33 protein-coding genes and 1 other RNA gene are annotated in these 44839 nt (G+C 66.3%); 21 read left to right on the forward strand and 13 right to left on the reverse strand.

Annotated features, from left to right (window positions below; genetic code table 11):
• Positions 1-176 precede the first annotated feature (176 nt).
• A non-coding RNA gene (gene ssrS, locus AAFN46_RS19680) (6S RNA) lies at positions 177-355 on the forward strand.
• Positions 356-363: 8 nt separating this feature from the next.
• Positions 364-972, forward strand: a complete 609-nt coding sequence (locus AAFN46_RS19685; RefSeq protein WP_347810393.1) for a 5-formyltetrahydrofolate cyclo-ligase — start codon at positions 364-366, stop codon at positions 970-972.
• A gap of 39 nt (positions 973-1011) precedes the next feature.
• Here the strand turns inward: AAFN46_RS19685 and AAFN46_RS19690 are convergent, their stop codons facing one another.
• Complete coding sequence (locus AAFN46_RS19690; RefSeq protein WP_347810394.1) at positions 1012-1140, reverse strand: hypothetical protein; 129 nt, start codon at positions 1138-1140, stop codon at positions 1012-1014.
• A 201-nt stretch (positions 1141-1341) separates the two neighbouring features.
• On the opposite strand from AAFN46_RS19690, the gene AAFN46_RS19695 reads away from it, so the two are divergent.
• Positions 1342-1791 carry an EVE domain-containing protein gene (locus AAFN46_RS19695; RefSeq protein ID WP_347810395.1) on the forward strand — a complete coding sequence of 150 codons (450 nt, stop codon included), beginning with the start codon at positions 1342-1344 and terminating at the stop codon, positions 1789-1791.
• A 40-nt stretch (positions 1792-1831) separates the two neighbouring features.
• Positions 1832-3691 (forward strand): diguanylate cyclase, encoded by a 1860-nt coding sequence (locus AAFN46_RS19700; RefSeq protein ID WP_347810396.1) that lies wholly within the window; start codon positions 1832-1834, stop codon positions 3689-3691.
• Here the strand turns inward: AAFN46_RS19700 and AAFN46_RS19705 are convergent.
• Entirely contained in the window at positions 3681-4088 is a 408-nt protein-coding gene (locus tag AAFN46_RS19705) for a flagellar basal body-associated protein FliL (protein ID WP_347810397.1), read from the reverse strand. The genes AAFN46_RS19700 and AAFN46_RS19705 overlap by 11 nt on opposite strands.
• 157 nt (positions 4089-4245) lie before the next feature.
• On the opposite strand from AAFN46_RS19705, the gene AAFN46_RS19710 reads away from it, so the two are divergent.
• Positions 4246-5226 carry an NADPH:quinone oxidoreductase family protein gene (locus tag AAFN46_RS19710; RefSeq protein ID WP_347810398.1) on the forward strand — a complete coding sequence of 327 codons (981 nt, stop codon included), beginning with the start codon at positions 4246-4248 and terminating at the stop codon, positions 5224-5226.
• A 79-nt stretch (positions 5227-5305) separates the two neighbouring features.
• On the opposite strand, the gene AAFN46_RS19715 is transcribed toward AAFN46_RS19710, so the two are convergent.
• Positions 5306-6730: an aspartate ammonia-lyase gene (locus AAFN46_RS19715; protein WP_347810399.1), complete on the reverse strand. Its 1425-nt coding sequence runs from the start codon at positions 6728-6730 to the stop codon at positions 5306-5308.
• A gap of 239 nt (positions 6731-6969) precedes the next feature.
• On the opposite strand from AAFN46_RS19715, the gene AAFN46_RS19720 reads away from it, so the two are divergent.
• Complete coding sequence (locus AAFN46_RS19720) at positions 6970-7881, forward strand: LysR substrate-binding domain-containing protein (protein ID WP_347810400.1); 912 nt, start codon at positions 6970-6972, stop codon at positions 7879-7881.
• 157 nt (positions 7882-8038) lie between these two features.
• Here the strand turns inward: AAFN46_RS19720 and AAFN46_RS19725 are convergent, their stop codons facing one another.
• Both AAFN46_RS19725 and AAFN46_RS19730 read right to left on the reverse strand, forming a co-directional pair.
• The gene (locus AAFN46_RS19725) at positions 8039-8833 is read right to left on the reverse strand and encodes a thioesterase family protein (RefSeq protein WP_347810401.1); all 795 of its coding nucleotides are present in this window, start codon (positions 8831-8833) and stop codon (positions 8039-8041) included.
• Between the two features lie 18 nt (positions 8834-8851).
• The gene (locus tag AAFN46_RS19730) at positions 8852-9673 is read right to left on the reverse strand and encodes an alpha/beta fold hydrolase (protein ID WP_347810402.1); all 822 of its coding nucleotides are present in this window, start codon (positions 9671-9673) and stop codon (positions 8852-8854) included.
• A gap of 133 nt (positions 9674-9806) precedes the next feature.
• Here AAFN46_RS19730 and AAFN46_RS19735 point away from each other — a divergent pair, with 133 nt between their 5' ends.
• Positions 9807-10802 (forward strand): helix-turn-helix domain-containing protein, encoded by a 996-nt coding sequence (locus AAFN46_RS19735; protein ID WP_347810403.1) that lies wholly within the window; start codon positions 9807-9809, stop codon positions 10800-10802.
• A 15-nt stretch (positions 10803-10817) separates the two neighbouring features.
• On the opposite strand, the gene AAFN46_RS19740 is transcribed toward AAFN46_RS19735, so the two are convergent.
• The 8 genes from AAFN46_RS19740 to AAFN46_RS19775 all read right to left on the reverse strand — a co-directional run bounded on the left by AAFN46_RS19740 (position 10818) and on the right by AAFN46_RS19775 (position 20339).
• A complete protein-coding gene (locus AAFN46_RS19740; RefSeq protein WP_347810404.1) occupies positions 10818-12140 on the reverse strand; it encodes a sigma-54 dependent transcriptional regulator in 1323 nt (440 codons plus the stop codon).
• Positions 12133-14019 carry an ATP-binding protein gene (locus tag AAFN46_RS19745; protein WP_347810405.1) on the reverse strand — a complete coding sequence of 629 codons (1887 nt, stop codon included), beginning with the start codon at positions 14017-14019 and terminating at the stop codon, positions 12133-12135. Before AAFN46_RS19745 ends, AAFN46_RS19740 begins: the two co-directional genes overlap by 8 nt.
• 221 nt (positions 14020-14240) lie before the next feature.
• A complete protein-coding gene (locus tag AAFN46_RS19750) occupies positions 14241-14975 on the reverse strand; it encodes an amino acid ABC transporter ATP-binding protein (RefSeq protein WP_347810406.1) in 735 nt (244 codons plus the stop codon).
• Positions 14972-15640, reverse strand: coding sequence for an ABC transporter permease subunit (locus AAFN46_RS19755; RefSeq protein WP_347810407.1), 669 nt, complete (start codon positions 15638-15640; stop codon positions 14972-14974). The genes AAFN46_RS19750 and AAFN46_RS19755 overlap by 4 nt, the downstream gene beginning before the upstream one ends.
• Positions 15637-16383, reverse strand: a complete 747-nt coding sequence (locus AAFN46_RS19760; protein ID WP_347810408.1) for an amino acid ABC transporter permease — start codon at positions 16381-16383, stop codon at positions 15637-15639. The genes AAFN46_RS19755 and AAFN46_RS19760 overlap by 4 nt, the downstream gene beginning before the upstream one ends.
• Positions 16384-16644: 261 nt before the next feature.
• The gene (locus AAFN46_RS19765) at positions 16645-17559 is read right to left on the reverse strand and encodes a glutamate/aspartate ABC transporter substrate-binding protein (protein WP_347810409.1); all 915 of its coding nucleotides are present in this window, start codon (positions 17557-17559) and stop codon (positions 16645-16647) included.
• A 221-nt stretch (positions 17560-17780) separates the two neighbouring features.
• On the reverse strand, positions 17781-18839 hold the full coding sequence (locus AAFN46_RS19770) for an extracellular solute-binding protein (RefSeq protein ID WP_347810410.1): 1059 nt from the start codon (positions 18837-18839) through the stop codon (positions 17781-17783).
• Positions 18840-18959: 120 nt separating this feature from the next.
• Positions 18960-20339: a glutamine synthetase family protein gene (locus AAFN46_RS19775; protein ID WP_347810411.1), complete on the reverse strand. Its 1380-nt coding sequence runs from the start codon at positions 20337-20339 to the stop codon at positions 18960-18962.
• A 277-nt stretch (positions 20340-20616) separates the two neighbouring features.
• Between AAFN46_RS19775 and AAFN46_RS19780 the strand changes: the two genes are divergently transcribed.
• From AAFN46_RS19780 to AAFN46_RS19845, 14 genes are all read left to right on the forward strand, one after another.
• Positions 20617-21369 carry a gamma-glutamyl-gamma-aminobutyrate hydrolase family protein gene (locus AAFN46_RS19780; RefSeq protein ID WP_347810412.1) on the forward strand — a complete coding sequence of 251 codons (753 nt, stop codon included), beginning with the start codon at positions 20617-20619 and terminating at the stop codon, positions 21367-21369.
• Positions 21370-21459: 90 nt separating this feature from the next.
• Entirely contained in the window at positions 21460-22818 is a 1359-nt protein-coding gene (locus AAFN46_RS19785) for a glutamine synthetase family protein (protein ID WP_347810413.1), read from the forward strand.
• Between the two features lie 80 nt (positions 22819-22898).
• Entirely contained in the window at positions 22899-24272 is a 1374-nt protein-coding gene (locus AAFN46_RS19790; RefSeq protein ID WP_347810414.1) for an aspartate aminotransferase family protein, read from the forward strand.
• Between the two features lie 119 nt (positions 24273-24391).
• Positions 24392-25492 carry a polyamine ABC transporter substrate-binding protein gene (locus AAFN46_RS19795; protein WP_347810415.1) on the forward strand — a complete coding sequence of 367 codons (1101 nt, stop codon included), beginning with the start codon at positions 24392-24394 and terminating at the stop codon, positions 25490-25492.
• Between the two features lie 261 nt (positions 25493-25753).
• Positions 25754-26803 carry a polyamine ABC transporter substrate-binding protein gene (locus tag AAFN46_RS19800; RefSeq protein ID WP_347810424.1) on the forward strand — a complete coding sequence of 350 codons (1050 nt, stop codon included), beginning with the start codon at positions 25754-25756 and terminating at the stop codon, positions 26801-26803.
• A 113-nt stretch (positions 26804-26916) separates the two neighbouring features.
• Entirely contained in the window at positions 26917-28071 is a 1155-nt protein-coding gene (gene potA, locus AAFN46_RS19805) for a polyamine ABC transporter ATP-binding protein (protein WP_347810416.1), read from the forward strand.
• A 17-nt stretch (positions 28072-28088) separates the two neighbouring features.
• Positions 28089-28970 carry an ABC transporter permease subunit gene (locus AAFN46_RS19810; protein WP_347810425.1) on the forward strand — a complete coding sequence of 294 codons (882 nt, stop codon included), beginning with the start codon at positions 28089-28091 and terminating at the stop codon, positions 28968-28970.
• A complete protein-coding gene (locus tag AAFN46_RS19815) occupies positions 28967-29845 on the forward strand; it encodes an ABC transporter permease subunit (RefSeq protein WP_347810417.1) in 879 nt (292 codons plus the stop codon). The genes AAFN46_RS19810 and AAFN46_RS19815 overlap by 4 nt, the downstream gene beginning before the upstream one ends.
• Before the next feature lie 460 nt (positions 29846-30305).
• Entirely contained in the window at positions 30306-31997 is a 1692-nt protein-coding gene (locus AAFN46_RS19820; RefSeq protein ID WP_347810418.1) for a ShlB/FhaC/HecB family hemolysin secretion/activation protein, read from the forward strand.
• A gap of 28 nt (positions 31998-32025) precedes the next feature.
• Positions 32026-32703 (forward strand): CsgG/HfaB family protein, encoded by a 678-nt coding sequence (locus AAFN46_RS19825; RefSeq protein ID WP_347810419.1) that lies wholly within the window; start codon positions 32026-32028, stop codon positions 32701-32703.
• Positions 32704-32737: 34 nt separating this feature from the next.
• Positions 32738-33106, forward strand: a complete 369-nt coding sequence (locus tag AAFN46_RS19830) for a DUF4810 domain-containing protein (RefSeq protein WP_347810420.1) — start codon at positions 32738-32740, stop codon at positions 33104-33106.
• Complete coding sequence (locus AAFN46_RS19835; RefSeq protein ID WP_347810421.1) at positions 33103-33765, forward strand: DUF799 domain-containing protein; 663 nt, start codon at positions 33103-33105, stop codon at positions 33763-33765. The genes AAFN46_RS19830 and AAFN46_RS19835 overlap by 4 nt, the downstream gene beginning before the upstream one ends.
• 79 nt (positions 33766-33844) lie before the next feature.
• The gene (locus AAFN46_RS19840) at positions 33845-44065 is read left to right on the forward strand and encodes a filamentous hemagglutinin N-terminal domain-containing protein (RefSeq protein ID WP_347810422.1); all 10221 of its coding nucleotides are present in this window, start codon (positions 33845-33847) and stop codon (positions 44063-44065) included.
• A 1-nt stretch (position 44066) separates the two neighbouring features.
• Positions 44067-44690, forward strand: a complete 624-nt coding sequence (locus AAFN46_RS19845; protein WP_347810423.1) for a hypothetical protein — start codon at positions 44067-44069, stop codon at positions 44688-44690.
• Positions 44691-44839: the final 149 nt, after the last annotated feature.

A 44839-nucleotide genomic window follows, 5' to 3' on the forward strand; every position in this document is an offset into this window, starting at 1 on the left:
TGCGGCGGCCAGAAACACCGAAATGAGCGAGCCATCTGGTCGATTTTGACCCACTGGCCGCTTTCAAAGTTGGCGAAGGCCGAAGTCAGCCAGAAAAACCGGTCTAGTTCAGACCTTCCCTAGAACCTGCCTCGGGTTCTGATCGCAGAGCGGTTCGATGGGGTATACTGCCGGCCAGCTCCCTGGAGTGTTGGCCAGTCGGTGATGTCCCTGAGCCGATACGCACAACCACGGGGGTTGCCAGTGGGGCCGGTGTGCATGTCCGCCTGACGGAAAGCCTTAACGCCCTCTGCAACCTCCACCTTGAACTTTCGGGTTCAAGGGCTAACCCGACAGCGGCACAACCGGGGAGTCCCGAATTTCATGATCCTGGCAGGCGATCTTTCCCGCGCGGCCCTGCGCCGCCAGCTGCGCCAGGCCCGCCGCCAGCTCTCGCCCCTGCAGCAGAAGCGCGCCGCCCGAGCCCTGTACCGGCAGCTGGCACAGCACCCGCTGTTCCGCCGCGCCCGCCACATCGCCCTGTACCTGCCCAACGACGGCGAGATAGACCCGCGCCCGCTGCTGCACGAGGCCAAGCGCCGCGGCAAGGCCTGCTACCTGCCGGTACTGCACCGCTGGCCCTGCACGCGCATGGATTTCCAGCGCGTGCGTCCGCGCGAGGCGCTGGTCCGCAATCGCTTCCGCATCGAGGAGCCACAGCCGCAGGCGGCGCGCCAGCGACGGGCCTGGGCCCTGGATCTGGTGCTGCTGCCGCTGGTGGGTTTCGACGAGCATGGCGGTCGCCTGGGCATGGGCGGCGGCTTCTATGACCGCAGCCTGGCCTATCTGCGACTGCGCAAAAATTGGCACAAACCGACCCTGCTGGGTCTGGCGCACGAGTGTCAGAAGGTGGACAGGCTGGCGCTGGCCAGCTGGGATGTACGCCTGCAGGGCGTGGTGACGGAGCGCCGCTGGTACGGCCGGGTGGAGTGACGAGGCGCCGCGATCCCTGCGGCGTTCGTCGACTGCGGGTTACTGCTCGACCTGGCTGACCGGGGCAGTACCCTGGCGATCCCACAGGCTCTGAGTGTAACCCGTGGTAACCATGCCCAGGCCGAAGATAATGACCAGCACCCAGAGCATGTCGGGCTTGCGTTTCATCGAGTTGCCTCCCCCTTTTCGGCACACTGCTGCGCTTGACCGGTAGTGGTGTTGTTATAGGCCTTGAAAGGCGCCGGCCAGCTTGGAGCAATGCACACTGCCACGCAGTGAAGCTCATCTCAGTTCTGGCGCCAGGCGACCGTCACACTCTGGAACGATTTGCAGTCCCAGTGCAAAGACCGGCAAACAGGAGCAAGTTTCATGCCTTTCTGGCTGATGAAATCGGAACCCGACGAACTGTCCATCCACGACCTGCAGCGACTCGGCCGCGCGCGCTGGGACGGCGTGCGCAATTACCAGGCGCGCAACTTCCTGCGCGCCATGCAGCCCGGCGAGCTGTTCTTCTTCTATCACTCCAGCTGCCCGGAGCCGGGCATCGCCGGCATCGGCCGGATCGCCGGGCCGAGCTACCCCGACCCCACGGCCCTCGACCCGGCCAGCCACTACCACGACCCCAAGGCCAGCGCCGAGAAGAATCCCTGGAGCGCGCTGGACGTGGAGTTCGTCGAGGCCTTCGCCCGGGTGCTGCCGCTGGCCCGCCTGCGCGACGAGGCGGCGCTGGCCGAACTGGCCCTGGTGCAGCGCGGCAGCCGCCTGTCGGTGATGCCGGTCGAGACCGCGCAATGGCAGGCGATACTCGCCATGCGCTGAGCACTGTGCTATCACCGCAGTACAGCCTGCGGAGCCCGACATGCGCGCACAATCCGTCTGGCCGGCGCGCCTGGCGCTGGCCTTCCTGCTGCTGGTGCTCGGCACGGCCAGCCTGACGCTCTGGTACCAGTTGGAACGCGACCAGCAGCAGCGCATCGAGGAGCGCGTCGGTTACCAGGCGCGCAGCCTGGCGCGCCAGCTGGAAAGCACCCTGCACACCGAGGTGGAGAGCCTGGCCCGCATCGCCCGCCTGTGGAACAGCCTGGGCCGGCTGAAACGCGGCGACTGGGAGACCGAGGCCCTGCTGGCCCTGCACGACTTCCCCGCCTATCAGTCGGTGCAGTGGCTCGGCCCCGACCTGCGCATGCGCTGGCTGCTGCCGCTGGAGGGCAACGAAGCGGCCATGCAATTTCGCCTGACCGCCGGCCACCCCAACTACCTCCTGGCCATGCAGGCGCGCGACAGCGGCGAGCAGCGCTTCTCCAACAGCTTCCAATTGGCGCAGGGCGGCCGCGGCTTCATCCTCTACACCCCGCTCTACCTGCAGGACGCCAGCGGCCAGCGCGAGTTCGACGGCTTCCTGCAGGGCGTGTTCCGCGTCGAACCGCTGATGGAGCAACTGCTCTCGCAACTCAATGGCGACAGCTTCAGCGTCCGCCTGCTGGAGAATGGCCAGAGCCTGTACAGTCGCGAGCGCCCCGACAGCCTGCCGGGCATGGCGTTCGATGTGCCGCTGAGCCTGCTCAACAACGACGCCTTCAGCCTGCAGCTGAGCCCCACCGAGAGCCTGCTGCAGCAGCTGGCCACGCCACTGCCGCAAGTGGTGTTGGGCGCCGGCCTGACCATCTGCCTGCTGCTGGTGGCGGCCCTGGCCCTGGCCATGGAGAACGCCCGCCGCGCCGGCGCGCTGCAGCAGGCCAACCGCCGCCTGCAGGTGGAAGCCACCCGCCGCGAGGAGACCGAGCGCCACCTGCGCGAGAGCCGCGAGCGCCTGCAACTGGTACTCGACCTGACCGACTCCAGCCATGACAGCCTGTTCATCTTCGACACCCGCAGCCGCGAGCTGCTGCATATGAATCAGGCCACCTATGCCGCCCTGGGCTACCGCCCCGAGCAGTTCACCCAGCTGCTGCGCGAAGCGCCGGAGAAACTGCTGCCGGACTTCCACGAGTGGCTGGCGCAGGTGCACCGGGCCCAGCAGGACAACCAGTCGCGGATCTTCCAGCGCGAGCTGATCCGCCGCGACGGCAGCCGCCAGCCGGCCGAGATCAACACCCAGCTGGTGCGCCTGGGCGAGCGCGAATACCTGATCGCCGTATCGCGCGACAACAGCGAGCGCCTGGAGCTGGAGGAGCGCCTGCAGCGCCTGTCGCAGCAGGATGGCCTGACCGGCCTGTACAACCGGCGCTTCTTCGACCAGCAGCTGCACAGTGAGTGGCGCCGCCTGCGCCGTATCGGCGCGCCGCTGACCCTGCTGATGCTGGATATCGATCACTTCAAGGCGTTCAACGACACCCTCGGCCACCTGGCCGGTGACGATGCGCTGCGCCAGGTGGCCAGCGTGCTGCAGGAGAGCCTGCAGCGCGAGGGCGATGTCGCCTGTCGCTATGGTGGCGAGGAGTTCGCCATCATCCTGGCCAATACCGGCCTGGACGGCGGCGAGCATGTGGCGGCGCGGGTCCACCAACTGGTCGCCAGCCTCGCCATCGCCCACCCGGGCAGCCCCCTGGGCCGCCTGACCCTGAGCATCGGCCTGGCGGTGGCGGACCCGATCAGCGAAGAACAGTCGGGCAGCCTGGTGGCGCGCAGCGATCAGGCCCTGTACCGGGCCAAGCACCAGGGCCGCAATCGCACCTGCGTGTGGAGCCGCCCGGAAACGGAGAGCCCCGCTACTGGATGATCAGGTTGTTGAACAGCAGGTCCTCGACTATCGGCTTGCCCTCTTCCTGGGTCAGCACCTCCTGCACCTGCCTGAGCGCCTCCTGACGCAACTGCTCCTTGGCCGCCTCGTCGCCCATGTTGGCGTCGCTCTGCTGGGAGAACAGCATGACCAGCTGATTGCGGATCAGCGGCTCGTGGTGCTCGACCTTCTCCTCCGCCTCGCTGCCGGTGACGCGCAGGGCGATGTCGGCCTTGTAGAACTTCAGCTTGGGACCCGAGCCGAAGTTGCCCACCAGCGCCGGCACCAGGCTGTAGTAGGCCACCTTGGGCTCGGCGCTCTTCTCCTCTTCGCCACCGCTGGCGAGGGCGGTAAGTGGCAGGATCAGGGCCAGCAGCAGGGCGATGCGATTGTTCACGGGCAATTCCTCTGGGACGGATGCCGCCTAGCATAGCCATAGCGGCCGACACGCCCAAGCCCGGCGCTTATGGCGCGCCATCAGATGCGGGCATGCTCGTTGACCCCTCCCGCCCGCCTCCTACACTGCCGGCAATCACGAACGCGAGGAAAGCGCGATGAAAGCCCTGCTCTGCAAAGCCTTCGGCCCGGCCTCCAGCCTGGTGCTGGAAGAGCTGCCCAGCCCCGAACCGAAAAAGAACGAGGTGCTGATCGAGGTGCATGCCGCCGGGGTCAACTTCCCCGACACCCTGATCATCGAGGGCAAGTACCAGTTCAAGCCGCCCTTCCCCTTCGCCCCGGGCGGCGAGGCTGCCGGCGTGGTCAAGGCGGTTGGCGAGAAGGTCAGCCATCTGCGCGCCGGCGACCGGGTCATGGCCCTGACCGGCTGGGGCGGCTTCGCCGAGGAAGTGGCGGTGCCCGCCTACAACGTGCTGCCGGTGCCCAAGAGCATGGAGCTGAGCACCGCCGCGGCGTTCGGCATGACCTACGGCACCTCGATGCACGCGCTCAGGCAGCGCGCCAACCTGCAACCGGGCGAGACCCTGCTGGTGCTCGGCGCCTCCGGCGGCGTCGGCCTGGCGGCGGTGGAGATCGGCAAGGCCATGGGCGCCAGGGTGATCGCCGCGGCGAGCAGCCCGGAGAAACTGGAAGTGGCGCGCAACGCCGGCGCCGACCAGCTGATCAACTACAGCGAGCAGAGCCTCAAGGACGAGGTGAAGAAACTCACCGGCGGCCAGGGCGTGGACGTGATCTACGATCCGGTGGGCGGCGCGCTGTTCGAGGAAGCCTTCCGCTGCATGGCCTGGAACGGCCGCTTCCTGGTGGTCGGCTTCGCCGCCGGCGGCGGCATCCCGGCCCTGCCGGCCAACCTGCCGCTGCTCAAGGGCGCGGCCCTGGTCGGCGTGTTCTGGGGCGCCTTCGCCCAGCGCCAGCCGCAGGACAACGCCGCCAATTTCCAGCAGCTGTTCGCCTGGCACGCCGAGGGCAAGCTCAAGCCGCTGGTGTCGCAGACCTTCCCCCTGGCACGCGGCGGCGAGGCCATCGACGCCCTCGGCCAGCGCAAAGCGGTGGGCAAGCTGGTGGTGCAGGTGCGCTGAGCGCGCAAAAAAAGGGATGGCCGAGGCCATCCCTGAGTGGTGAGGCCGGTGAGAGCCTCGTCTATGAAGGTGTGAGCAATCAGCCCTGCAGCGGCACCAGGCGCGGGGCGATCATGTTTTCCGGACGCAGGATGTCGGCCAGGGTGGCCTCGTCCAGCAGCTGCTCCTCGCGCACCAGCTCCAGCACCCCGCGGCCGCTGTCCAGGGCCTGCTTGGCGATGCGGGTGGCGTTCTCGTAGCCGATATAGGGGTTGAGCGCGGTGATCAGGCCGATGGAGTTCTCCATCAGCGCGCGGCAGTGCGCCTCGTTGGCGGTGATGCCGTCGATGCACAGCTCGCGCAGCATGTCCATGGCGCGGGTCAGCAGGCGGATCGAGTCGAAGATCTTGTAGGCGATCAGCGGCTCCATCACGTTGAGCTGCAGCTGGCCGCCCTCGGCCGCCATGGTCAGCGCCAGGTCGTTGCCGATCACCTCGAAGGCCACCTGGTTGACCGCCTCGGGGATCACCGGATTGACCTTGCCCGGCATGATCGAGCTGCCCGGCTGGCGCGGCGGCAGGTTGATCTCGTTGATGCCGGTGCGCGGGCCGCTGGAGAGCAGGCGCAGGTCGTTGCAGATCTTCGACAGCTTGACCGCGGTGCGCTTGAGCATGCCGGAGAACAGCACGAAAGCGCCCATGTCGCTGGTGGCCTCGATCAGGTCGGCGGCCGGGGTCAGCGGGTGGCCACTGATGATGGCCAGGCGCTTGACCGCCAGGGCCTGGTAGGCCGGGTCGGCGTTGATGCCGGTGCCGATGGCGGTGCCGCCCAGGTTGACCTCGGTGAGCAGGGTCGGGGCGAGCAGCTTGAGGTGCTGCAGGTCCTCGCCGAGGGTGGTGGCGAAGGCGCGGAACTCCTGGCCCAGGGTCATGGGCACGGCGTCCTGCAGCTGGGTGCGGCCCATCTTCAGCACGTGGTCGAACTTCAGGCCTTTGCTGGCCAGCGACTGGATCAGCTTATCCAGGGCAGTGAGCAGGCTGTCGTGGCCGAGCAGCAGGCCCAGGCGGATGGCGGTCGGGTAGGCGTCGTTGGTCGACTGCGCCATGTTCACGTCGTTGTTCGGGTGCAGGTGCTGGTATTCGCCCTTCTCATGGCCCATGGCTTCCAGCGCAATATTCGCGATGACTTCATTGGCGTTCATATTGGTCGAGGTGCCGGCGCCGCCCTGGATCATGTCGACCACGAACTGCTCGTGGAACTCGCCCTGGATGATGCGCGCACAGGCGGTGCTGATCGCGGTGTGCTTGGCGGCGGACAGGTGGCCCAGCTCGCGGTTGGCGTCGGCGGCGGCCTGCTTGACCATGGCCAGGCCGATCACCAGTTTCGGGTAGTGCGACAGCGGAACACCCGACAGTCGAAAATTCTGCACGGCGCGCAGGGTCTGGATGCCATAGTAGGCCTCGGCGGGGACTTCCAGGGTACCGAGCAGGTCTTTTTCGATGCGGGTGGATGCAGCAGCGGACATGATGAGAGTTTTCTCTGGGGAATACGGCGAGTGCCGCGATACCCCATAAGATAGGGGCCAAGCCGGGCTGCCGGCCAATGCTGTTAAACGCTATGGTATGCACAAACGGCATAATGTCGCGGTGACTCGGGGTGAATGTCGCGCGTGCATAATTTGCAACGGCACTTGGCGAGCTCCCTCACCCCTGCCCTCTCCCAAAGGGAGAGGGAGTTTGTGCTGCGAGCAGGTACGAGGACCTAATGAACCTGGAAACCAAATGGCTGGAGGACTTCGTCGCCCTGGCCGCCACCCGCAGCTTCTCCCAGGCCGCGGAAAAGCGCTTCGTCACCCAGCCGGCCTTCAGCCGGCGCATCCGCAGCCTGGAGGCGGCGCTGGGCCTGACCCTGGTCAACCGCTCGCGCACCCCGGTGGAGCTGACCGAGTCCGGCCAGCTGTTCCTGGTCACGGCGCGCAGCATGATCGAGCAGCTCGGCGAGGTGGTACGCCACCTGCACCACCTGGAGGGCCAACAGGGCGAGGTGCTGCAGATCGCCGCCGCGCATTCGCTGACCCTCGGCTTCTTCCCCGAATGGATCGCCCGCCTGCGCCGCGACGGCCTGCCACTGTCCACCCGTCTGGTGGCGACCAACGTCGGCGAGGCGGTGCACTCGCTGCGCGAGGGCGGCTGCGACCTGATCCTCGCCTACTACGATCCGGATGCGGCCATGCAGCTGACCGCCGAGCTGTTCCCCTCGCTGCATCTGGGTGCCACGGCCATGCTGCCGGTGTGCGCGGTGGACGAGGACGGCGCGCCGCTGTTCGACCTCGACGGCGGCCAGAGCGTGCCGCTGCTGGCCTACAGCGCCGGCGCCTTCCTCGGCCGCTCGGTCAACCAGCTGCTGCGCCAGCGCGCCCTGCGCTCGACCACGGTGTACGAGACGGCCATGGCCGACAGCTTGAAGACCATGGCCCTGCAGGGCCTCGGCGTGGCCTGGGTGCCGCGCCTGTCGGTGACCGCCGAGCTGGCCCGCGGCGAGCTGGCGGTGTGCGGCGGCGAGCATTGGCAGGTGCCGCTGGAGATCCGCCTGTACCGCTGCGTGCTGTCGCGCAAGGCGGCGGTGCGCCTGCTCTGGCGCAAGCTGGAGGGCGGCGCCGGGCGCGACGCCGATTAGTGGCCTGTTTGGCTAATTCAAATATCCAATTTCGGCGCCAGACTTCGCCATACGTCGTTGCCGTTCCTCGCCGTAGCTCTGCTACGACTCGTCGCGGCGCCTAGCCTGGCAAACCCTGGCACTCGAACTTGCATGCACGAATTAACCGCACAGGCCACTAGGCGAACACGCTGACGGTCTGCCGGCTGAGCAGGACCGGGTGACCGAGGCGGTCCCACAGGGTGGCGTCGATATGGCTGTAGCCGGCCGCCGAGTGGCGAATCTCCGCCTGGTACTGCCACCAGTCGCCGGCGGTGCAGTCCGTGGGGATCTCCATGCAGCCGATGCTCCAGGTCAGGCTGCTGCCGGCCGCCGGTTTCTTCAGCAGGCAGAACACCGCCGGCGGCCAGGCATCCAGCAGGCACAGCAGCTCGGCCATCTGCACCACTCGCCGGGCCGGCTCGCGCAGGCGTATCCAGCCGCCCAGGCGCGGTTCTTCGCCGCCCATGAAGGGCATCTTGCCGACCGCATAGCGGTAGTCGAAGTGCTGGGTGAAGTCGGGCGTCAGCCCGGCGATGAAGGGGAAGCGGGTCGCGCTGTCCGGATCGGCGATGGCCGGCGCGGGCTCGGCCGCCAACGCCACGGCCGACTCGCGGTCGCCGCCGAAGCTGGCCAGCAGCACCACGCAGGCCTGGTCGCCCTGGTAGCCCGTGGCCTGCACCTGGGTCGCCGCCTTGCCTTCGCGCAGCACCTGCACCCGCACCTCCATGGCGCCCGGCGCCACCGGCGCGACGAAGGACAGCATGAGCGAGCGCACCGGCCGCTCGCCGGTCACGTGCGGCAGCAGCTTCTCGAACAGGCAGGCGGCCAGCAGGCCGCCGAAGGTCGCGCGGCCCTGGCCCCAGCCCGGGGGAATCTGCACCTGGCCGGGCGAGGTGGCGCAGGCGTCGTGCAGCAGTTCGGCGATGTTCATGGTCGATCCTCCAAAGGCTCAGGCGGACGCGCCCAGATGCTGGTCGAGAAAGGCGGTCACCCGCTGCGCGTAGGCCTGCGGCTGCGCCTCGTAGGCCAGGGTGTGGCCGGCGCCGGCGACCTGCCAGAACTCGGTGTGGGTGGCCGCAGAAAAGGCCTGCTGCAGCTGCCGGCCATCCGCCACCGGGGTGTAGATGTCGTCCTCGCCGTAGATCAGCAGCAGCGGCGGGCGGCCGACCAGGCGGGTGGCCGCATGCACCGGACGCAGGCGACGCTCGCCCGCCGGGTAGACCAGCTTGCTGAGCTGGATGCCCAGGCGCGGCAGCGGGTAACGGCGCCAGAAGTGCAGCAGGGTGGGGAAGGCCGCCTCGGCCACCGCCGCCTTGAACGGGTGGTCGGCCTGGGCCAGGGCGCACAGGCTCATGGCCGCGCCCATGGAGGCGCCGACCACCGCCACCGGCAGCTGCGGATAGCGCGCCTGCAGCGCCTGACCGGCGGCCAGCACGTCCAGCGGGTAATCCATGGTGGTCGAGCCGCTCTCGCCGAAACCGTTGAGGTCGAACAGCATCACGTGATAGCCGGCCTGGCGCAGCAGCTCGGCGTGGCCGTGCTTGAGCCAGAAACCCTTGGCCGCGGTGCCCATCGGGTGCGCCAGCAGCACCGCGCCGCGCGCCGCCGCGACGGGGCTCTCGGCCAGCAGGGCGGCGAGCTGCGCCCCCGAGCCACTGGCGATGCTCAGCTGCTGCCAGTGCTGCCGGTCGATGCCTTCCGGCCAGCGCCAGGGGCGCATGAAGCGCCCGAAAAAAGGTTTTTTGAACACCCGATAGGCTGTATGTTTCATCGCCGTTACCCCTGGTTGGCGGGGCGCCGCACGCCAGGCGCCCTCTCTCGATGGCGCATCCTAGGCAGCGGCTCGCGGGCCGACCATGGCGGAAAGTGACGAAAAGCATGCGAGATGTTCAGGGAGATTCGCGATGAAGGTGACGGTGCTGATGGCCGATCGCTGCTCCGCCACCAGCGTGTCGGCGGCCTTGGAGTTCCTCGAGTGCGCCAACGTGCTGCAGCGCTTCGCCGCCAGTCGCCAGGGCGCGCAGTCCGCAGACCCCTTCGAGGTGCGCAGCGTGTCGCCCGGCGGCGCGCCCGTCACCTGCACCGGCGGCCTGGTGCTGACGCCGCAGGGCGCCCTGGAGGAGGTCGAGCGCACCGACCTGATCATAGTCCCCGGCTTCATGTTCAACATTCTCTCGGCGCTGCCGGCGCTGGAGCCGGTGTGCGCCTGGCTGCGCCAGCATCACCGGCAGAACAGCTATATCGCCAGCATGTGCACCGGCGCCTTCGTCACCGCCCAGGCCGGCCTGCTCGACGGCAAGCGCGCCACCACCCACTGGATCTTCAGCGAGCAGTTCGCCCGCCACTTCCCGCGCGTGCGCCTGCAGCCCGAGCGCAGCGTCACCGACGACGGCCTGCTGCTGTGCTCGGCGGGCTCGACCACCGGCAGCGACCTGCTGCTGCACATCATCCGCCGCTTCGCCTCGCCGCAGCTGGCGGCCGAGTGCTCGAAGAAGCTGCTGATCGACAGCGCCGAGCGCAGCCAGACGCCCTACATGGGCATCCAGTTCGACAAGGGCCACCAGGACCACGAGGTGCTGAAGGTCCAGATCTGGCTAGAGAAGCACCTGGCCGAGCCGATCGTCATGGAGCGGGTCGCCGAGCAGTTCGCCCTGACCCCGCGCAGCCTGCTGCGCCGCTTCAAGGAGGCCACCGGGCAGACGCCGGGGCAGTACCTGCAGAACCTGCGCATCGACCGCGCCAAGCACCTGCTGGAGAGCGGCGCGGAGAACTTCGAGCGGATCACCCAGCAGGTCGGCTACGAGGACGGCAGCTCGTTCCGCCGCCTGTTCCGCGAGCGCGTCGGGGTGTCGCCGGGGGCCTATCGGCGGCGCTTCAACAGCCAGCTGCGCGGCGCCTGAAACGCCGCGACGGGCTCACTGCAGGCCGTATTTCTTGACCTTGTCGAACAGGGTGGTCTTGGCCATGCCCAGGGCCTGGGCGGCCTGGCTGAGGTTGCCGGCGTGGCGTTCCAGGGCGGCGCCGAGCAGGTTGCGCTCGAAGGCCTCGACCGCCTCGGCGAAGCTCGCCGCGCCGCCCTCCGCCGCGCCGCCCTGCTTGAACGCCGGCAGGCCGAGGGCGAAGCGCTCGGCGACGTTGCGCAGCTCGCGCACGTTGCCCGGCCAGTCGTGGGCCTGCAGCGCGGCGGCGGTGGCGCGGTCCAGCTCCGGCGCGGCGCGGTCGAAGCGCAGGGCGGCGAGCTGCAGGAAGTGCTGGAACAGCAGGGCGATGTCTTCGCGCCGCTCGCGCAGCGGCGGCAGCTCCAGGCTGACCACGTTGAGCCGGTAGTAGAGGTCGCTGCGGAACTCGCCGCGCCTGCCCAGCTCGGCCAGGTCGGCCTTGGTCGCGGCGATCACCCGGCAGTCCACGGCGATCGCCTGGTTGGAGCCGAGGCGTTCCAGGCTGTGCTCCTGCAGCACGCGCAGCAGCTTGATCTGCAGGGCCAGCGGCATGCTCTCGATCTCGTCGAGGAACAGCGAGCCGCCGTCGGCGTGCTCGATCTTGCCGATGCGGCGTTTGCCGGCGCCGGTGAAGGCGTTGGCCTCGTGGCCGAAGATCTCGCTCTCGAACAGGCTCTCCGGCAGGCCGCCGCAGTTGAGGGCGACGAACTCGCGGCCCTGGCGCCGGCTGAAGTCGTGCAGGCAGCGCGCGACCAGCTCCTTGCCGGTGCCGGTCTCACCCTCGATCAGCACGTTGGCGCCGGTGTCGGCGACCTGGGCGATCAGCTCGCGCAGGCGCTGCATGGCCGGCGAGCGGCCGATGATGCGCTGCTCCAGGGCCTGCCGTCCGGCCAGCTGGCGGCGCAGGTCGCTGACCTCGCGGGCCAGGCCGCGCTGCTCCAGGGCGCGGCGCACCACCTCGACCAGGCGCTCGGGGGAGAAGGGTTTCTCGATGAAGTCGTAGGCGCCATCGCGCATCGCACCGACCGCCATGCCGATGTCGCCGTGGCCGGTGATCAGCACCACCGGCAGGCTCGGGTCGCGGCGCTTGAGCTCGGCCAGCAGGCGCAGGCCGTCCATGCCGGGCAGGCGGATATCGCTGACCACTATGCCGGCGAAGTCGGCGCCGACCCGCGCCAGGGCCTCCTCGGCGCTGCCGACGCCATCGCTGGTTATGTCTTCAAGGGCCAGCGCCTGCTGGCAGCCGAGCAGCACATGGGGATCGTCCTCGACGATCAGGACGGTCAGCGCTTCAGTCATCGCGGGCACTCCCGGGCGGCAGTATGGGCAGTTCGAGGACGAAGGCGCTGCCGCCCTCCTCCGGATGGCGCACGGCCAGGCTGCCGCCGGCGGCGGCGGCGAGGCTGGCCGACAGGGTCAGGCCGAGGCCCAGGCCCTTCTCGCCGGGCTTGGTGGTGAAGAAGGGTTCGAACAGGTGCTCGCGCAACTCGGGCGCGATGCCCGGGCCGCTGTCGCGCAGCTCCAGGCGGTAGCCGTCGCCCTGCACCGCGCCGCTCAGCCAGATGTGCCGCCGGGGCTGCTCGCGCACGGCATCCAGGGCGTTGCTCAGCAGGTTGACCAGGATCTGCTCCAGGCGGGTCTGGTCGATCGCCAGGTGCGCCTCGGCCACGTCGCGGTGCAGGCTCGGGCGCTCCTGCTCGAAGCGGCTGTGCAGGAGGAACAGCGCCGCGTCCACCGCCTGGCCCAGGCGCGCCTGGCCATGGTCGCCGCCGCGCCGGGCGAAGGCGCGCAGGCTGGCGGTGATGCGCCCCATGCGGTCGACCAGTTCGCCGATGGCCTGCAGGTTGCCGGCGGCGATGTCCGCCGCGCCGCGTTCGAGGAAGCGCGCGGCGTTGGCCGACAGGGTGCGCAGCGCCGCCAGCGGCTGGTTCAGCTCGTGGGCGATGCTGGTCGACATCTGCCCGATCACCGCCAGCTTGCCGGCCTGCACCAGGCCGTCCTGGGCCTGGCGCAGGTTGGCCTCGGTCTGCTGGCGTTCGCGCACCTCGGCGAGCAGCCGCGCGTTGGACTCGGAGAGGTCGGCGGTGCGCTCGGCGATGCGCCGCTCCAGCTCGGCATTGGCCCGCTCCAGCGCCTCGCGCGCGGCCAGGCGGGTGGCGATCACCTTGCGCCGCTGGTTCAGCGCCAGGCCGCCGAAGATCAGCAGGGCGCAGGCCACGCCGGCCAGCAGGCCGTGGCTGGCGGCGGTGCGCCGCTGTTCGGCCAGCGGCGTGAGCAGGGTCAGGTGCCAGGGCGTGTCGGCCAGGGCGCGGCGCTGCTGCAGATAGTCCTGGGCCTTGCCGCTGGCGTCCGCCAGGCGCACCTCGGCCAGGCCGTCGCCGAGCGCGCGGCGCGCCAGCGGGCGCAACTCGTCGAGCGTCGCCCAGTGGTACTGCAGGCTGCGCGCCAGGCGTTCGCGGGTCTCGGCGTCCAGCGGGCGCACCGACTTGAGCCGGCGGCTGGGGTCGCTGGCGAGGATGACGATGCCGTTCTCGTCGCTGACATAGGCCTCGACCCGGGCGTCGGCCCAGCGCTTTTCCAGGGCGTCCAGGCGCACCTTGACCACCGCCACGCCGATCACCCGGCCGTTGCTGCGCAGGCCGTGGGCCAGGTAGTAGCCGGGCTCGCCGGTGGTGCTGCCGATGCCGTAGAAGCGCCCCGGCTCGCCGCGCACGGCGCGTCGGTAGTAGTCGCGGAACGACAGGTCCTCGCCCAGGTAGCTGTCGGCGCGGTTCCAGTTGCTGGTGGCGACCACCCGGCCATCGAGGTCGAGCACATACACGGCCAGGCTGCCGGCGCGCCGGTTGAGGCCCTCGAGGTGGTCGTTGAGGCGCTGGCGGCGGTAGCTGCCGGGGGTCAGCAGCAGGCGGCCGACGCTGCTCTCCAGCTCCAGCAGGCTGGGCAGGTAGGTGTACTTGTTGATCTCGCTCTCCACCGCGCGGGCGTTGAGCTCGAGCTGGCGCTCGCCGCTCTCGGCCAGGGCCTGGATGCCCAGGGCGTCGCTCAGGCGGTAGCCGGCGTAGCCGCAGGCCAGCACCAGGGTCAGGCCCAGCAGGCTCAGCAGCAGTTGGCGGAACAGGCGCGGTTTCACGACGAGGGCGGGCGGCAGGGCACGGATGCTGGGGGACGGGCATTGCATCACAGTAGTCCCGGGCTGGCCAGTTGGCGGGGCGCAACCCGCGTTCAGCTGAGTAGGCTGGGTAGAGCGCAGCGAAACCCAGCGCAATCTTGGGCGCCCGCGCTGGGTTTCGGCGCAAGGCGCCTCTACCCAGCCTACGTGGCTAGCAAGCCGAGCGAGGGCAGTGGCTGTCGGCTCCCTCTCCCCCGGCCCCTCTCCCAAAGGGAGAGGGGTGGGCCCCATCAGTGCTGGAGGATCTTGTTGAGGAACTGCTGGGCCCGTTCGGAGCGCGCGTTGATATCGCCGAAGAACTCGTCCTTGGCGCAGTCCTCGACGATCTGCCCGCGGTCCATGAAGATCACCCGGTCGGCGACCTTGCGCGCGAAGCCCATCTCGTGGGTCACGCACATCATGGTCATGCCCTCGTTGGCCAGCTGCACCATGACGTCGAGCACCTCGTTGACCATCTCCGGGTCGAGCGCCGAGGTCGGCTCGTCGAACAGCATCACCACCGGGTCCATGGCCAGCGCGCGGGCGATGGCCACGCGCTGCTGCTGGCCGCCGGAGAGCTGGCCGGGATGCTTGTGCGCATGATCCTTGAGGCCGACCCGTTCGAGCAGCGCCAGGCCCTTCTCGCTGGCCTCGGCCTTGCTGCGGCCGAGCACCTTGACCTGGGCGATGGTCAGGTTCTCGGTGATCGACAGGTGCGGGAACAGCTCGAAGTGCTGGAACACCATGCCGACCCGCGAGCGCAGTTTGGGCAGGTTGGTGTCCTTGGCGGCGATGGAGGTGCCGTCGACCACGATGTCGCCCTGCTGGATCGGCTCCAGGGCGTTGACGCACTTGATCAGGGTCGACTTGCCCGAGCCGGACGGGCCGCACACCACCACCACTTCGCCCTTCTTCACTTCGGTGCTGCACTGGCTCAGCACCTGGAAGTCGCCATACCACTTGTTCACGTTCTGGATGGAAATCATACGGCTAGCCTCTGTTGCAGGCGCTTGACCGCGCGCGAGGCGGCGAAGCTGAAGGTGAAGTAGACCAGGCCGGCGAAGATCAGGAACTCGTGCGGCTGGCCGAGGATGTCGCCGCGCGAGCGGGCGGAGTTGAGGAAGTCCATCAGGCCGACGGTGTACACCAGCGAGGTGTCCTGGAACAGGATGATGCTCTGCTGCAGCAGCAGCGGGGTCATCTTGCGGAACGCCTGCGGCAGGATGATCAGACGCATGCTCTGCGCATGGGTCATGCCCAGCGCGGAGGCGGCGCCCATCTGGCCCTTGGGAATGGCCTGGATGCCGGCGCGGACGATCTCGCAGAAGTAGGCCGCCTCGAACATCACGAAGGCCACCAGGCAGGAGGCGAAGGCGCCCACCGGGGTGTCCTCGCCGGTGATCCAGCGCAGGATGAAGGGCACCGCGAAGTAGAACCAGGTGATCACCAGCAGCAGCGGGATGGAGCGGAAGTAGTTGACGTAGGTGGCCGCGGCCTTGGCCAGGGCGCGCTTGTGCGACAGCCGCGCCAGGGCCAGCAGGGTGCCCAGGGCCACGCCGCCGAGCACGCCGAGGACCATCAGCTGCAGGGTCATCAGCATGCCCTGCCACAGGCCCGGCAGGGCCGGGACGATTGCAGAGAAGTCCATCATTTGCCTCCCACGGCGATCAGGCCGGGCACTGCGACCTTCTTCTCCACCAGGCGCATCAGCAGCATCAGGCTCATGTTCAGGGTGAAGTAGATCAGCGTGGCCAGGGTGAAGGCCTCGAACAGGTTGGCGCTGAACTCGGCGGTCTGCTTGGTCTGCGCCAGCAGCTCCATGAGGCCGATCAGCGAGGCCACCGAGGAGTTCTTGAAGATGTTGAGGAACTCGCTGGTCAGCGGCGGGATGATGATGCGGAAGGCCTGCGGCAGCAGGACGTCGCGGTAGATCTGCGGCAGGCGAAAGCCCAGCGCGTAGCCGGCGGCCAGCTGGCCCCTGGGCAGCGCCTGGATGCCGGTGCGCACCTGCTCGCAGACGCGCGCCGCGGTGAACAGGCCGAGGCACAGCACCACGCTGATAAAGGCCGAGGTGGCGGGGTTGAGGTCCTGCTTGAACCACAGCTCCAGCGGCTCGGGCAGCAGGTCCGGCACCAGGAAGTACCAGAGGAACAGCTGCACCAGCAGCGGCACGTTGCGGAACAGCTCGACATAGCCCGTGGCGATGCCGCTGATCCAGCGGTTCGGCACGGTGCGCATGACGCCGAGCAGCGAGCCCAGCGCCAGGGCGATCAGCCAGCCGCACAGGGCGATGGCGAGGGTCCAGCCCAGGCCGGTGACGAACCAGTCCAGGTAGATCTCGCTGCCGATGCCGGTGGACTTGAAGAACACGCCCCAGTCCCAGTTGTAATTCATCTTGGCTACTCACGATCAGGGCGGACAGGAGCTGGGGCCGACACGGTCCCCCGTCGCGGGTGGCGACGGTGCTCCTGTCCAAATTGCAGAGGTGAGGCGGCGCCGCTCTCATGAAGCAGAGCCGTGGCGACAGGCCGGTTGGCTTTTACCCCCTCTCCCGTTTACGGGAGAGGGCTGGGGAGAGGGTGTATTGCCGCCCCTCTCCCCCGGCCCCTCTCCCACAAGTGGGAGAGGGGAGCGTCCGGCCGACGCCGGGCGCGCTTAGAGCTGCTCGGCGGCCTTGTCGGTCGGATTGGCGACCAGTTGCTTAAGCTCGTCGCTCATCGGGAAGTTGAGGTTCAGGCCCTTGGGCGGGATGGGCTGGAGGAACCACTTGTCGTAGATGGCGCTGACTTCGCCGGACTTGAAGGTGGCGACCAGGGCCTCGTCGACCACTTTCTTGAACGCCGGATCACCCTTGCGCACCATGCAGCCGTAGATCTCGAAGGATTGCGGGGTGCCGACCACGGCCCAGTCGTCCGGCTTCTTGGCCTTGGCCATTTCGCCGTAGAGCAGGGCGTCGTCCATCATGAAGGCCACCGCGCGGCCGGACTCCAGCATCAGGAAGGACTCGCCGTGGTCCTTGGCCGAGATGATGTTCATGCCCATCTGCTGCTCGGCGTTCATCGCCTTGAGCAGGCGCTCGGAGGTGGTGCCGGCGGTGGTCACCACGTTCTTGCCCTTGAGATCGGCGAAGTCATTGATGCCCGAGGTCTTCTTGGTCAGCAGGCGGGTGCCCACCTCGAAGATGCCCACGGAGAAGTCGACCTGCTGCTGGCGCTCGACGTTGTTGGTGGTGGAGCCGCACTCCAGGTCCACGGTGCCGTTCTGCACCAGCGGGATGCGGGTCTGCGAGGTCACCAGGTTGTAGCGCACCTTGAGCTCGGGCATGCCCAGCTCCCGCTTGATCGCCTCGACCGCCTTCAGCTGCAGATCGTGGGAGTAGCCCTCTGGCTGCTGCGGATCGCTGCCGAAGTAGGAGAAGGGAATGGAGGCGTCGCGGTGGCCGAGGACGATGGTGCCGCTGTCCTTGATCTTCTTCAGGGTGCCGGTCAGTTCCTCGGCCAGGGCCGCAGTGCTGCACAGGCCGGCGACCAGGGCCAGGCCGATGGCGCGGGAAAGGATGCTCTTGGTCATGCTGGTTCTCGCTGTTGTTGTTGTCGGGCGACCGATGACCGCGGCGGCCATCGTAGCGAGAAGGACTAGAGCAGGGACTGTGCCAGTACCGCATCAATGACATAAGCCATTGAAATTTAAAGATTTGTTTATTCATGCCAGGCGCCAATTCGGGCGCCGCCGTTCGGCTCGGCGAACGCCCTCGCCCGCGCCGTTCGGAAAACCGAATGCGTGGCGCCGCCTCAGCCGCCGTCGCGGAAGCGGTTCCACACCTCGTCGCGGGAGCTCTTCAGCTTGTCCGGCAGCGGCATCAGGGCGAACAGCCGGCGCTTGGTGTCGCGGTCCGGATACAGGCCGGGCTGGTCGCGCAGGGCCGGGTCGAGGAACTCGCGGGCGTCGGCGTTGGCGCTGGGGTAGAGCACCTCGGCGGTGATCAGCGCCGCCACCTCGGGGCGCAGCAGGTAGTCGATGAACCGGTGCGCCAGGTCGGCGCGCCGGGCGCTGGCCGGGATCACCAGGTTGTCGATGAACAGCGAGGAGCCCTCCTCCGGCACCACGAAGCGCACCGGCTGCCCGGCATCGTTGGCCGCCAGGGCGTCGCCGACCCAGGCCAGGGCCACGCACAACTCGCCCTTGTTGAGATCCTCGATGTAGCGCTCGCTGTCCACGTAGCGCAGATGGGGGCGCAGCCCCTGCAGCGTCTCGCCGGCCTTGCGGATGCGTCCGGGCGAGCTGTTGGCCAGGCTGCGGCCCTGATAGTTGAGCAGGCCGTAGAGCATCTCGTCCGGCGCATCCAGCACGCTGATGCCGCAGGCGGCCAGCCTGGCGCTCTGCGCCGGGTCGAACAGCAGGCTCCAGCTGGCCGGCAGCGGCCCGCCGAAGGCGGCCTCGGCCTGCGGCACGTTGATCGCCAGGCCCACGGCGCCCCACAGGTAGGGCACCGCGTAGCGGTTGCGCGGGTCGACCGCGGCCAGCTTGCTGAGCAGCTGCTTGTCCAGGTGCTTGCGCCCCGGCAGCAGGGCCAGGTCCAGCGCCTGCAGCTTGCCGGCGGCGATCAGCGCCGGCAGCTCGTCGTGCGAGGGCACGGCCACGTCGATGCTCTCGCCGCTGTCCAGGGCGCGATCCAGTTCCTCGTCTGTGCTGAAGGTGCGGTACTCCACGGCGATGCCGGTGGCCTTGGTGAAGTCCTCCAGCACCTGCGGCGCGATGTAGTCGTTCCAGTTGTACACCCGGATGCTGTCGGCGGCGGCGACCAGGCCCGGAGCGAGGGCCAACAGCAGTGGAGCGAGAATACGGGACATGACGACCTCCTGGGTGAGCATGGGCAAGGCTTCGCCACCGCACGCAGGCGCGCTGGCAGCCAGGGAAGTGTTGGTGCCGGATAAAACGACGCCGGCACTGGGCCGGCGTCGGGTGTTGCGTCAAACGGTATGCAGGTACCAGTTGTATTCGAGATCGGAGATGGTGGTCTCGAATTCCTGCAGCTCGGCTTCCTTGCAGGCGACGAAGATGTCGATGTAGTCCGGGCTGATGTACTTGTTCAGCACCTCGCTGTCGTCCAGTTCGCGCAGGGCGTCGCGCAGGTTGTTCGGCAGGCTCGGTTCCAGCTGCTCGTAGGCGTTGCCCTCGATCGGCTCGCCCGGCTCGATCTGCTGGGTCAGGCCGTGGTGCACGCCGGCGAGAATGGCCGCCATCATCAGGTAGGGGTTGGCGTCGGCGCCGGCCACGCGGTGCTCGATGCGCACGGCGTCCGGGCTGCCGGTGGGGACGCGCACGGCCACGGTGCGGTTGTCCAGCGCCCAGCTCGGCGCGTTCGGCACATAGAAGTTGGCGCCGAAGCGGCGGTAGGAGTTGACGTTGGGGCAGAGGAAGGCCATCGAGGCCGGCAGGGTCTCCAGCACACCGCCGACCGCATGGCGCAGCGCGGCGTTCTGCTGGGGATCCTCACTGGCGAAGATGTTCTTGCCGGTCTTCTTGTCGAGCAGCGAGATGTGCACATGCAGACCGTTGCCGGCCTGGCCCGGATAGGGCTTGGCCATGAAGGTGCTGTCCATCTCGTGGTCGTAGGCGATGTTCTTGATCAGGCGCTTGAGCAGCAGGGCATAGTCGCAGGCCTTGATCGCGTCCTCGACGTGATGCAGGTTGACTTCGAACTGCGCCGGGGCGCTCTCCTTGACGATGGCGTCGGCCGGAATGCCCTGTTCCTTGGCGGCTTCGAGCATGTCCTGCAGGCAGTCGACATATTCGTCGAGGTCGTCGATCAGATACACCTGGGTCGACTGCGGGCGCTTGCCGGAGATCGGCGAGCGTGGCGGCTGCGGCCGGCCATTCACGTTCTCCTGGTCGATCAGGTAGAACTCCAGCTCGAAGGCGGCGCAGATCTTCAGGCCCATGTCGTCGAACTTCTGCACCACCTGGCGCAGCACTTCGCGCGGGTCGGCGAAGAACGGCTGGCCGTCCAGTTCGTGCATGGTCATCAGCAGCTGGGCGGTGGGGCGCTTCTGCCAGGGTTCGTAGCACAGGGTGTTGGGGATGGGAAAGCAGATGCGGTCGGCGTCGCCGATATCCAGGCCGAGGCCGGTGCTCTCGACGGTGGCGCCATTGATGTCGAGGGCGAACAGCGAGGCCGGCAGGTTGATGCCTTTCTCATAGACCTTGTGCAGACTGTTGCGCTCGATGCGCTTGCCGCGCACGACGCCATTCATATCTGCAATCAGAAGGTCAACGAACTGGACCTCGGGATGTTCCTTGAGGAACGCGTTCGCTTCGTTGAGCTGAACGGCACGCGGGGGTACCGACATGATGCAACACCTTTATTGTTAAAAATTTCAATCATGCAAGCGCATGGCTGTGAGTCAATCTCAAACACCCAGGGCTGTCAATAGTCCTGCATTCTGCCCTAAAACTGGGCGCGACGGCCAGTTGCAGGGCATTTCCGGGTTTCCGGACCGCCCGGTCAGCCTAGGCGTACCTGGTGTTCGCCGTACTGTGTTTGATTTTTTACAACCCTATTGTGTAAAAAATTGAACAAGGCTAATCTCGGCCTCAACCTAACAACAGCAATAAAACAGGTGTCCCATGTCGCGCCTGCCGATCATCGGCGTCACCGCCTGCACCAAGCAGGTGGGCCTGCATCCCAACCATATCGTCGGCGACAAGTATGTCCGCGCCGTCGCGGTGGGGGCCGGGGGCCTGCCCCTGGTGATTCCGGCCCTGGGCGAGCTGATCGATCAGGACACCCTGCTGGCCAGCATCGACGGCCTGCTGTTCACCGGCTCGCCGTCCAACGTCGAGCCCCATCATTATAGTGGCCCGGCCAGCGCGGCGGGCACGCTGCACGACAGTGCCCGCGACGCCACCACCCTGCCGCTGATCCGCAAGGCCATCGCCGCCGGCATTCCCGTGCTGGGCATCTGCCGCGGCTTCCAGGAAATCAACGTGGCCTTCGGCGGCAGCCTGCACCAGCGCGTGCAGGAAGTGGCCGGCATGCTGGACCACCGCGAGCCGGCCGACGAGCCGGTCGAGATTCAATATGCCACCCGCCACGCCGTGAGCGTGCAGCCGGGCGGCGTGCTCGCCGGCCTCGGCTTGCCGAGCGAGATTCCAGTCAATTCCATTCATGGCCAGGGCGTTCAGCGTCTGGCGCCGGGCCTTCGCGTAGAAGCACTGGCGCCTGACGGGTTGATCGAAGCCTTCTCCGTCGAGGGTGCGCCGAGCTTCGCGCTCGGGGTGCAGTGGCACCCGGAGTGGCAGGTACGATCCAACCCGAATTATCTCGCCATCTTCCAGGCCTTTGGTGAGGCATGCAGGAAGAAGGCGGGGCAACGCTGAGTAGGTGAGCACCCGGCGAGCGGCGAAACCCCAGAGGTTCGCTAGGCTCTAACCGGTCCGCAGTAGCCGCTCTATAACCCTGAGGTCTTTATGACTAGCAAGCTCGACCAGCTCACCGGCTGGCTGAAAGAACGCAAAATCACCGAAGTTGAATGCTTGATCAGCGATCTTACCGGCATCGCCCGCGGCAAGATCTCGCCGACCAATAAGTTCCTCGACGAGAAGGGCATGCGCCTCCCCGAGAGCGTGCTGCTGCAGACCGTGACCGGCGACTACGTCGAGGACGACATCTATTACGAGCTGCTCGACGAGGCGGACATCGACATGTTCTGCCGTCCGGACGAAAACGCCGTGTTCCTCGTGCCCTGGGCCATCGAGCCGACCGCGATGGTGATCCACGACACCTTCGACAAGCAGGGCAACCCCATCGAGCTGTCGCCGCGCAACGTCCTCAAGAAAGTGCTCAAGCTCTACGCCGACAAGGGCTGGAAGCCGATCGTCGCGCCCGAGATGGAGTTCTACCTGACCAAGCGCAACAGCGACCCGGACTTCCCGCTGGAGGCGCCGATGGGCCGCTCCGGCCGCCCGGAAGTCGGCCGCCAGAGCTTCTCCATCGACGCCGCCAACGAGTTCGACCCGCTGTTCGAGGACGTCTACGACTGGTGCGAGATGCAGGACCTGGATCTCGACACACTGATCCACGAAGACGGCCCGGCGCAGATGGAGATCAACTTCCGTCACGGCGACGCCCTGCATCTGGCCGACCAGATCACCGTGTTCAAGCGCACCATGCGCGAGGCCGCGCTCAAGCACGACGTGGCGGCGACCTTCATGGCCAAGCCGATCACCGATCAGCCGGGCAGCGCCATGCACATCCACCAGAGCGTGGTCGACATCGAGACCGGCAGGAACCTGTTCTCCAACGCCGATGGCAGCATGAGCGAGCTGTTCATGCACCACATCGGCGGCCTGCAGAAGTACATCCCCGAGGTGCTGCCGCTGTTCGCGCCGAACGTCAACTCGTTCCGCCGCTTCCTGCCGGACACCTCGGCGCCGGTCAACGTCGAGTGGGGCGAGGAGAACCGCACCGTCGGCCTGCGCGTGCCGGAAGCCGGCCCGCAGAACCGCCGGGTGGAGAACCGCCTGGCCGGCGCCGACGCCAACCCCTATCTGGTGCTGGCTGCCTCGCTGCTGTGCGGCTACATCGGCATGGTCGAGGGCCTCAACCCCAGCGCGCCGGTCAAGGGCCGCGGCTACGAGCGCCGTAACCTGCGCCTGCCGGTGACCATCGAAAGCGCGCTGGAGCGCATGGAAGCCTGCAAGGACGCCGAGAAGTACCTGGGCGAGAAGTTCGTGCGCGGCTATGTCGCGGTCAAGCGCGCCGAGCACGAGAACTTCAAGCGGGTGATCAGCTCCTGGGAGCGCGAGTTCCTCCTGCTATCGGTGTGATACGGAGCGGGCGCCCCGGCGCCCGCTGCCGAGAATTTCAGCGGGGCGCCGCCGGCGCCCCGAGCAATAAAGGTGTTGTTATGACCAGCAATGTGACCAACCCGAAAACCCGCGAATGGCAGGCCATGAGCCGTGAGCACCATCTCGCGCCGTTCAGCGACTACCAGCAGCTGCACGAGAAGGGCCCGCGCATCATCACCAAGGCGGACGGTGTGTATCTCTGGGATAGCGAAGGCCACAAGATCCTCGATGGCATGGCCGGCCTGTGGTGCGTGGCCGTCGGCTACGGCCGCGAGGAGCTGGTGCAGGCGGCGGCGACGCAGATGCGCGAGCTGCCGTTCTACAACACCTTCTTCCAGACCGCCCACCCGCCGGTGCTGGAGTTCGCCAAGGCCATCGCCGAAGTCGCGCCGGCCGGCATGAACCATGTGTTCTTCACCGGCTCCGGCTCGGAAGGCAACGACACCATGCTGCGCCTGGTGCGCCACTACTGGGCGAGCAAAGGCCAGCCGCAGAAGAAGGTGATCATCAGCCGCCACAACGGCTACCACGGCTCCACCGTGGCCGGCGCCAGCCTCGGCGGCATGAAGTACATGCACGAACAGGGCGATCTGCCGATTCCGGGCATAGTGCACATCCCGCAGCCCTACTGGTTCGCCGAGGGCGGCGACATGAGCCCGGAAGAGTTCGGCATCTGGGCCGCCGACCAGCTGGAGAAGAAGATCCTCGAAGTCGGCGAGGACAACGTCGCCGCCTTCATCGCCGAACCTATCCAGGGCGCCGGCGGCGTGATCATCCCGCCGGACAGCTACTGGCCGCGCATCCGCGAGATCCTCGCCAAGTACGACATCCTGTTCGTCGCCGACGAGGTGATCAGCGGTTTCGGCCGCACCGGCGAGTGGTTCGCCAGCGAGTACTACGGCAACAAGCCGGACCTGATCACCATCGCCAAGGGCATGACCAGCGGCTACGTGCCCATGGGCGGCCTGATCGTCAGCGACAAGGTGTACCAGGTGATCAATGCCGCCGGCGACTTCAACCACGGTTTCACCTACTCCGGCCATCCGGTGGCGGCCGCCGTGGGCCTGGAAAACCTGCGCATCCTGCGCGACGAGAGCATCATCGAGCGGGTGAAGGCGGAAACGGCACCCTATTTGCAGGAACGCCTGCGTGAGCTGGCGGATCATCCGCTGGTGGGCGAGGTACGCGGCGTGGGCATGCTCGGCGCCATCGAGCTGGCGAAGAACAAGCAGACCCGCGAGCGTTTCCCGAGCGAGATGGGTGTCGGCATGATCTGCCGCGGCCACTGCTTCGACAATGGCCTGATCATGCGCGCCGTGGGCGACACCATGATCATCGCCCCGCCCCTGGTGATCAGCAAAAACGAGATCGACGAACTGCTGGAAAAGGCGCGCAAGTGCCTCGATCTGACCGCCCGCGCGGTGCTGGTGTAAGGCTTGAGCCTCGGGCTCGACCTTGCCAGACTGCATGAGCGTTGGCCAGGCTCACCGGAGGGTGCGTCGCTCAGGCGACGCAACCTTTGGATACTACAATCGACAATGGAGCTAACCGCATGATCAAGACCTTCGGTAAGACCCTGCTCGCCATGACCCTGGCGAGCACCGTGGCCGGCGTGGCGCAGGCCGAGGAAAAGGTGCTGCACGTCTACAACTGGTCGGACTACATCGCCCCGGATACCGTCGAGAAGTTCACCAAGGAAACCGGCATCAAGGTCGTCTACGACGTCTTCGACTCCAACGAGACCCTGGAAGCCAAGCTCCTGGCCGGCAAGTCCGGTTACGATCTGGTCGTGCCCTCCAACAACTTCCTGGCCAAGCAGATCAAGGCCGGCGTCTACCAGCCGCTGGACAAGTCCAAGCTACCGAACTGGAAGAACCTCGACGGCAACCTGCTGAAGACCGTCGAAGTCTCCGATCCGGGCAACCAGTACGCCTTCCCCTACATGTGGGGCTCCATCGGCATCGGCTACAACCCGGAGAAGGTCAAGGCCGTGCTGGGCGAGAACGCCCCGGTCGACTCCTGGGATCTGCTGTTCAAGCCGGAGAACATCGAGAAGCTGAAGTCCTGTGGCGTGTCCTTCCTCGACTCGCCGACCGAGATCCTGCCGATCGCCCTGCACTACCTGGGCCACAGCCCGGTCAGCCAGGACAGCAAGGAACTCAAGGCCGCCGAGCAGCTGTTCCTCACGATCCGTCCGCACATCACCTACTTCCACAGCTCCAAGTACATCTCCGACCTGGCCAACGGCAACCTGTGCGTGGCGGTCGGCTACTCGGGCGACGTGTACCAGGCCAAGTCCCGCGCCGAAGAAGCCGGCGCCGGCGTGAGCGTGGCCTACAAGATTCCCAAGGAAGGTGCCGGTACCTTCTTCGACATGATCGCCATGCCGAAGGACGCCGCCAACCCGGAAGCGGCCTACGCCTTCATGAACTTCCTGATGAAGCCGAAGATCATGGCCGAGATCACCAACTTCGTGCAGTTCCCCAACGGCAACGCCGCCGCCACCGCACTGGTTGACGAGGCCATCCGCAACGACCCGGGTATCTACCCGAGCGAGACCACCATGGCCAAGCTGTACGCCTTCCCGGATCTGCCGGCCAAGGTGCAGCGCGCCATGACCCGTAGCTGGACCACCATCAAGTCCGGCAAGTAACAGACAACAGCGACACCCTCCGGCGGGTGCTCCCGCCGGAGCCCGCCAGGAGGCCCCATGACCTCAATCGATCACCGTCATACACGAGCCCCACACAGCTCCGTGGGCAGGCGGCTGGGCGATCGGCGTGGGCGTCAGGGATAGGCAGATAGATTCACCTCCAACTCCGGGCCGCGGTTTTTGGCCTGCCAGATCAACAAGAAAGAGGACCGACGTGTGCGAACTTCCTTCCGCAAAACCCTGATCACCGCTGCAGTCGTGATGGGCATGGCAGGGGCCGCTCAGGCCGCACCGACCGTGCATATCTACAACTGGAGTGACTACATCGGCGAAACCACCCTCGAGGACTTCGAGAAGGCCACCGGCATCAAGCCGAGCTACGACGTCTTCGACTCCAACGAAACCCTGGAAGGCAAACTGCTGGCCGGCCGTACCGGCTACGACCTGGTGGTGCCGTCCAACCATTTCCTCGGCAAGCAGATCAAGGCCGGCGCCTTCCAGAAGCTGGACCGCTCCCTGCTGCCCAACTGGAAGAACCTCGACCCGGCGCTGCTCAAGCAGCTGGAGACCAACGACCCGGGCAACCTCTATGCCGTTCCCTACCTGTGGGGCACCAACGGCATCGGCTACAACGTCGAGAAGGTCAAGGCCGCGCTGGGCATCGACGAGGTCGACTCCTGGGCGGTGATGTTCGAACCGGAGAACCTGAAGAAGCTGAGCAGCTGCGGCGTGGCCTTCATGGACTCGCCGGACGAAATGTTCCCCTCGATCCTCAACTACCTGGGCCTCGATCCGCGCAGCAAACAGCCGGACGACTACAAGAAGGCCGAAGCCAAGCTGATGGAGCTGCGTCCCTACGTGACCTACTTCCATTCCTCCAAGTACATCGCCGACCTGGCCAACGGCAACATCTGCGTCGCCTTCGGCTACTCCGGCGACGTGTTCCAGGCCGCCGCGCGCGCCGAAGAGGCAGGCAAGGGCATCGAGATCGCCTACAGCATTCCCAAGGAAGGCGCCAACCTGTGGTTCGACCTGATGGCCATCCCGGCCGACGCCCCGAACCCCAAGGAAGCCCATGCCTTCATGAACTACGTGCTGGATCCGGCGGTAATAGCGCCGATCAGCGACTATGTCGGCTACGCCAACCCCAACCCGGCCTCCGACAAGCTGATGGATCAGGAGGTGCGTAATGACCCCTCCATCTACCCAAGCGCGGAAGTCATGAGCAAACTCTACATCTCGACGGAGTTGCCGCCGAAGATCATGCGCCAGATGACTCGCAGTTGGACCAAAATCAAGTCGGGCAAGTAAGCACTCACTGAAGCACACCGTACGGCGGGCCGGGCCCGCCGTACGGACCCGCCGCGTCACATGCGGCAGATCATGTTCGGGTCCACGACCCAGTTTTCCCGGGAGTTTTGGAAATGGCTGTCGCCTCCAGCGCCTACAAGAAAGCCCTCGAGGGCAACCAGCAACCCAAGGAGGTGCTGGTCAAGATCGATCGCGTGACCAAGAAGTTCGACGAGACCGTCGCCGTCGACGACGTCTCGCTGACCATCAACAAGGGCGAGATCTTCGCCCTGCTCGGCGGCTCCGGCTCGGGCAAGTCGACCCTGCTGCGCATGCTCGCCGGCTTCGAAAGGCCGACCTCCGGGCGCATCCTGCTGGACGGCGAGGACATCACCGACATGCCGCCCTACGAGCGGCCGATCAACATGATGTTCCAGTCCTACGCCCTGTTCCCGCACATGACCGTGGCGCAGAACATCGCCTTCGGCCTCAAGCAGGACCGGCTGCCGCAGGCCGAGATCGACGAGCGCGTGGCCGAGATGCTCAAGCTGGTGCACATGACCCAGTACGCCAAGCGCAAGCCGCACCAGCTGTCCGGCGGCCAGCGCCAGCGCGTGGCCCTGGCCCGCTCGCTGGCCAAGCGGCCCAAGCTGCTGCTGCTCGACGAGCCGATGGGCGCGCTGGACAAGAAGCTGCGCTCGCAGATGCAGCTGGAACTGGTGGAGATCATCGAGCGCGTCGGCGTGACCTGCGTGATGGTGACCCACGACCAGGAAGAGGCCATGACCATGGCCCAGCGCATCTCCATCATGCATCTCGGCTGGATCGCCCAGACCGGCAGCCCGGTGGACATCTACGAGACCCCGGCCAGCCGCCTGGTCTGCGAGTTCATCGGCAGCGTCAACCTGTTCGACGGCGAGATCACCACCGACGAGACCGACCACGCCATCATCACCTGCCCGCAGCTGGACAAGCCGATCTACATCGGCCACGGCGTCACCACCCGCGCCGAGGACAAGCGGGTCAGCTACGCCCTGCGTCCGGAGAAGCTGCTGATGGCCAGCGAGCTGCCGGCCGACCACGAGCACGCCAACTACAACTGGTGCAACGGCACCGTGCACGACATCGCCTACCTCGGCGGCCACTCGGTGTACTATGTCAAGCTGACCTCCGGGCAGATCGTGCAGTGCTTCATCGCCAACGCCGAGCGCCGCGGCAAGCGCCCGACCTGGGACGACGCCGTGGTGGTGTACTGGGAAGACGACAGCGGCGTGGTACTGCAATCATGAGCAAACTGATGCGCTATCTGCCCAAGGGGCGGCATGCGGTGATCGGCGTGCCCTTCTTCTGGCTGTTCCTGTTCTTCCTGCTGCCGTTCTTCATCGTCCTGAAGATCAGCTTCGCCGAAGCCGACGTGGCCATCCCGCCCTACACCGAGATCTACAGCTGGGCCGACAACCAGCTGCAGATCATGCTGAACTTGGGCAACTACATCTTCCTCTCCGAGGACGAACTGTACCTGGCGGCCTACCTCGGCTCGCTGAAGATGGCCTTCGTCAGCACCCTGCTGTGCCTGCTGATCGGCTACCCGATGGCCTACGCCATCGCCCGCGCCAGCAAGGAAGCGCAGACCGTGTTCCTGCTGCTGATCATGATGCCGACCTGGACCGCGATCCTGATCCGCGTCTACGCCTGGATGGGTATCCTCAGCAACAACGGCCTGCTCAACGGCTTCCTGCAGAGCATCGGGGTGATCGACGCGCCGCTGCAGATCCTCAACACCAACCTGGCGGTGTACATCGGCATCGTCTATTCGTACCTGCCGTTCATGGTCCTGCCGCTCTACGCCAACCTGGTCAAGCACGACATGAGCCTGCTGGAAGCCGCCTCGGACCTGGGCTCGAGCAACTTCAACAACTTCTGGAAGATCACCGTGCCGCTGTCGAAGAACGGCATCATCGCCGGCAGCATGCTGGTGTTCATCCCGGTGGTGGGCGAGTTCGTCATCCCCGAACTGCTCGGCGGCCCGGAGACCCTGATGATCGGCAAGGTGCTGTGGCAGGAGTTCTTCAACAACCGCGACTGGCCGGTGGCCTCCGCCCTGGCGGTGATCATGCTGCTGATCCTGATGGGGCCGATCATCTGGTTCAACCGCAACCAAGCTAAGGAAATGGAGGGCCGCGCATGAAAAAGCTCAGCTTCTCCACAGTCATGCTGTGGGTCGGACTGCTGTTCATCTACCTGCCCATGGTCATCATGGTCATCTACTCCTTCAACGCCTCCAAGCTGGTCACCGTGTGGGGCGGCTGGTCGATCAAGTGGTACGTCGGCCTGCTCGACAACAGCCAGCTGATGGGCTCGGTGATGCGCTCGCTGGAGGTGGCCTGCTACACCGCCATCGCCGCCGTGGCGCTGGGCACCCTGGCCGCCTTCGTGCTGACCCGGGTCACCCGCTTCAAGGGCCGCACCCTGTTCGGCGGCCTGGTCACCGCGCCGCTGGTGATGCCGGAAGTGATCACCGGTCTGTCGCTGCTGCTGCTGTTCGTGGCCATGGCCCAGCTGATCGGCTGGCCGGCCGAGCGCGGCCTGCTGACCATCTGGATCGCCCACACCACCTTCTGCTCGGCCTACGTGGCGGTGGTGGTGTCGGCGCGCCTGCGCGAGCTGGACCTGTCCATCGAGGAAGCGGCCATGGACCTGGGCGCCAAGCCGTGGAAGGTGTTCTTCCTGATCACCATCCCGATGATCGCGCCCTCGCTGGCGGCCGGCGGCATGATGTCCTTCGCCCTGTCGCTGGACGACCTGGTACTGGCCAGCTTCGTCTCCGGCCCGGGCTCCACCACCCTGCCGATGGAAGTCTTCTCCGCCGTGCGCCTGGGCGTAAAGCCGGAGATCAACGCGGTGGCCAGCCTGATCCTGCTGACCGTGTCGATCTTCACCTTCTTCGCCTGGTACTTCGCCCGCCGCGCCGAGGAGCGCCGCAAGCGCGCCATCCAGCAGGCGATGGAGTCGATGGCCGAGGAGGTCACCGGCAACAACTGGAAACCGGCCCAGGCGGCCTGATTCCGGCGCAACAGGACAGGGGACACCTGCGGGTGTAATGCTGTTCACTTAAGAAAACGCCGCGATTTCTTTACAGAGTCGCGGCGTTTTTCTGGCTTGGCCAGCAGCGATGTCGCGGTGCCTTGAGAGCGCTCCCCTCTCCCGCCGGGAGAGGGGCTGGGGGTGAGGGACTATCGCCTACTCGTTGCCTGGCCCTCATCCGCCCGCGGCCCGCCCAGCCCCCTCCCAGAGGGAGAACAACAGCCGCGGTGCCGACTCAATCAAAGTTCGGCCGAGCGCAATGCCGCTAAGTGCACAGCATTACACCTGCGGGTGGCCTTTTTCGCTGCCCGAGAAAATGTGAAACGCATCACCTTTTGCCGGGTAAGGCAAGGAAAGCGCTTGCCCGTCGCGCGCGTTGTATAAAAAATGTGCACCCGTTTTGATGTCGGAATGCCAGTAATGGCCAAGGACTGGTCGCATGCGTTTGCAGTTGTTCGCCCCCGTTTTTGTTGGTTTCTCCCTGTTCTGCTCCTACTCGCTGGCCCAGCAGCCCCTGCCCGGTGAGCGCGACCTGATTCGCGATCGCCAGCAACGCCTGCTCGACGAACAGCACAAGCGCCTGCAGGAGCTGCAGCAACTGCCCGGCCAGCAGCAGGAACAGCCGGTGGCCCCCGGCGCAGACGAGCGCTGCTTCGAGATCGCGACCATCCGCCTGCAAGGTGCCAGCCTGCTCTCGACGGCCGAACAGCGCGAGCTGCTCGAACCCTTCGTCAATCGTTGCCTGGGCAGCGGCCAGCTCAACGAGCTGCTCAAGGCCATCACTCAGCACTACATCGAGCGCGGCTATGTCACCTCGCGGGCCTACCTGCCGCAGCAGGACCTGAGCGATGGCGAGCTGGACGTGCTGGTGGTCGAAGGGCGCCTGGAGGGTCTGGATAGCTCCGCCATCGCCAGCGAGCGCGAACTGGCCATGAGCTTTCCCGGCAGGGTCGGCGAGCGCCTCAATCTGCGCGAGTTGGAACAGCTGGTGGACCAGCTCAACCGTCTGCCCTCGCGCCCCGCGCAGCTGGAGCTGTTGCCCGGCGCGGAGGTCGGCGGCAGCCGCGTGCAGCTCAAGGGCGAGCCGAGCAAGCCCTGGCGGGTCTCGCTCAGTCGGCACAACGACGGCGACATCAGCACCGGCGAGCAGCAGTGGGGTCTGGGCCTGGACTGGGACAGCCCGCTCGGCCTGGCCGACCAGCTCAGCCTGCGCGGCGGCCTGGACGCAGTCAGCGACGAGTTCCGCCACTCCGACAGCCAGAGCCTCTCCTACAGCCTGCCTTACGGCTGGTGGACCTTCAGCTACAGCTATAGCCAGAGCTACTACCGTAACCAGACCGAGGGCGCCGGCTTCGTCTTCGAGATGGATGGCGAGAGCCGCACCCATGCGCTACGCGCCGAGCGCCTGCTGCACCGCGACGCCCTGAGCAAGACCAGCATCAACACCGGCATCAGCCACCTGCGCACGCGCAACTACCTGGACAACGCGCTGCTCGATGTCTCCAGCCAGCGCCTGTCCGAGGCCCAGCTCGGCTTCAACCACGGCCGCCGCATCGGCAGCGCCTTCGTCAACGCCGATATCGGCTGGCAGCACGGCATCGGCGCCCTGGACGCGCAGCGCGAAGGCGACCCGCGCCACGGCCAGCCGGTGGCGCGCTACAACAAGTACAGCCTGACCCTCAGCTACCTGCAGCCGTTTCAGCTGTGGGGCGAGTCCTTCAGCTTCGACAGCCTGGCCAACGGCCAATGGAGCGAGGATGTGCTGTACAGCCCGCAGCGCATCAGCATCGGCGGCCTGGCCTCGGTGCGCGGCTTCAAGGAGCAGTCGCTGGCCGGCGACAGCGGCGGCTACTGGCGCAACCAACTGCGCTGGACGCGCCCCGTCACCTGGGCCCCGCTGCAACCCTATCTGCAGCAATACGGCGTCGCCTTCGCCTACGACCTCGGCGTCATCCATGGCGAGCGCTACAACCCGGAGCTGCGCGGACGCATGTCCGGCAATGCCTTCGAGTTCAGCGCCCGCGGCCAGCACCTGGCCGCCAGCCTGACCCTGGCCCGCTCGCTGGAACGCCCGGACGTGATCGAGCGCCGCGAGCACCCGCTGTACTTCCGTATCGACCTGTTCTTCTAACGATTCCAGCTATCTCAAGGAGAGATGCATGCACGCCAAAGCAACGAGAAACCTGTTGGTCGCGGCCGCCCTGCTGGGGCTGGCGGGCTGCGCCACCGAAACCTCCACCGCCCTGCCGGTACAACAGGTGGAGAGCGTCAACCGGCCCTACAGCGGCGTGCGCGCGCCCATCGCCGTGGGCAAGTTCGACAACCGCTCCAGCTACATGCGCGGCATCTTCTCCGACGGCGTCGACCGCCTCGGCGGTCAGGCCAAGACCATCCTCATCACCCACCTGCAGCAGACCAACCGCTTCAACGTGCTGGACCGCGACAACATGAGCGAGATCCAGCAGGAGGCGGCCATCAAGGGGCAGGCCCAGCGCCTCAAGGGCGCCGATTTCGTGGTGACCGGCGATGTCACCGAGTTCGGCCGCAAGGAAGTCGGTGACCAGCAGCTGTTCGGCATCCTCGGCCGCGGCAAAACGCAGGTGGCCTACGCGAAGGTCGCGCTGAACATCGTCAACATCGCCACCTCGGAAGTCGTCTACTCCAGCCAGGGCGCCGGCGAGTATGCCCTGTCCAACCGCGAGATCATCGGCTTCGGCGGCACCGCCAGCTACGACTCGACCCTGAACGGCAAGGTTCTCGACCTGGCCATGCGCGAGGCCGTGAACAAGCTGGTGAACGCCATCGAGAGCGGCGCCTGGAAGCCGCAAGCCCAGTAAGAGCCATCGACCTAGCAAGGGAGCAGTAGTTGTGATGGAGAAGTCGTTCAAAGCGTGGCGTCTCGCCGCGAGCGGAGCTCTGGCGTGCCTGGCGCTGGCCGGCTGCACGGGGCCCAAGACCCTGTACCAGTGGGAGGGCTACCAGCCGCAGGTCTACCAGTACTTCAAGGGCGAGTCCCCGGAGGCGCAGGTGGAGGCGCTGGAGGCCGGCCTGCAGAAGATCAAGGCCAGAAACGGCAGCGTGCCGCCCGGCTACCACGCACAGCTGGGCCTGCTCTACTCCGGCCTGGGCAAGGATGACCAGATGGTGCAGCAGTTCCAGACCGAGAAGGCCCTGTTCCCCGAGTCGGCCACCTACATGGACTTCCTGCTGAACAACGCCAAGCAAGGAGACGCGCAATGACCGGCCGCATGCTCAGACTGGCGGGCGCCCTGCTCGCCCTGGCCATGGCCAGCGGCTGCGCGCCGATCAAGACCGTGGACTACTCGGCGTTCAAGCAGGCCAGCCCGCGCTCGATCCTGGTGCTGCCGCCGCTCAACGAGTCGCCGGACGTCAAGGCCACCTACAGCCTGCTGTCCCATGTGACCTACCCCCTGGCCGAGGCGGGCTACTACGTGCTGCCGGTCGCCCTGGTGGACGAGACCTTCCGCCAGAACGGCCTGACCGCGCCGGGCGATATCCACCAGCTGCCGCCGGCCAAGCTGCGCGAGATCTTCGGCGCCGATGCCGCCCTGTACGTCACCGTGAAGGAGTACGGCACCCGCTACATGCTGATCAGCAGCGCCACCATAGTCACCGCCAGCGCCACCTTGGTGGACCTCAAGACCGGCACCTCGCTGTGGACCGGCACGGCCTCGGCGTCGAGCGAGGAAGGCAACAACAACAGCGGCGGCGGCCTGGTGGGCATGCTGGTCACCGCCGCGGTGAAGCAGATCCTCAGCAGCACCATGGACGATGCCGGCTATCCCATCGCCGGCATCGCCAGCCAGCGCCTGCTCGCGCCGGGCAAGCCGGCCGGCCTGCTGCATGGTCCGCGCTCGCCCCTGTACGGGACCGACTAGGCCCCAGATCGAGGGAGCCGGCCCGGCTTCCTCGAAGTAAAAGCACCGTTCCACCGATCCGCCGCATAGAGATTTCGACATGGACGTTCGCCGCCCCCTGTACCAAGCCATCGCCAGCGCCATGGCCGGCATCCTGTTCCTCAACCCGATCGTTGCCGCGGCCGCGCAACTGACGGTGGACCAGGCCGCCGGCGGCAACACTCAATTGGGCCAGGCCGGCAACGGGGTGCCGGTGGTGAATATCGCCACGCCCAGTGGCAGCGGCCTGTCGCACAACAGGTTCACCGACTACAACGTCGGCCAGCAGGGGCTGATCCTCAACAACGCCACCGCCAAGACCCAGGCCACCCAGCTCGGCGGCATCATCCTCGGCAACGCCAACCTCAAGGGCCAGGCGGCCAACCTGATCCTCAACGAGGTCACCGGTGGCAGCCCCAGCCAATTGCGCGGCTACACCGAGGTAGCCGGCCAGCAGGCCCATGTGGTGGTAGCCAACCCGCACGGCATCACCTGCAACGGTTGCGGCTTCATCAACACGCCGCGCGCCACCCTCACCACCGGCAAGCCGATCGTCGAGGGCGGTCGCCTGGAGCGTCTGCAGGTCGAAGGAGGCGCCATCGGCATCGAAGGCCAGGGCCTCAACGCCAGCAATGTCGACCAGTTCGACCTGATCACCCGCAGCGCGCAGATCAACGCCGAGCTGCACGCCAACCAGCTCAACATCATCACCGGCGCCAACGACGTCAAGGTCGCCGACCTGGCCGTCAGCCAGCGCGCGGCAAACAAGGCGGACGAACCGCAACTGGCCATCGACAGCTCGGCGCTCGGCGGCATGTACGCCGGCGCCATCCGTCTGGTCGGCACCGAGGCCGGCGTCGGCGTGAAGCTGGCCGGTAACATGGCGGCCAGCGCCGGCGACATCCAGATCGATGCCAACGGCCAGCTGAGCCTGGCGCAGACTGCGGCCAGCCGGGATATCCGGCTCAAGGCGCAGAACATCGAGCTGGGCGGCAAGGCCTATGCCGGGCGCAATGTGGACGCCCAGGCCAGCCAGGCCCTGAGCCTGGCTCAGGGGCAGAGCCTGGCGGCGCGCGAGCGCATCGCGCTGAAGGGCGCGCAGCTGAATAACCAAGGCCTGATCGAGGCCGGGGTGAACGGCGACAACAGCCGCAATCAGCTCGGCGATGTCCAGCTGAGCGGCGACAGCCTGCGCAACGCCGGCAAGGTACTGGCCAGCCGCGACCTCGACGCGACCGTCGGCGGCGTGCTGGACAACCGTGGCGGTGCTCTCAACGGCAAGGCGAGTACCCGCATCACTGCCACGACCCTGAACAACCGCGAAGATGGCCTGGTGCTGTCCAGCGGCAACGTCGCCGTCGCGGTCGCCGAGCTGGATAACAGCGATGGCCTGATCGCCAGCGGCAAGGGTCTCAAAGTCAGCGCCGCCGCCACGCTGAACAACCAGGGCGGAGAGCTCTCCAGCCAGAACACAACCACCATCGAGGCTAAGCAGATCGATAACCGCGGCGGTCTGCTTTTCGCCGAAAACGCCCTGAGCGTCACCGCCAAGGCCCTGGACAACAGCGCCGCCGGCACCCTGAGCAGCCGTGGCAGCCTGACCGTGCGCGACGCCGCCGTGGACAACCAGGGCGGGGCCATCGTCGCCGACCAGCACCTGAAGCTCGCCGCCAAGAGCCTGGACAACCGTGGCGGGGCCGTCAGCGGCAAGGCCGATGTCATCATCGAGGTGGCGGATGTGCTGGCCAACCAAAGCCGGGGCAGCGTGCGTGCCGACGGCCGGCTCGAGGTGAGCGCCGGCGAACTGCACAACGGCGCCGGCGGCCAGCTGGCCGCCAAGGGTGACGTTGCGGTACGCGCCGGCAGCCTGAGCCAACAGGGCGGCGAACTGCTCAGCCAGGGCAAGCTGACCCTCGCGGCCGACCAGGTGGATAACCGCAACGGCGGGCTGATCGCCGCCACACAGGGCGTTGAAGTTAACGTCAGCGAGTCACTGCGCAACGGCGGCGGAGAAATATCCACCCATGGCCAGGCCAACCTGCGTCTGCATGCCGCCGCCGGGCAACCGGCCGCGCTGCTGGACAACAGCAACGGCGGCCTGATCATCGGCGACCGCGGCCTGACCCTCAGCGTGCAGCGCCTGCTCAACCACACCAAGGGCGTGCTCTCCGGCCGCGACCGCCTGGTGCTGGTTGGCGACAGCCTGGACAACTCGGCGGGCGGCACCCTGAGCAGCCAGCAGGCGCTGAGCGTCGAACTAACCGGCGCATTGCATAACCAGGCTAAGGGCGCGCTGATCAGCGGCGGCAGCCTGACTGTCGACGCGGCCAGCTTGGACAACAGCGGCGCAGGCCTGCTCTCCACTACCGGCAACTTGACTGTCGACCGCGCCGCGCTGAACAACCAGGGCGGCAAGCTGATCAGCGACGGCCAGCTGACCGTCACCAACGGCAGCCTGGACAACAGCAATGGCGGCGTCATCAGCGCCAAGCAGGCGCTGTCCATTGGCACCGGCCAGCTGGACAACCAGAATCAGGGCCTGATCACCGGCGGTGCCGGGCTGAGCGTGACAGCGGGGCAGATCAAAAACCATACGCGGGGCGCTATCCAGTCGCAGGGGCAAGCGCAGGTTACCGCCACCGGCCTCGATCAACACGCCGGCGGCACGCTGACCAGCGCAACCGCGCTGACCCTCGACCTGCAAGGCGGTGCGCTGAACAACCGCGACAAGGGCTTGCTCGCTACTCCCGGTGCATTGCTGCTTAGCAACCTCGGCGCAGTCGACAACAGTGCCGGCGGCGAGATCTCCAGCGCGCAGAGCTTCCTGCTCAAGGCCACGCGGCTGGACAACAGCGGCGGCCGCATCATCAGCGGGCAGGATCTGCAGCTGCAGATCGCCGACAGGCTGCTGAACAATCTCAAGGGGACGCTGTCCGCCGCCCGGCTCACCGTCGAGGCGAACAGCCTGGACAACTCCGGCGCCGGCGTGCTGGCCAGCCAGGGCGACCTGAAGCTCAGCCTCGGCGGCCAACTCGATAACCACGACCAGGGCCTGATCTCCGCCGGCCAGGCGCTGACCGTCGTCAGTGGCTCACTGGACAACTCCCGGCAAGGCCTGCTGGCCAGCGACGGCGCCCTGCAACTCACCACCGGTGCGGCGAACAACCAGGGCGGCACCCTCGCCAGCCAGGCCACGCTGAACGCCAGCACGGCCGCACTCGACAATCGCGGCGGGGTCATCAGCAGCCAGCAGGCGCAGACCCTGGCCGCCGCCGCCGTGAATAACCGCGATAAAGGCCTGATCACCAGCGCCGCCGGCCTGACCATCACGGCCGCCAGCCTGGACTCCAGCAACGCCGGCGAGGTCTCGGCCAAGGGTGACCTGCGCCTGACCGTGGCTCAGCTGATTCAACAACAGGGCCGTTTGATTGGCGAGGCCGGCGTGCGCCTCGATCTGCAGGGCGGCGATCTGGATAACCGTGGCGGCCTACTCAGCGCCAAGGGCCCGCTGACCCTGGAGAACCTGGCCAAGCTGGACAACCGTGGCGGCGAACTCTCCAGCAGCCAGGGCTATAACCTGCACGCCAAGGAAATCGACAACGGCGACCAGGGCAAGCTGATCAGCGCCGGCAGCCTCGGCCTTGACCTGGGCAGCGGCAAGCTGCGCAATGCGGGCGGCGGGCTGATTTCCGGCTGGCAGGGGCTGACGGTCAAGGCCGGCAGCCTGGACAACAGCAGCGAGGGCACCCTGTCCAGCCGCGACGGTAACCTCACCGTCGAGCTGAGCGGCGCGCTGAACAACAGCGGCGAAGGCGCGCTGGTCAGCCAGGGCAAGCTGACGGTCGATGCCGCCAGCCTGGACAACAGCGCCAAGGGCATTGTCTCCGGCGCGGGCGACCTCGCCCTGACCCTCACCGGCACGCTGAACAACTCGGGCGGCGGCCTGATCGATAGCCAGGGCGCGCTCACCGCCAAGGCCGGCGCGGTGGACAACCGTGCCGGGCAGATCGGCAGCGAGAAGGCCGCCGCCATCACCGCCGCCAGCCTCGACAACAGCGCCGGCCAGCTGTCCAGCAACGCCGCGCTGACCCTCACGCTCGGCGGCGACCTGCTCAATACGCAGAAGGCCAAACTGGCCAGCGCCGGCCCCCTGGTGCTCAAGGCCAAGGCCATCGACAACCAAGGCGGCAGCCTGATCAGCCAGAACCTGCTGCAACTGACCGCCACCAGCCTGAACAACGCGGGTGGCGGCACCCTCGCCGCGCGCAACGCCCTGGACATCGTCCTGGGCGGCGCGCTGAATAACGGCACCGATGGCCTGATCCACAGCCAGCAGGGCGCCATCGACCTGCGCGCGCAGAGCCTGAATAACAATGGCGGCACCCTCAGCGCCCAGCAGAGTCTGGTCGTCAACCTGGACGGCAAGCTGGCCAACCAGGGCGGCCGCATCGAGAGCCTGGCCGGCAATCTCGACCTGCAGAAGTCCACTGGCGTGGACAATGGCGGCGGCGTGCTCAGCAGCCTGCAGGGCTGGTTGAAGCTGGTCAGCAGCGGGCTGTTCGACAACGACACCGGCACCACCCAGGCGCAAGCCCTGACGGTCAACGCCAAGGGCCTGGACAACCGTGGCGGCCATCTCTCCGCCCTGGCCGGCGATACCTCTATCGACCTCGGCGGCGCCACCTTCAACAACCAGGGCGGCGGCCTCTACGCCAAGCAATTGCTGAAAGCGATCGCCGGTGACTTCAACAACCAGGGTGCCGCCCAGGGTCAGGGTGGCAAGGTCGCCGCCCAGCGCATCGACTTCGGTCTGGCCGGCGCCCTGCGCAACGGCTACGGCATTCTGGAAAGCGGCAGCGCCCTGAGCCTCGCCGCCGCCAGCATCGACAACCAGCACGGGCGCCTGCGCGCACTGGGCTCCAGCGGCATCACGCAGATCGATGGCGGCTCCCTGGACAACCGCAACGGCACCATCGAAACCGCCAACGCCGACTTGGCGCTGAACATCGCCGCCCTGCAGAGCGGTGGCGGCCGCATCCTGCACACCGGCAATGGCCGCTTCGGCCTCAGTGCCGCTCAGGTGATGGGCGCCGGCGGCGACCTCGGCACCAACGGCCTGCTCAGCCTCAGCGCCGACAACTGGACCAACAGCGGCGTGCTGCAGGCCGGCCGACTGGTGCTGAATATCGGCAACTTCACCCAGACCGCGACCGGCCAGCTGCTGGCCGGCCAGTCGCTGAGCGGCACCGGCGGCACCTGGACCAACCACGGCCTGCTGGCCAGCGACGGCACCCTCGATCTGAACCTGACCGGCGCCTACAGCGGCAACGGCCAGGTCACCAGCCTCGGCGACCTGAGCCTGAAAGCCGCCAGCCTCGAGCTCGCCAGCAGCGCGCGTATCGCCGGCGGTGGCCAGACCACCGTCACCAGCAGCGGCCTACTGACCAACCGCGGCCGGCTGACATCGGCGGGCGACCTCCGCGTCACCGCGAGCACCCTGAACAACCACGGCACCCTGGGCAGCGCGGAAAAGCTGCGCATCGCCTCGCCGAACCTGCTCAACGAGCACGGGTTGATCTTCAGCGGCGATGACATGGTGCTGCGGGTGGATAACTTCACCAACCGTTATGCGGACGTGTACAGCCTGGGGGGCATTGCTCTATCGAAGAATGATCAAGGCGCCTGGGCCAGTCGGTTCGACAACCTCTCCGGCTCCCTGGAAAGCGTGGGTGACTTCAGCCTGAAAGCCACGCTAATCAACAACGCGCGCGCGATCCTCGACATCGACAACGCCGGCAAGTACACCGCGAAGATCACCGAACTGCCTTGCAGCGGCTACTACGGAGCAGGGGACTGCAGCGGCAAGCGCAATGGCGTATGGGAAATCATCGAGCGGGACAAGCTGGAAGTGACCCAGGCCAGCGCGGCCTCCAGTATCCAGGCCGGTGGCGATCTCCAGCTGGTTGGCGGCACCCTGACCAACAGCAGCAGCCTGATCAGCGCCGGCGGCAACATCACGGCCAACTTGACGCGCCTGGAAAACACCGGGGTCGAGACTGGCGAGATCGAAACCCGCCGGATCTTCACCTCCGAGCGAACCCGCAATATCGGTTCCTGGCAGGCCGAAGCGAACCAGTTCACCGCCACCTACTGGTACCTGAGCCCCGGCTACAACCCAAATAACCTCGGCGGCCTGGAAGCTGCGCTTGCCCACTTCATCGGGCGTATGGAGCGCGAGCAGACCCGCTTCCGCACCACTACCAACATCGCCTCGGGCAACCAAACGTACGCCGCCATCATCCAGGCCGGTGGCAATGTAAGCATCACCGCCCCACAGCGCATCGACAGCGGGGTGATTCGCCCCAGCTATGCCTATGTGGCTGGCGGTACCCGCACCGGCAACACGGGGGTCGGCGGCTCACGCTTCTCCACCCCGGTAAGCCTGAGCGCTCAGCTGCCGCCCGACCTGCGCCAGCAACAGATCAACCCGCTGACCCTACCCGGCTTCAGCCTGCCGCAGGGCCAGCATGGCCTGTTCCGTCTCAATAGCCAGGCCGCCAGCGCCGGCAATGCCAGCCAGACCAAGGGCGCGAGCGGCGACAGCACGATCGTCGGCAGCGCGGTCGCCGTCGGCGGCGGGCAGCAGGCCCAAGGGCCAGCAGCGACCAATGGCAGCGCCTGGCGCGTGTCGGGCGGGCAAGCCAGCGGCGGCAACCCGAGCGATGCCGCCGCCCTGAAGCTGGGAGGCGTGCAGAACCTGCCCAGCAGCGCGCAGCCCCGCGCCAACCACAAATACCTGATCGAAACCAACCCCGAGCTGACCAACCTCAAGCAGTTCCTCGGCTCCGACTACCTGCTCGGCCACCTCGGCTACACCCCGGACAACACCCAGAAGCGCCTGGGCGACGGCCTCTACGAGCAACGCCTGATCCGCGAGGCCATAGTCGCCCGCACCGGCCAGCGCTTCCTCGCCGGGTTGACCAGCGACGAGGCCATGTTCCGCCATCTGATGGACAACGCCCTCGCCAGCAAACAGGCCCTCAACCTCAGCTTGGGCGTCAGCCTCAGCGCCGAGCAGGTGGCCGCGCTGACCCACGACATCGTCTGGCTGGAGGAGTACGAGGTGGCCGGCGAGCGAGTGCTGGTGCCGGTGCTCTATCTGGCCCAGAGCGAAGGCCGCCTGGCGCCCAACGGCGCTCTGATCCAGGGCCGCGACGTCACGTTGATCTCCGGCGGCGAGCTGAACAACCAGGGCACCCTGCGCGCCACCGGCAACCTCGATATCAGCGCCGGCAACATCAACAACAGTGGGTTGATGCAGGCCAACGAGCGCCTGTCCCTGCTGGCCACGGACAGCATCCGCAACACCCAGGGCGGCATCATCGCCGGGCGCGACGTCAGCGCCATTGCCCTGACCGGCGACATTCTCAACGAGCGCAGCGTCACCACCCACGAGTCCGCCCAACGCGGCTACACCCATCGCGAAGACTTCATCGGCGCCGCTTCCCGCATCGAAGCGGCAAACGACCTAACGCTGGGAGCCGGGCGCGATATCCGCAACATCGGCGGCGCCCTCACTGCGGGGCGCGACCTGAACCTCGACGCCGGCCGCGACCTGCTGATCCTCTCCGCCCAGGAACACGACCTGACCCGGCGCGAGGCACGCAAGAGCAACAGCCGCGTCGAGCAGATCACCCAGCACGCCTCCGAGGTCAGCGCCGGGCGGGATCTGGCGCTCTCGGCCGAACGCGACCTGGCCGTCATAGCCAGCCGGGTGAGCGCCGACCAGAACCTGAGCGTGGTCGCGGGCGGTGACGTCCTCATCGGATCGGCGGCCAACGAAAGCCACGACGAGGCCCACCGCCGCGGCGGCGGCAAGCGGGTCGACAAGGAACGCAGCCTGGTGACCCAACAGGGCGCCGAACTGAGCGCCGGCGGCGACCTGCTGATGAGCGCCACGGGCGACATGACCCTGGTCGCCAGCCAGCTCAAGGCGGGCGAGGAGGCTTATCTCTACGCCGGCAACGATCTCAGCCTGCTGGCGGCGGAGAACCTCGACCACAGCCTCTACGACATGCAGAAGAAGGGTTCCTGGGGCAGCAAGGAAGCCCGCAAGGACCAGGTGACCCGCACCACCCAGGTCGGCACCGAGATCGTCACCGGCGGCGACCTGACCCTGGTCAGCGAAGGCGACCAACGCTACCAGCGCGCCCGCCTGGAGAGCGGCAACGACCTGACCCTGGACAGCGGCGGCGCCATCGTCTTCGAGGGGGTAAAAGACACCGAGCAGCAGGTCCACGAGAAGAGCAAGAGCAGCTGGGCCTGGAACTCCATGGAGGGCAAGGGCAACACCGACGAGACCCTGCAACAGAGCCAGCTGATCGCCAAGGGCGACATCGTCATCCGCGCCGTCGACGGCCTGAAGATCGACATCAAGCAGGTCAACCAACAGAGCGTCAGTCAGACCATCGATGCGATGGTTGCGGCGGACCCTGGCCTGGCCTGGCTGAAGGAAGCCGAAAAACGCGGTGATGTTGACTGGCGGCGGGTGAAGGAGATTCATCAATCCTTCAAGTACAGCCATTCCGGGCTGGGTGGGGCCGCGGCGATGATCATCGCGATCATCGTGACCTACCTTACGTGGGGGGCGGGTGCTGGCTTGGTAGGAGCGGCGCAAGGTACTTGGCAGGCCGCTGCCGCAAATACAATAGTCAGCTCTGCCGCATCAAATGCTGCCACTAGCACCATCAACAATCGGGGCAATCTAGGTGCGGTTGTTAAAGACGTCACGTCCAAAGAGGCTGTCCGCGGCTATGTGGTATCGGGAGTTACCGCAGGGCTGACCGCGGGGGTATTTGACGGGTTACTCAAGACCAGTACCGACCCGCTTACCGGGAAGGTCACGATCGACCTTTCAAGCCTGGAAGGCGTTGGCCGCTTTGCCGGCAATCAGCTACTGCAGAACGGTACGTCTACTCTGCTGGACCGCGCTCTAGGCGGTAATAGCAGCATCAGTGATGCCCTGCGCAGCAGCCTGGCCAATACTTTTGCGGCGGCGGGCTTCAACCTGGTCGGTGATCTGTCGGCAGCTGGAAAATGGGACCTGAAAGACGGCAGCCCGGCCAAGATCGGACTGCACGCAGTGATGGGCGGCCTGGCGGCAGAAGCGGCGGGCGGAGACTTCAAGACCGGCGCCCTGGCGGCCGGTGTGAACGAAGCCCTCGTCGATAGCCTGTCCGATTGGTACGGGCAGATGGACCCGGAGCAGAAGAAAAGCCTGCTGGCGATGAACTCGCAGGTGATCGGTGTGCTGACGGCAGCGGCGCAGGGAGGGGATGAGAAGGCGCTGCAGACGGGGGGGTGGGTCGCGAAGAATGCGACCACCTACAATTACATACTCCATCAGGAGAATGCCGAAGAAGCCATTGAGGATGCGGCCGAACGATGCAAGAAAGATCCGCTATGTCCTACAGGCGGTGCAAGCATCGATCAGGGCAAGGTGCTAGGGGCATTAGGAGCACTGGCCACCAAGGATGAGGTCGCCGTACGAGGATTTGATCAGGAAACATTGCTCTTCGCGAGCTACATGCTGCGGCGAGATCCCGATCTGCGCGATCAAATCTTTATTCCGGAAACGCCGGGCGAGAAACTGCTCGATTGGGGGCGACTTGCTATCGACTTCTTCTTCCCGACTCCGACCGGCAAGGCGCAAGCTGTCACGAATGTTACAAAGAACGTTTCGGCGGAAGCAGCCGAGGCTTTAGAAAAGAAATTTGCTGACGCCCTAGCCCAAGAATCGAAGGCTGCAGCGAATGCAGCCGCTCGTTCGTTGGATGAGTTGCTGCCTAATGGCAAGGTTCCAAGCGTAAGAAATGGCGAGTTCAGCAGTTGGTTTGATAACTTGTCTACGACGGAGCTTGACCTTCTCTGGCAGAACAAAGCAGTTCGAGAAGTGGTAGAGTCAAGAATACGCCAACCCGGTGGCTTGCATGAATGGTGCATGGTGTGTCGGGCTCCCGAGTTCAAGAAATGGGGGGTGTCGATGGCTGAAATTCAGCGATTCAGGACGAAGACAACGGAATTAAAATGGACCAGTCCAATTGATGGAAAACCTGGTGGGCACGGAGGATATGCGTCTAGCACGTTCCATAACGAACTAAAGCAGGTTGTCGATAATAGTAAATCGCTGGATGACTTTAACTCAGGCATTATAGCCTTGCGTGACCGATGGAAAATTGACCCGAAGCTCTTGCCGTCTTTGCCAAAGGTAGGGGGTAACTAGGATGAGTTCCTTGCTGTCTGATTGGTGTGACTTCTGTGAGGGTAGGGCTAGTTTTGATAAATCCCATTTTTTGGGCCTGTTAAAATCTCACTCTTCAGATTATGAGCTCAGAAAAATATTTTCTTATTTTCCACGCAAAGAGGAGCTAATAAACAGGGCAAGACTCGTCATCGGTTCGGGTTCTCTTGAAGAAACAATATACTTGGTGCCCTCGAAAATTAGTTCGGATTCAGAGCTGATTGAACTTGGGAGGCACTGGTTAGCACAGCAGGGCAGAATGTGTGCTCTGCTTAAGGACACCGAGCTTCAGTGCATATGCCAGGAGGCGGAGGTTCTTCTGGTTGAGGTAGAGGTTATAGATGAGGCTCTCAAGAACGATATTCCGCATTTCTGGATTTTTGAGCTATTCGGGGATGTGATTAGAGAGCGCAGAGTTATAGACACAGAAGAAGCATATGCTTTGTTCGAGGCTCTTTATGGATTGGCTGCAGACTATTATCTCGCTTGGTATATAGGCGGCCCGCTTGTTGATGTCGAATTAGACTTTACTGCGTATTTGGAGTTGTGGAGTGCAGGCGGGCGGTGTGCCCTCACTGGAGAGGCCCTGCTAGTGTCTAGAAGATAGTCTCGGTCTCTAGGGAAGGTCTGAAGTAGACCGGTTTTTCTGGCTGACTTCGGCCTTCGCCAACTTTGAAAGCGGCCAGTGGGTCAAAATCGACCAGATGGCTCGCTCATTACGGTGTTTCTGGCCGCCGCAAGCACCTCGCGGCAGCC

The sequence above is a fragment of the Pseudomonas sp. CAU 1711 genome, from assembly GCF_039888625.1.
Taxonomy (GTDB): domain Bacteria; phylum Pseudomonadota; class Gammaproteobacteria; order Pseudomonadales; family Pseudomonadaceae; genus Aquipseudomonas.

Coding starts and splice junctions, on each gene's coding strand:
- AAFN46_RS19685 (WP_347810393.1), top strand. CDS start 364: ATGATCCTGGCAGGCGATCTTTCCCGCGCGGCCCTGCGCCGCCAGCTG.
- AAFN46_RS19690 (WP_347810394.1), bottom strand. CDS start 1,140: ATGAAACGCAAGCCCGACATGCTCTGGGTGCTGGTCATTATCTTCGGC.
- AAFN46_RS19695 (WP_347810395.1), top strand. CDS start 1,342: ATGCCTTTCTGGCTGATGAAATCGGAACCCGACGAACTGTCCATCCAC.
- AAFN46_RS19700 (WP_347810396.1), top strand. CDS start 1,832: ATGCGCGCACAATCCGTCTGGCCGGCGCGCCTGGCGCTGGCCTTCCTG.
- AAFN46_RS19710 (WP_347810398.1), top strand. CDS start 4,246: ATGAAAGCCCTGCTCTGCAAAGCCTTCGGCCCGGCCTCCAGCCTGGTG.
- AAFN46_RS19715 (WP_347810399.1), bottom strand. CDS start 6,730: ATGTCCGCTGCTGCATCCACCCGCATCGAAAAAGACCTGCTCGGTACC.
- AAFN46_RS19720 (WP_347810400.1), top strand. CDS start 6,970: ATGAACCTGGAAACCAAATGGCTGGAGGACTTCGTCGCCCTGGCCGCC.
- AAFN46_RS19725 (WP_347810401.1), bottom strand. CDS start 8,833: ATGAACATCGCCGAACTGCTGCACGACGCCTGCGCCACCTCGCCCGGC.
- AAFN46_RS19730 (WP_347810402.1), bottom strand. CDS start 9,673: ATGAAACATACAGCCTATCGGGTGTTCAAAAAACCTTTTTTCGGGCGC.
- AAFN46_RS19735 (WP_347810403.1), top strand. CDS start 9,807: ATGAAGGTGACGGTGCTGATGGCCGATCGCTGCTCCGCCACCAGCGTG.
- AAFN46_RS19740 (WP_347810404.1), bottom strand. CDS start 12,140: ATGACTGAAGCGCTGACCGTCCTGATCGTCGAGGACGATCCCCATGTG.
- AAFN46_RS19745 (WP_347810405.1), bottom strand. CDS start 14,019: ATGCAATGCCCGTCCCCCAGCATCCGTGCCCTGCCGCCCGCCCTCGTC.
- AAFN46_RS19750 (WP_347810406.1), bottom strand. CDS start 14,975: ATGATTTCCATCCAGAACGTGAACAAGTGGTATGGCGACTTCCAGGTG.
- AAFN46_RS19755 (WP_347810407.1), bottom strand. CDS start 15,640: ATGATGGACTTCTCTGCAATCGTCCCGGCCCTGCCGGGCCTGTGGCAG.
- AAFN46_RS19760 (WP_347810408.1), bottom strand. CDS start 16,383: ATGAATTACAACTGGGACTGGGGCGTGTTCTTCAAGTCCACCGGCATC.
- AAFN46_RS19765 (WP_347810409.1), bottom strand. CDS start 17,559: ATGACCAAGAGCATCCTTTCCCGCGCCATCGGCCTGGCCCTGGTCGCC.
- AAFN46_RS19770 (WP_347810410.1), bottom strand. CDS start 18,839: ATGTCCCGTATTCTCGCTCCACTGCTGTTGGCCCTCGCTCCGGGCCTG.
- AAFN46_RS19775 (WP_347810411.1), bottom strand. CDS start 20,339: ATGTCGGTACCCCCGCGTGCCGTTCAGCTCAACGAAGCGAACGCGTTC.
- AAFN46_RS19780 (WP_347810412.1), top strand. CDS start 20,617: ATGTCGCGCCTGCCGATCATCGGCGTCACCGCCTGCACCAAGCAGGTG.
- AAFN46_RS19785 (WP_347810413.1), top strand. CDS start 21,460: ATGACTAGCAAGCTCGACCAGCTCACCGGCTGGCTGAAAGAACGCAAA.
- AAFN46_RS19790 (WP_347810414.1), top strand. CDS start 22,899: ATGACCAGCAATGTGACCAACCCGAAAACCCGCGAATGGCAGGCCATG.
- AAFN46_RS19795 (WP_347810415.1), top strand. CDS start 24,392: ATGATCAAGACCTTCGGTAAGACCCTGCTCGCCATGACCCTGGCGAGC.
- AAFN46_RS19800 (WP_347810424.1), top strand. CDS start 25,754: ATGGGCATGGCAGGGGCCGCTCAGGCCGCACCGACCGTGCATATCTAC.
- potA (WP_347810416.1), top strand. CDS start 26,917: ATGGCTGTCGCCTCCAGCGCCTACAAGAAAGCCCTCGAGGGCAACCAG.
- AAFN46_RS19815 (WP_347810417.1), top strand. CDS start 28,967: ATGAAAAAGCTCAGCTTCTCCACAGTCATGCTGTGGGTCGGACTGCTG.
- AAFN46_RS19820 (WP_347810418.1), top strand. CDS start 30,306: ATGCGTTTGCAGTTGTTCGCCCCCGTTTTTGTTGGTTTCTCCCTGTTC.
- AAFN46_RS19825 (WP_347810419.1), top strand. CDS start 32,026: ATGCACGCCAAAGCAACGAGAAACCTGTTGGTCGCGGCCGCCCTGCTG.
- AAFN46_RS19830 (WP_347810420.1), top strand. CDS start 32,738: ATGGAGAAGTCGTTCAAAGCGTGGCGTCTCGCCGCGAGCGGAGCTCTG.
- AAFN46_RS19835 (WP_347810421.1), top strand. CDS start 33,103: ATGACCGGCCGCATGCTCAGACTGGCGGGCGCCCTGCTCGCCCTGGCC.
- AAFN46_RS19840 (WP_347810422.1), top strand. CDS start 33,845: ATGGACGTTCGCCGCCCCCTGTACCAAGCCATCGCCAGCGCCATGGCC.
- AAFN46_RS19845 (WP_347810423.1), top strand. CDS start 44,067: ATGAGTTCCTTGCTGTCTGATTGGTGTGACTTCTGTGAGGGTAGGGCT.